General features: G+C 66.0%; 48 protein-coding genes (1 of these 48 running past the window's edge). 22 read left to right on the top strand and 26 right to left on the bottom strand.

The window, feature by feature from the left end; all coding sequences use genetic code 11:
* From QX132_RS30885 to QX132_RS30860, 6 genes are all read right to left on the bottom strand, one after another.
* Positions 1-453: the 5' end (the start) of an amidase gene (locus QX132_RS30885; protein WP_316163651.1), read on the bottom strand. Its footprint begins 960 nt before the window's first position; the window shows 453 of its 1413 coding nt (coding positions 1-453); it begins with the start codon at positions 451-453; its stop codon lies beyond the left edge, outside the window.
* Entirely contained in the window at positions 450-647 is a 198-nt protein-coding gene (locus tag QX132_RS30880; RefSeq protein WP_006611297.1) for a hypothetical protein, read from the bottom strand. Before QX132_RS30880 ends, QX132_RS30885 begins: the two co-directional genes overlap by 4 nt.
* A gap of 28 nt (positions 648-675) precedes the next feature.
* Complete coding sequence (locus QX132_RS30875) at positions 676-1725, bottom strand: oligopeptide/dipeptide ABC transporter ATP-binding protein (protein ID WP_316163650.1); 1050 nt, start codon at positions 1723-1725, stop codon at positions 676-678.
* A 5-nt stretch (positions 1726-1730) separates the two neighbouring features.
* Positions 1731-2609 (bottom strand): ABC transporter permease, encoded by an 879-nt coding sequence (locus QX132_RS30870; RefSeq protein WP_316163669.1) that lies wholly within the window; start codon positions 2607-2609, stop codon positions 1731-1733.
* Positions 2610-2637: 28 nt separating this feature from the next.
* On the bottom strand, positions 2638-3591 hold the full coding sequence (locus tag QX132_RS30865) for an ABC transporter permease (protein WP_315775550.1): 954 nt from the start codon (positions 3589-3591) through the stop codon (positions 2638-2640).
* 193 nt (positions 3592-3784) lie between these two features.
* Positions 3785-5434, bottom strand: a complete 1650-nt coding sequence (locus tag QX132_RS30860; RefSeq protein ID WP_410052921.1) for an ABC transporter substrate-binding protein — start codon at positions 5432-5434, stop codon at positions 3785-3787.
* A gap of 219 nt (positions 5435-5653) precedes the next feature.
* On the opposite strand from QX132_RS30860, the gene QX132_RS30855 reads away from it, so the two are divergent.
* Positions 5654-7249 carry an ABC transporter substrate-binding protein gene (locus QX132_RS30855; protein ID WP_316163649.1) on the top strand — a complete coding sequence of 532 codons (1596 nt, stop codon included), beginning with the start codon at positions 5654-5656 and terminating at the stop codon, positions 7247-7249.
* An 85-nt stretch (positions 7250-7334) separates the two neighbouring features.
* Here QX132_RS30855 and QX132_RS30850 read toward each other — a convergent pair whose 3' ends face one another.
* The 3 genes from QX132_RS30850 to QX132_RS30840 all read right to left on the bottom strand — a co-directional run bounded on the left by QX132_RS30850 (position 7335) and on the right by QX132_RS30840 (position 17523).
* On the bottom strand, positions 7335-8366 hold the full coding sequence (locus QX132_RS30850) for a hypothetical protein (RefSeq protein ID WP_315783821.1): 1032 nt from the start codon (positions 8364-8366) through the stop codon (positions 7335-7337).
* Positions 8367-8884: 518 nt separating this feature from the next.
* Positions 8885-11119 carry an adenylate/guanylate cyclase domain-containing protein gene (locus QX132_RS30845; RefSeq protein WP_316163648.1) on the bottom strand — a complete coding sequence of 745 codons (2235 nt, stop codon included), beginning with the start codon at positions 11117-11119 and terminating at the stop codon, positions 8885-8887.
* A 107-nt stretch (positions 11120-11226) separates the two neighbouring features.
* Positions 11227-17523 (bottom strand): VCBS domain-containing protein, encoded by a 6297-nt coding sequence (locus QX132_RS30840; RefSeq protein ID WP_316163647.1) that lies wholly within the window; start codon positions 17521-17523, stop codon positions 11227-11229.
* 606 nt (positions 17524-18129) lie between these two features.
* Between QX132_RS30840 and QX132_RS30835 the strand changes: the two genes are divergently transcribed.
* The 3 genes from QX132_RS30835 (at position 18130) to QX132_RS30825 (ending at position 21361) form a co-directional block, all read left to right on the top strand.
* Positions 18130-18891 (top strand): transglutaminase-like cysteine peptidase, encoded by a 762-nt coding sequence (locus QX132_RS30835; protein WP_316163646.1) that lies wholly within the window; start codon positions 18130-18132, stop codon positions 18889-18891.
* 197 nt (positions 18892-19088) lie between these two features.
* Positions 19089-19838 (top strand): ABC transporter ATP-binding protein, encoded by a 750-nt coding sequence (locus QX132_RS30830; RefSeq protein WP_316163645.1) that lies wholly within the window; start codon positions 19089-19091, stop codon positions 19836-19838.
* The gene (locus QX132_RS30825) at positions 19835-21361 is read left to right on the top strand and encodes a permease (protein WP_316163644.1); all 1527 of its coding nucleotides are present in this window, start codon (positions 19835-19837) and stop codon (positions 21359-21361) included. The genes QX132_RS30830 and QX132_RS30825 overlap by 4 nt, the downstream gene beginning before the upstream one ends.
* 5 nt (positions 21362-21366) lie before the next feature.
* Here QX132_RS30825 and QX132_RS30820 read toward each other — a convergent pair whose 3' ends face one another.
* Positions 21367-22272, bottom strand: coding sequence for an alpha/beta hydrolase (locus QX132_RS30820; protein ID WP_315783834.1), 906 nt, complete (start codon positions 22270-22272; stop codon positions 21367-21369).
* 110 nt (positions 22273-22382) lie between these two features.
* Here QX132_RS30820 and QX132_RS30815 point away from each other — a divergent pair, with 110 nt between their 5' ends.
* The gene (locus QX132_RS30815; protein ID WP_316163643.1) at positions 22383-23201 is read left to right on the top strand and encodes an MBL fold metallo-hydrolase; all 819 of its coding nucleotides are present in this window, start codon (positions 22383-22385) and stop codon (positions 23199-23201) included.
* Positions 23202-23263: 62 nt separating this feature from the next.
* Here QX132_RS30815 and QX132_RS30810 read toward each other — a convergent pair whose 3' ends face one another.
* On the bottom strand, positions 23264-23716 hold the full coding sequence (locus QX132_RS30810) for a cupin domain-containing protein (protein WP_316163642.1): 453 nt from the start codon (positions 23714-23716) through the stop codon (positions 23264-23266).
* Positions 23717-24043: 327 nt separating this feature from the next.
* Between QX132_RS30810 and QX132_RS30805 the strand changes: the two genes are divergently transcribed.
* Positions 24044-24508 carry a DUF4399 domain-containing protein gene (locus QX132_RS30805; protein WP_316163641.1) on the top strand — a complete coding sequence of 155 codons (465 nt, stop codon included), beginning with the start codon at positions 24044-24046 and terminating at the stop codon, positions 24506-24508.
* Positions 24509-24595: 87 nt separating this feature from the next.
* On the opposite strand, the gene QX132_RS30800 is transcribed toward QX132_RS30805, so the two are convergent.
* Together QX132_RS30800 and QX132_RS30795 are read right to left on the bottom strand one after the other, a co-directional pair.
* Complete coding sequence (locus tag QX132_RS30800) at positions 24596-25852, bottom strand: aminopeptidase (protein ID WP_315734857.1); 1257 nt, start codon at positions 25850-25852, stop codon at positions 24596-24598.
* A 938-nt stretch (positions 25853-26790) separates the two neighbouring features.
* Positions 26791-27186: a GFA family protein gene (locus QX132_RS30795; RefSeq protein ID WP_315783836.1), complete on the bottom strand. Its 396-nt coding sequence runs from the start codon at positions 27184-27186 to the stop codon at positions 26791-26793.
* A 359-nt stretch (positions 27187-27545) separates the two neighbouring features.
* Between QX132_RS30795 and QX132_RS30790 the strand changes: the two genes are divergently transcribed.
* The gene (locus tag QX132_RS30790) at positions 27546-28109 is read left to right on the top strand and encodes a hypothetical protein (RefSeq protein WP_316163640.1); all 564 of its coding nucleotides are present in this window, start codon (positions 27546-27548) and stop codon (positions 28107-28109) included.
* A 111-nt stretch (positions 28110-28220) separates the two neighbouring features.
* Here the strand turns inward: QX132_RS30790 and QX132_RS30785 are convergent, their stop codons facing one another.
* Positions 28221-28805 (bottom strand): LysE family transporter, encoded by a 585-nt coding sequence (locus QX132_RS30785; RefSeq protein ID WP_316158830.1) that lies wholly within the window; start codon positions 28803-28805, stop codon positions 28221-28223.
* A 282-nt stretch (positions 28806-29087) separates the two neighbouring features.
* On the opposite strand from QX132_RS30785, the gene QX132_RS30780 reads away from it, so the two are divergent.
* From QX132_RS30780 to QX132_RS30755, 6 genes are all read left to right on the top strand, one after another.
* Positions 29088-30563: an amidase gene (locus QX132_RS30780; RefSeq protein WP_316163639.1), complete on the top strand. Its 1476-nt coding sequence runs from the start codon at positions 29088-29090 to the stop codon at positions 30561-30563.
* A gap of 102 nt (positions 30564-30665) precedes the next feature.
* Positions 30666-31415: an aspartate/glutamate racemase family protein gene (locus tag QX132_RS30775; protein WP_315797131.1), complete on the top strand. Its 750-nt coding sequence runs from the start codon at positions 30666-30668 to the stop codon at positions 31413-31415.
* Between the two features lie 228 nt (positions 31416-31643).
* Entirely contained in the window at positions 31644-32729 is a 1086-nt protein-coding gene (locus tag QX132_RS30770; protein ID WP_315734869.1) for an ABC transporter ATP-binding protein, read from the top strand.
* A gap of 25 nt (positions 32730-32754) precedes the next feature.
* Positions 32755-33801, top strand: a complete 1047-nt coding sequence (locus QX132_RS30765) for an ABC transporter substrate-binding protein (RefSeq protein ID WP_315772671.1) — start codon at positions 32755-32757, stop codon at positions 33799-33801.
* A gap of 4 nt (positions 33802-33805) precedes the next feature.
* Entirely contained in the window at positions 33806-34675 is an 870-nt protein-coding gene (locus tag QX132_RS30760) for an ABC transporter permease (protein ID WP_316163638.1), read from the top strand.
* Positions 34672-35487, top strand: coding sequence for an ABC transporter permease (locus QX132_RS30755; protein ID WP_316163637.1), 816 nt, complete (start codon positions 34672-34674; stop codon positions 35485-35487). Before QX132_RS30760 ends, QX132_RS30755 begins: the two co-directional genes overlap by 4 nt.
* A gap of 213 nt (positions 35488-35700) precedes the next feature.
* On the opposite strand, the gene QX132_RS30750 is transcribed toward QX132_RS30755, so the two are convergent.
* A complete protein-coding gene (locus QX132_RS30750) occupies positions 35701-36042 on the bottom strand; it encodes a hydroxyisourate hydrolase (RefSeq protein WP_315772685.1) in 342 nt (113 codons plus the stop codon).
* Between the two features lie 29 nt (positions 36043-36071).
* Between QX132_RS30750 and QX132_RS30745 the strand changes: the two genes are divergently transcribed.
* Together QX132_RS30745 and QX132_RS30740 are read left to right on the top strand one after the other, a co-directional pair.
* On the top strand, positions 36072-37265 hold the full coding sequence (locus QX132_RS30745; RefSeq protein ID WP_316163636.1) for an MFS transporter: 1194 nt from the start codon (positions 36072-36074) through the stop codon (positions 37263-37265).
* The gene (locus QX132_RS30740) at positions 37252-38604 is read left to right on the top strand and encodes an amidase (protein ID WP_315812515.1); all 1353 of its coding nucleotides are present in this window, start codon (positions 37252-37254) and stop codon (positions 38602-38604) included. Before QX132_RS30745 ends, QX132_RS30740 begins: the two co-directional genes overlap by 14 nt.
* Here the strand turns inward: QX132_RS30740 and puuE are convergent.
* The 3 genes from puuE to QX132_RS30725 all read right to left on the bottom strand — a co-directional run bounded on the left by puuE (position 38595) and on the right by QX132_RS30725 (position 41373).
* A complete protein-coding gene (puuE, locus tag QX132_RS30735; protein ID WP_315783848.1) occupies positions 38595-40022 on the bottom strand; it encodes an allantoinase PuuE in 1428 nt (475 codons plus the stop codon). The two genes, QX132_RS30740 and puuE, sit on opposite strands and share 10 nt — an antisense overlap.
* 5 nt (positions 40023-40027) lie before the next feature.
* Positions 40028-40384 (bottom strand): hydroxyisourate hydrolase, encoded by a 357-nt coding sequence (gene uraH / locus QX132_RS30730; RefSeq protein ID WP_315783850.1) that lies wholly within the window; start codon positions 40382-40384, stop codon positions 40028-40030.
* A gap of 83 nt (positions 40385-40467) precedes the next feature.
* Positions 40468-41373 (bottom strand): LysR family transcriptional regulator, encoded by a 906-nt coding sequence (locus QX132_RS30725; protein ID WP_315783852.1) that lies wholly within the window; start codon positions 41371-41373, stop codon positions 40468-40470.
* Between the two features lie 131 nt (positions 41374-41504).
* On the opposite strand from QX132_RS30725, the gene QX132_RS30720 reads away from it, so the two are divergent.
* The 3 genes from QX132_RS30720 (at position 41505) to QX132_RS30710 (ending at position 44390) form a co-directional block, all read left to right on the top strand.
* Positions 41505-42443 (top strand): ring-cleaving dioxygenase, encoded by a 939-nt coding sequence (locus QX132_RS30720; RefSeq protein WP_315783854.1) that lies wholly within the window; start codon positions 41505-41507, stop codon positions 42441-42443.
* Positions 42440-43072 carry an alpha/beta hydrolase gene (locus QX132_RS30715; protein WP_315783856.1) on the top strand — a complete coding sequence of 211 codons (633 nt, stop codon included), beginning with the start codon at positions 42440-42442 and terminating at the stop codon, positions 43070-43072. The genes QX132_RS30720 and QX132_RS30715 overlap by 4 nt, the downstream gene beginning before the upstream one ends.
* 112 nt (positions 43073-43184) lie before the next feature.
* Positions 43185-44390, top strand: coding sequence for an amidohydrolase family protein (locus QX132_RS30710; protein ID WP_316163635.1), 1206 nt, complete (start codon positions 43185-43187; stop codon positions 44388-44390).
* A gap of 7 nt (positions 44391-44397) precedes the next feature.
* Here QX132_RS30710 and QX132_RS30705 read toward each other — a convergent pair whose 3' ends face one another.
* The 4 genes from QX132_RS30705 to QX132_RS30690 all read right to left on the bottom strand — a co-directional run bounded on the left by QX132_RS30705 (position 44398) and on the right by QX132_RS30690 (position 49744).
* The gene (locus QX132_RS30705) at positions 44398-45630 is read right to left on the bottom strand and encodes a carboxylate-amine ligase (protein WP_316163634.1); all 1233 of its coding nucleotides are present in this window, start codon (positions 45628-45630) and stop codon (positions 44398-44400) included.
* 20 nt (positions 45631-45650) lie between these two features.
* Positions 45651-47423 carry an N-acetylglutaminylglutamine amidotransferase gene (locus QX132_RS30700; protein ID WP_316163633.1) on the bottom strand — a complete coding sequence of 591 codons (1773 nt, stop codon included), beginning with the start codon at positions 47421-47423 and terminating at the stop codon, positions 45651-45653.
* 25 nt (positions 47424-47448) lie between these two features.
* A complete protein-coding gene (locus QX132_RS30695) occupies positions 47449-48276 on the bottom strand; it encodes a class II glutamine amidotransferase (RefSeq protein ID WP_315783864.1) in 828 nt (275 codons plus the stop codon).
* Positions 48277-48862: 586 nt separating this feature from the next.
* The gene (locus QX132_RS30690) at positions 48863-49744 is read right to left on the bottom strand and encodes a LysR family transcriptional regulator (RefSeq protein WP_315734888.1); all 882 of its coding nucleotides are present in this window, start codon (positions 49742-49744) and stop codon (positions 48863-48865) included.
* Positions 49745-49853: 109 nt separating this feature from the next.
* Here QX132_RS30690 and QX132_RS30685 point away from each other — a divergent pair, with 109 nt between their 5' ends.
* Together QX132_RS30685 and QX132_RS30680 are read left to right on the top strand one after the other, a co-directional pair.
* A complete protein-coding gene (locus tag QX132_RS30685; RefSeq protein WP_316163632.1) occupies positions 49854-50273 on the top strand; it encodes a CidA/LrgA family protein in 420 nt (139 codons plus the stop codon).
* The gene (locus tag QX132_RS30680; RefSeq protein WP_315775576.1) at positions 50248-50958 is read left to right on the top strand and encodes an LrgB family protein; all 711 of its coding nucleotides are present in this window, start codon (positions 50248-50250) and stop codon (positions 50956-50958) included. The genes QX132_RS30685 and QX132_RS30680 overlap by 26 nt, the downstream gene beginning before the upstream one ends.
* Positions 50959-50969: 11 nt before the next feature.
* Here the strand turns inward: QX132_RS30680 and QX132_RS30675 are convergent, their stop codons facing one another.
* From QX132_RS30675 to QX132_RS30660, 4 genes are all read right to left on the bottom strand, one after another.
* Entirely contained in the window at positions 50970-51794 is an 825-nt protein-coding gene (locus tag QX132_RS30675; RefSeq protein WP_316163631.1) for a type 1 glutamine amidotransferase, read from the bottom strand.
* Positions 51795-51817: 23 nt separating this feature from the next.
* A complete protein-coding gene (locus tag QX132_RS30670; RefSeq protein ID WP_315812580.1) occupies positions 51818-52648 on the bottom strand; it encodes a hypothetical protein in 831 nt (276 codons plus the stop codon).
* A 131-nt stretch (positions 52649-52779) separates the two neighbouring features.
* The gene (locus QX132_RS30665) at positions 52780-53244 is read right to left on the bottom strand and encodes a hypothetical protein (RefSeq protein ID WP_315783868.1); all 465 of its coding nucleotides are present in this window, start codon (positions 53242-53244) and stop codon (positions 52780-52782) included.
* 148 nt (positions 53245-53392) lie between these two features.
* Positions 53393-54085 carry an HAD-IA family hydrolase gene (locus QX132_RS30660; RefSeq protein WP_316163630.1) on the bottom strand — a complete coding sequence of 231 codons (693 nt, stop codon included), beginning with the start codon at positions 54083-54085 and terminating at the stop codon, positions 53393-53395.
* A gap of 106 nt (positions 54086-54191) precedes the next feature.
* Here QX132_RS30660 and QX132_RS30655 point away from each other — a divergent pair, with 106 nt between their 5' ends.
* Positions 54192-54866: a hypothetical protein gene (locus tag QX132_RS30655; protein WP_315797146.1), complete on the top strand. Its 675-nt coding sequence runs from the start codon at positions 54192-54194 to the stop codon at positions 54864-54866.
* A gap of 132 nt (positions 54867-54998) precedes the next feature.
* The gene (locus tag QX132_RS30650) at positions 54999-57023 is read left to right on the top strand and encodes a YgiQ family radical SAM protein (RefSeq protein ID WP_316163629.1); all 2025 of its coding nucleotides are present in this window, start codon (positions 54999-55001) and stop codon (positions 57021-57023) included.
* Positions 57024-57671: the final 648 nt, after the last annotated feature.

Raw genomic sequence — 57671 nt, 5'->3', positions numbered from 1 at the left:
GTAGCCGAGCTTCCAGGGATTGTGCACCGGACCGTAATGCGCGTTGTGGCCGGTCGGGCCATAGGCGAACTCGGCCATCTGCAAGGTGCCGAGCCGGATCGATCCGGCATCCTTCAGCCGCTGCAGCGCGGTCGACGTCGTCGTCGCCACGAAGTCGCGCCGGATCAGCGAGCCGCAGGTCGAGATGTGGCCGGCCTCGTAGTACATGTCCTTGTGGGCGAGCGGCACGCCATGCAGCGGGCCCTTCTGGCCGTCCTTGGCCAGGGCGGAATCGGCCTCGGCGGCCGCCTTCAACGCCGGCTCGGACTCGATCGCCATGAAGGCGTTCAGCTTCGGCTGCCATTGCGCGATGCGGTGCAGGCAGGAGCGCGTCACCTCGACCGAAGAGAGCTTCCTGTCCGCGATCGCCTTCGCGACGTCGGTCAGGGTCATCAAGGAAGGTTCGGTGCTCATCGGCCCACCTTCAGCGTCTGCGCCACGACGTAGCTCGCAGGCTCCAGGTCGAACGGCAGGGTGCCGGCGACCGCGGCGAAGTTGTCGAAGGCCGGTCCGATCGAGTCGGCGATGCGGGTCGCAACCTCCTTGTCGACGGGCAGCCCGGAGGCCTCCGCGATGGCACTGACTTGTTGGGGCGTGGGTCTGGTCATTCCGCTTCTCGCTGCTGGTGTCTGCCCTTCAGGCGGCCGGCGCACGGCTGTGTCCCGAACCTGATATCGCCATGTGGCAGGCGGCCTGATGGCCCATTGTATCCAGCTCCGTCAATCTTGGCGCGACATTCGAGCAGAGCACCTCCGCGAACGGACAGCGGGTATGAAACCGGCAGCCGGCCGGCGGATCGATCGGATTCGGCGGATCGCCGGAGAGCGGCGGCGTCTCGGTGCGCCGGTCCGGATCGGATGACGGCATCGCCGCCAGCAGCGCCCGTGTATAGGGATGCGCCGGCTTGGCCCAGACCTGCTCGACCGGGCCGAGCTCGACGACCTCGCCGAGATACATCACCAATACGCGATCGGAGATGTAGTTGATGACGTTGAGGTCGTGGCTGATGAACAGATAGGTCAGGCCGAACTCGCGCTTGAGGTCCATCAGCAGGTTGAGCACCTGCGCCTCGACCGATTTGTCGAGTGCCGACACCGCCTCGTCGAGAATGACGAGCCGCGGCGACAGCGCCAGCGCCCGCGCAATGTTGACACGCTGGCGCTGGCCGCCGGAGATTTCGTGCGGATAGCGGTTGGCGAAGGTTTCGGGCCGCAGGCCGACCTTGCCGAGCAGCTCGCGGGCGAGCGAGCGCGCCGCGATGTCGGTCATGCCGTGCACCTTCGGCCCGAACGCGATCGACTCCTCGATCGTCAGCCGCGGATTGAGCGAGGCATAGGAATCCTGGAACACCATCTGCATGCCGCGACGCAGCTCGCGCAGTGACATCTCATGCCCGACCTGGCGGCCGTCGAAGATGATCTCGCCGGCATCCCGCTCCATCAGGTGCATCAAAAGCCGCGCCGTCGTCGACTTGCCGCAGCCGGACTCGCCGACGATGCCGACGGTCTCGCCCTTGCCGATGACGAACGAGACATCATCGACTGCGCGCACCGTCTTGCGTGCGCCGAACAGGCCGCCACGCACCGGGAAATGTTTGGTGAGACCATCGACCCGCAGCAGCGGCTGCGCCTTGCCGCCGAGGTCCTCGATCGGCTCCAGGCCGGTGACTGCCGTTGCTTCACTCATGATCATCAGCTCCGGATGTCCATGGCGCTGCGCAGGCCGTCGCTGAGCAGGTTGAAGCAGATGGAGACAGCAAAAATCATCGCGCCCGGCAGCGCCGCCACCCACGGATTGACGTAGATCGCGGTGCGGAGCGTGTTCAGCATCAGGCCCCATTCCGGCTCCGGCGGCTTGGTGCCGAGACCGAGGAACGAGAGACCCGCAGCGAGGATCATCGATACCGAGATCAGGCCAGTGGCGTAGACGAAGATCGGCCCGAGCACGTTGCCGAGCATGTGCGCGCGCATGATCGTGAACGATGAGGCACCGGAGGCCCGCGCCGCCTCGACGAAATCGCGGTTGCGCACACCCGTGGTGACGCTCTCGGCGACGCGGGTGATCTGCGGCACGAACACGATGGTCAAGGAGACGATGGAGTTGGTGATGCCGGCGCCGAGCGCGCCGGAGATCGCGATCGCCAGCAGCACCGAGGGGAAGGCGTAGAACACGTCGATGGTGCGCATGATCGCGGTGTTGACCCAGCCGCCGACATAGCCGGCGACGAGGCCGAGCAGCGTGCCGATGCCGAAGGCGAGGATCACCGGCGAGATGCCGATCAGCAGCGACAGCCGGCCGCCATAGATCAGCCGCGCCAGCATGTCGCGTCCGAGCTCGTCGGTGCCGAGCGGATAGCTCGGCGTGCCGATGTGGCGCAGGCGGCGGATCATCGAGCCCTGATAGGGATCGGCGAGATGCAGATAGGGCGCGAGCAAAGCGGAGAGCAGGATCAGCATCAGGACCGCGACGCAGACCATGCTGACCTTGTCCCTGACGATGCGGCGGCCGACGGTCGCCCAATAGCCGCGTGCGTTCGCGACCGGTGCGGCCTGCAGCGAGGCGTCGTTCATCGTGCTCGTAGGACTGACGCTCACCGCACTAGCCTCGCTTGATGCGCGGATCGATCGCGGCCTGCGCGATGTCGACCACGAGGTTGAGGATGACGAAGAACATCGCGAGCACCAGGATCGTGCCCTGCAAGAGCGGCAGATCGCGCTGGAAGATCGCCGAGTTCAACAACAGCCCAGAGCCGGGCCATGAGAACACGGTCTCGATCAGGATCGAGCCGCCGAGCATGTAGCCGAGCTGCAGCCCCATGATCGCCAGCGCCGTCGGTGCGGCATTCTTCAGCACATGGCGGAACACATGGGTCTCGCGCAGCCCCTTGGCACGCAGCGCCTCGACGAAATCCTGGCTCAGGATGTCGCCCGTCAGCGCGCGCACGGTGCGGGTGATGATGCCCATCGGGATCACCGACGTGGTGATCGCGGGCAGCACCAGGAAGCGGATATGCGCCCAGTCCCATGACCACGCGCCCGAGCCGGACGGACCCGCGCCGACCGCGGGCAGCCAGTTCAGCTCGACCGAGAAGATGATGACGAGCACCATGCCGAGCCAGTAATGCGGCACCGAGACGCCGGCGATCGCGATCGAGGTCGCGACCTTGTCGATCCAGCTATCGCGGAAATAACCGGCGACGAGGCCGAAGAACAGGCCGAGCGAGAAGCCGATGATGGCGGCCGCGATCGCGAGCGTGACAGTGTTGGACACCGCGCGCAGCACTTCCGCCAGCACGGGGCGACCGGTCGCGATCGAGCTGCCGAGATCACCATTGACCGCGCGCCACAGCCATAGCCCGAACTGCACCGGCAGCGGCTTGTCGAAGCCATAGGCGACGCGGAGCTGCTGCGCGAGCTCCTGCGACGCGTCGGCCGGCAGCACCGCGACCAAGGGATCACCGGGCGTGATGTGAACGAGCATGAAGCAGACGAGCGCGACGCCGATGATGATCGGAATCGCATAGACCATCCGCCTGGCAGCGTAAGAGAGCACGAGTCACCTGGTTTCTTCCTTCAACCATACGGGAGAAGGTGGTGATGGAAGACTCCCCTCCCCCTTGCGGGGAGGGGTCGGGGGTGGGGGTCCACGCGAAGACTGCCGCCGGAGGCCCCCCCTCCCCGCCCCTCCCCCACAAGGGGGGAGCGAGCGCAACGGCGCACGTGCAGAGACTACCCCTCTATCAAGATCACGGCTCCACCGAGATCGGCGAGAAGTCGATGAACCAGCTCTTCGGCTGCACCACCCCCTTGACCTTCGGGCTCATGGCGCGTGGGCCGACGTCGTGGGCGACGTAGAGGAACGCCGCATCGTCGACCGAGGCCGCATGCAGCTCGGCGAGCGCCTTGTCGCGCTCGGTGGGATCGAAGGTCTGGCGCGCCTTCTTCACCAGCTCGTCGAACTTCGGATTGTTGATGAAGCCCCAATTGTTCGAGACCGGCGGCGCCATCGAGGACTGCAGGAAGCGCACCAGCGCGAAGAACGGATCCATCGCCGCGTAGGTGACGTTGGTGGCGTTGGCGCCGTTGGCCGAGGGATCCTTGGCGCCGCGGCGCCAGTTGGTGAACAGCGTGTTCCACTCGATGACGTCGAGCTTGACGTCGAAATAGCACTCGGCCAGCGCCTGCTGCAGATACTCGTTCATCGGCAGCGGCTGCATCTGGCCCGAGCCCGACGCCGAGGTCTGCGTCTTGACCTCGAGCTTCTTGTTCGGGCCGTAGCCGGCCTCCTGCATCAGCTTCTGTGCGGCCGCCTTATCGTACTTGATCTCGAAGGTGACATTGCCGCGCCAGGGATGGCCCTTCTCGAAGGTGCCGGTCGCCGGCACCATCAGTCCGGCGAGCAGGCCATCCTTCAGGCCTTCGCGATCGATGCAGAGATTGGCGGCCTTGCGGACGCGGATGTCGTTCCACGGCGAGCCGTCGACGCGCGAGAACTGCCAGGGCCAGACATGCGGCTGCTCATTGGCGTAGAGCTTGAAGCCGCGCTGCTTGATCTCGGGCAGCGCATCCGGCGCCGGCGCCTCGACCCAGTCGACCTGACCGGACAGCAGCGCCGCGGTGCGCGCATTGGCTTCCGGCATCGGCAGCAGGATCATCTTGTCGGACTTCGGCACGCGCGCCTTGTCCCAATAGGCCTCGTTCTTCGACAGCTCCAGCCGCTCGCGCGGTGTGAACTTGCTCATCTTCCACGGGCCGGTGCCAGAGGCGTCCTTGGCAAACGCGGCCCAGGCGGCTTGCGACTTCGCCTTGTCGTCGGCGCCGGTCGCGGCCTCATAGAGCTTCTGCCACTTGGTCGGGCTCGCCATGAACAGGTTGGTGAGGTTGATCGGCAGGAAGCTGTCCGGCTCCTTCGTCGTCAGCTCCACCGTGAGATCGTCGATCTTGCGCGCCGACGCCAGCGTCGGCATGCGCGAGGCGGTGACGCCGACCTGGCTCGGATCGAATTGCGGCGCGTCCTGCTTCAGCACCTTCTCGACGTTCCACACCACGGCATCGGCATTGAATGGCGCGCCGTCATGGAAGGTGACACCGGGACGCAGCTTGAACGTCCATTTGGTCTTGTCGGCGTCGTCGACCTTCCATTCGGTAGCAAGGCCGGGAATGACGACGCTCGGCTTGTCCGCCGACGACAGGTCCCACGCCGTCAACGCGTCATACATGGTGAGGCCGGTGAAGCGGTTACCCTCGAAACCCTGGTCGGGCTGGCCGAGCGTGCGCGGAATGTCCGCCGCAGTCATGCCGATGCGCAGCACGGATTCCGCGCTGGCTTGCGCCGGCAGCGCGAGGGCCGAGACCGTCGTCATCATGGCAGCCGCAACAGCCGCACGTTCCTTCATTGAGGTCGCAATACGCGAAAGCACGATCAACATCTCCGATCAAGCTGGCTAAATTCTGTGCATCGTTATGCAACGGCTATGCCAGCGATGCCTTCGCGCACGGCCCTGCGACGCGAGGTCACAACCGTTTGTACTCAAATGATCACCGCCCGGGGCTTGGCATCCGGATTGCAGGTTTCGTGGATCGAATTGATCCGATTGCCACGGAGCTTCACCCGCATGCGTATCCTCAACTCAATGCTCGCCGCTGCGCTCACGCTCGGCCTTTCTGCCGGCGCGGCGCGGGCCGAAACCGTTCTGCGCTACGGCATCTCGATGGCCGACATCCCGCTGACGACCGGCCAGCCCGATCGCGGCGCCGGCGCCTATCAGTTTACCGGCTATACGATCTATGATCCGCTGGTCGCGTGGGACATGAGCACAGCCGACAGACCGGGCAAGCTGATTCCGGGTCTCGCCAGCGAGTGGAAGGTCGACGAGGCCGACAAGACCAAGTGGCGCTTCACCCTGCGCAAGGGCGTCAAGTTCCACGACGGCAGCGACTTCAATGCCGACGCGGTGATCTGGAATCTGGACAAGGTGCTCAACGATAAGGCACCGCAGTTCGACAAGCGGCAGAGCGCGCAGGTGAAGACGCGGCTGCCGTCGGTGGCGAGCTACGCCAAGATCGACGACTCCACGGTGGAGATCACCACCAAGACGGTCGACTCCTTCTTCCCCTATCAGATGCTGTGGTTCCTGATTTCGAGCCCGGCGCAGTATGAGAAGCTCGGCAAGGACTGGGACAAGTTCGCCAGCCAGCCCTCCGGCACCGGCCCGTTCAAGCTGACCAAGCTGGTGCCGCGCGAGCTCGCCGAGCTCACGAAGAATTCCGAATATTGGAACAAGGACCGGCTGCCGAAGACGGACAAGCTGGTGCTGGTGCCGATGCCGGAAGCGCTGACCCGCACCAATGCGCTGCTCGCCGGCCAGGTCGACCTGATCGAGACGCCGGCGCCGGACGCCGTGCCGCAGCTCAAGGCGGCCGGCATGAAGCTCGTCGACAACGTCACGCCGCATGTCTGGAACTACCATCTCAGCGTGCTGCCGGGATCGCCCTGGACCGACATCCGGCTGCGCAGGGCGCTCAACCTCGCGATCAACCGCGACGAGGTCGTCGGGCTGATGAACGGCCTCGCCAAGCCCGCCAAGGGCCAGGTCGATCCGTCGAGCCCGTGGTTCGGCAAGCCGAGCTTCGAGCTGAAATATGATGTCGCCGCCGCCAAGAAGCTGGTCGAGGAGGCCGGCTATTCGCCAGCCAAGCCGCTGAAGACGACCTTCATCATCGCGCAGGGTGGCACCGGCCAGATGCTGTCGCTGCCGATGAACGAATATCTGCAGCAGAGCTTCAAGGAGATCGGCATCGACATCGACTTCAAGGTCGTCGAGTTGGAGACGCTGTACACGCATTGGCGCAAGGGCGCGGCGGACGAGATGAACGCCGGCATCACCGCCAACAACATCGCCTATGTCACATCGGACCCGCTCTACGCGATCGTCCGCTTCTTCGCCTCCGACCAGATCGCGCCCGTTGGCGTCAACTGGGGCGGCTACAAGAACCCCAAGGTCGATGCGCTGATTGCTGAAGCCAAGCAGACGTTCGATCCGGCCAAGCAGGACGAGTTGATCGCGCAGGCGCATGCGGCTGTGGTCGACGATGCGGTGCTGGTCTGGGTCGTGCACGACACCAACCCGCACGCGCTATCGCCGAAGGTCAAGAAGTTCGTGCAGGCGCAACACTGGTTCCAGGACCTGACGACGATCGGGGCGGAATAACTGACCGGGCCGGCTGCTGTCGTGCTCGCAAAGAAGGAAGCCCGGCGTTTTGCCGGGCTTCCTCTTCAGCACGATAGCCAATATTTCATTTCCCGAAGGCGCCCGAGTCAAATTTGTAGGAGGCCTGGAGAAAGCCGCCGTACCGCTCGTAGCTGAAGGTCGTGGGCGACCCCGGGACTCCAGGAAATTGGGTGGTCCCACTGGTCGTCCGGGCGTACCAATAGCGGCCACCGACGCCGACGCTGAAATTTCTCGTCACGTCGTATGACACAATGCCCTCGAGCTGGTAGCCCCAGCCATTTCCAGATTGCGGAAGCGGATTGATGTCGGGCCGCAGCCAGTGATTGTCGAATCCGCTCAGCCGGACATAGGGCAGAACGGCGCCATCGAGGGTGACGTTCCAGTTCTGGCCGAGCTTGAAGACGCCGTTCAAACCGACACGGAGCGAATCCCAGTTCTCGGTCTTGCTGAGCACCAGCACGCCCCCCGCAACAGGATCGAGACCACAGATAAACGGATTGGTCGCGACCTGGATACATCCGTATGCGTTGACGGTTTCGTAGAAATGGTTGTAGCCGATGAAGCCGCCGACCTTGAACGCCGGCCCTCTCCAGAAATTGTAGCCGGCGTCGATCGTGCCGTACCAGAGCCTGCCGCTGTTCACGCTGCTGTCCGTATTCGAGTACGGAATGACGGCTGGCGGGAAGTCTTCGTCGTTGAGCCTGCCGCTGAAGATGTTGCCACCGCCCGCAAAGCCCTTTGCGAAGAAACCCAGACTGTGATCGGCCCTAGCGAACCCCTCGCCGGCATGGCTGTTGAGATTCTTGTAGGTCAGCAGAGAATTGGTTTGGCCAGCGACGAAAGGATCGCCCAACGTGTAGCGGGTGCGGCCCGAACTGTAGAAATAGCGGGCGCCGACCTCGAACTCCCACAGCGACACCGGCGGAGGCGGCGCCTTGACCGGGAGATCCGCGGCCGACACCGCGCCGGCCCCGAGCACACAAGCCACAGCAGCGATGAGGCTGCCCGCAACTGGTAGAGTGAAACGCTTGATCGCACCCCGTGCCGGCCTGGCCTGCGTCAAACCAGCCGCACTCCTGTCCTCAGAAGACTGCATCGATGCCCCCCTCTGCAGCTCTTTCTATCTTGAGTAGAGGCATGCTACAAGTTCGCGCAGATTCATGCAATCGACGCCACATGACACAAGTTGCTTCTTATCCCCCTGTTGCAACCTCGCAACAAACGCAATGCGCTCGACGCCTGCTCGATTGCGCTATCCTTGTACCAGTCCCGCGGACTGGAGCGCGCTATCGTTCGGTCAAGCTCGTCATCCTGTCGCTCGCATTCATCGGCAAGCTCGCGGCGGTGGACGCCCAGACATCATCCAATGGGCCTGGAAACCCCTTCGTCCCATCGTCATCGAAGCACGATGCGGGCAAGCTGCCGCGTGCCAAGCGAAGCCTCCCGCCACGGCATTCCCCCCGCCCCGTCCCCCGCACGGAAGAGCGCAGCAAGCGTTGCCCGCCCTATTCGGCTTATGTGGTCTGCAAGTGATGAGCATACTCATCGCGCCGGCACCGAACCTGGCAAACGAGGCCGCCGCGACATGATGCGAACTCGGGAACGGAGCACCTGCTACTTCGTCAGCAGTGCGTACGCCCCGTTCCAATCCTCGGGCGGCGGATTGACCTTGTAGTTGCGGATGCGTGCGTCATAGAGATCATAAAGCTTGGCCAAGTCCTGTCCCTGGTCGCTCTTGCGGCCGCGCTCGATCGCGGCCAGCGCCCCTTCCCAATCGCGGCTGCGATAGCTCGCCAGCATCTCGATGGTGAGGTTGCGGAGCAACTGGAAGCGCTCGGAATACATCACGTCCTCGCGGCCCGTGATGGCGTAGATGACTTCCGGCTCGCTCTTGCCCTTGACCATGATGAAGTCGAGCTCGAGGATCGCGAGCTTGTCCTTCACCGCCATCGCAGTCGCCGAGCCGACGATGATCGGAAAGCCGTACTCCTTGGTCTGGCCCTCCAGGCGCGAGGCGAGGTTTACGCTGTCGCCAAGCGCCGAATAGTTGAACTTCAGGTCGGAGCCCATGTTGCCGACCACGCCGATGCCGGTGTTGAGGCCGATTCCGACCTTGAGCGGAATATAGACGTGGCCGCCATGCTCGGCCTCCTGCTCGCGTTCGCCGTTCACCTGATCGATCCGCTCGAGCATGTCGAGCGCCGCTTCGCAGGCATTTATCTGATGATCCTTGTCGGCGAGCGGCGCGTTCCAGAACGCCATGATGGCGTCGCCCATATATTTGTCGACATAGCCCTTGCGAGCGATGATCGCGTTGGTCAGCGGCGTAAGGAAGCGGTTCATCAGTTGTGTCAGGCCCTGCGGATCGTGCTTGTAGCTCTCCGAGATCGTGGTGAAGCCGCGCACGTCCGAGAACATCACCGTGATCTCGCGCTCCTCGCCGCCCAGCGTCGGCGGCGATTGGGCAAGCTGCTCGACCAGCACCGGCGACAGATATTGCCCGAACACCGAGCGCATCTGCCGACGCTGGTTCTGCTCGCGGACGAAGTTCGCGAAGATCAGCGTCAGATAGATCGCCGTCGTCGACAGCATCGGATAGGTGAAGTCGATCAGCAGCCGATGCTGGGTGTAGAAGTACCAGGAGATCCCGAGCAGAGCGGCCGCGAACAGCGCCCCGACCACCACGAGTGTGACGGCGCCGAGTTGCGGCGCGAAGACGATCACGAGCAGGCCGAGAAGGAGCGCACCGAAGAACTCGGCCGGGAGTCCCCAATAGGGCGGCGTCAGAATCGCACCGGTCAGAGCACTCTCGAGCACCTGAGCATGCACCTCGACGCCCGGCATGGCCGGAGAAATCGGCGTGGTCTTGATGTCGTTCAGGCCGGTGGCCGATGGCCCGATCAGCACCAGTTTGCCGGCGATCTTCTCCGGCGGCACCCGACCCTCCAGAACGTCAATGGCCGACACGTAGATCGATGGGTCACTCTCGGCATAATGCAGCCAGAGCTGCCCATTCGCGTCGGTCGGAATCTGTACAGCACCCAGACCAAGACCGATGATGCCACTCTTGTCAGTCCTGATCCGAATCGTATCCGTGCGGGTCGCGACCCGCAGCATCTCGAAGCTCAGGGAAGGCATGATATCCCCCTGAGCCAGCATGATCATCGGCACCCGGCGAATGATGCCATCGCGCTCCGGTTTGATGGTGAACAGGCCGCGACCAGCGGCCGCATGCTCGATCACGGGGACGTTGCGCAGCAGCCCGGGAAAATTCCACATGAATGGCGTTGCATCCTGGCTGTGGCCCAGCGTCGCGATGCCTGTCACAGGCAAAGTCTTGTCGAGGCCTGCACGAGCCTCAGGACCACCGGATTCGCCGAGCACCACGCGCGAGCGCTTCAGCGCGTCGGCGAGCACCTGGTCATTGGATGGCAATATCCTCAGCTTCTCGCGCGTCGGCTCGTCGAGATTTGAAAAAGTCTCGGCCGCGAGCCCGGGATTGAGCCGGTCCGGCTCGGCAAACACGACGTCGAAGGCAATTACCACGGCGCCGAGTCGGGTCAGAGTGTCGATGATCTCGGCGATCCGCGTGCGCGGCCAGGGCCACTGACCGAGCTTGGGATTCGCGAGACTCTTCTCGTCGATATCGACGATGGTCACCGGCCGCAGCGTCTTGATCCGCGGACTCAGCACCTGGAAAGTATCGAAGGTCCGGACGCGCAGCTCCTGCACCAGGGCAGGGTCTGCCACACGCAACGCCGCGAAGCCGATCAGCAGCAGCAGGCAGATCATGCGCGCATAACCGAACTTGCGCGCGAACCACCGAGGAACTGCTCTCAATCGTTTCATGCAGCATCCGATATCACGCCGAAGCCGGCGATCCGAGTCGTCCGGTTATCCCGACCGCGTTCCGCTCGGCGACGCCGCCGTCCGCATCGCGCGGCGGGCGCGCGGGCTCAGACGAGGTGAAAACCGTCGTGATGCGCCTTGAACTGCTCAAGCGTCACCCCCTTGAGGGTGAGCGTATCATGCGCCGCATCGGTGATGATCGTATCGTGGCCGCCATTGGCGGACTGCGCCGACGCCACGAGCGCAGCGACGCTGGCGAACAGCGAGTGATCGATCTCGACGATGTCCTTGTTGACGTCGAAATCGCCGATCGTGGCGCTGCCGAAATGCGGGTTGAAGACGAAGGTGTCGTTGCCGTCCTTGCCGAAGATCGTCACGCCACCGCCGACATTGACGAAATTGTCGCTCTGGTCCGTGCCGTTGACCGTCGATGCACCATTGCCCGCCAACGTGACGGTCAGTGCCTTGGTCGCCGTGCCGCCGTGGCCGTCGCTGACCTTCGCCTGATAGGTGATGGTCAGCGTGTCGCCGGAATTGAGGAAATCCAGGTTCACGTCGGCCGGATGATATGTCCAGTGCAGGACATCGGAGCCGCCACCGGAGCTCGTGCTGTCGAAGGTGATCGCGTGGGCATCGGCCAGCGCCTGGACGTGGGCATTCGAAGGCAGGCTCAAAGAGCCATTGTATTTGATCACGCCATTTTCGACCACCGAAGCGGTCAGCGTGTCGCCGACATCCCCGTCGAGCACCGTCAAGGTGCCGGACATGCCGCTCGCCAATTTCACCGGCTGATCCGGGATGTAGCCCGCCGAGACGTTGTCGAGCTCGAACGCATTCTGGCTGCTGGCAAGCACCACCTTGTTGAACGGCGACAGGCCGAGGAACTCGACATAGCCGTTCGAGGCCAGCGACGTCTGCCCGCCATTGGCGAGCAGCGGCGCGACCTCGCTGCCCGAGTAGGAGGCGACCAGCTTGTTGCCGTTGTAGAAGGAGATGCTGTTGTAGCTGTCGACCGAGCCCCAATACAGCCCGAAGCTGTTCTTGACGCTGTCGAAGGTGATGGTCTCCTGGGCGTGGCTGCCGATGCTGAGATAGTTGGTCTTGTCCACACCGTCGACCATGTAGGGCGCCGCCGACACCGGCGAGGAGCCGTGCACGATCCCCGCATTGCCGCTGGCCGTGAACCTCGCGTGCAGCGCCTCGCTGTAGAAGCTGCCGTGGCCGCGCCCGTTATCGGAGATGTTGCCGGCCGACACGCGATCGAACGTTTCGGTCGGCAGGCCCTCGGCATTGGTGCTGGCGGTGCTCGCGAGCACCCTCGCCTGCTCGGCCAGGATGACGGTCTGGACCGTCGGGTTCGTTTCACCTGTGATGACGGGCGCATCCTCTGCGCCGTTGACCGTGATGGTGACGGGCACATCGACCACGACGCCGTGACCGTCGTCGATCGCGACCGTGTAGGTCAGCGTGACATGCTCGCCGACACCGAGATAGTCGAACACCTTGTCATTGGCAGCGAAGGTCCAGGCCTGCGATCCCGCACCACTGCCGGATTCTGTGAGCGAGCCGAGCGACAGCCAGCTCTTGAGCACGGACAGATCCGACGGCAGCCCGTGGTCGTTGCCGGAGGTCGCGACGCCGGTCACCTTCAAGACATGCGCATCGGTGATGTCCGCATCCTCGAAAGCGATCGCGCCGCTTACAGTGTCGAGCAGATCCGAGCCGGACATCGCCGCGCGCTCGGCGATTTCGGCCGCCTGCACCTCGCTCGTCACGACCGGCAGGTCGTTGGTCCCGGTGATGTTGACGACGATCGTCGAGGTCGCGCTCTTGCCCTGATGGTCGTCGAGCGTCACCGTGGTGGTGACCGTGACGGTCTGGCCGGCGCCGAGGAAATCGAGCGAGCCGTCGGTGATGGCATAAGTCCAGTCGACCTTGCCATCGTTGGCGTTGCCGCCCTGGCTCAAGTGCAGCGCCTGTTCCAGCGCTGCGATCTGGTCCGGCGTCAGCTGACTCGACAAATCTTTCTGCTGATCGGCCGCAGTCCAAGTCACGCTCTGCGCCCCGATCGATGCGGTTGGCCGATCGGTCAGGTCGACATCGGTGAACTTGACGCTGCCGGCGACGCTGTGCTGATCGGACGACCCTGTTTGCGCGGTCGCTTCGGTGATTGTACCGGGCCGGCCGGAATCCGCGATCACAGGCGCCGTGTCTTCGGCCGTCAGCGTGATCAGCGTTCCGTCATGCCCGTCATTGCTGCCCGCGAAATGCAAGTCGCTGAAGTCGCCTTCGAGCGTCAGGGCAATGCTGTGCCCTTGGCCGTCGATGACGGTAAGCACGCCCGTCTCGGCATCGTAAGACGCCGTTGTCGCCTCGCTCCACTTGATCGTCTGCAGATCGATCCTGTCGTCGACGCCGAGGCCGGCGATCTTGGCGGAGAAGCCGGCATCATCGATGACGAGTTCGCTGCTCCCCTCGCTGCTGAAGTCGATCGTCTGGTCCACGTGACCATCGACCGTCAGCGTTGCGCCGGCATCGACCTTGATGATCCCGGAGCCTTCGACGTCGCCGGCGATCTCGAACTTGCCCGCCGTGATCTCGATCTTGCCATAGTTGAAGATCGTTCCGCCGATGCCGCTCAGCCCGCTCGCGGAGATCGTGCCGTAGATGTAGAGCGTGCCGTCATGACTCACCTTGGTATCGGCAAGGTCGAGGATCGCACCGAGGTCGACGGTGCAGACGCCGAAATTCCAGACGTCCATTCCGGACAGGGTCACATCGTTGCCGGCGATCTCCAGCGTGCCGACGCTCCGAATTTCCAACGTGCCGCCGGTGAGCGTCGTGCTCCCGTCGAGCACCAGGATCGATTCCACCGGCATCTCACCATCCTCATCGATGATGATCTGACCGTCCGTGTTATCGATAGTAACGTTGTCGAAGGTGGTCGCAGCCGCGGTCTCGACATGCACGATGCCGTGGTTGACGAGATCGCCGCCGGTGATCGTGCTGTCCTCGATCAGCAGCAGCGCGCCGTCGTCCACCTGGACAGTGCCGCCGTTGTCGACGCTGACGCCGATCAGTGTTGCGCTCTCCTCTGCAGCGACCTGAAGCATCGAGCCGTCGCCGATGGCGATATCGACGTCGGTCAATGACGCGCTGCCCTTGACCGTCAGGATGGCCGTGATCTCCGCGAACGCGCCGGTCTCGCCGATCAGCAGCGTACCACCCGCGACGGCGCTGCCCTCGATCGTGCTGTCGCCGTCGACGGAGATCGTCCCTTCGTTGCTGACAGCGCCGCCGGCGATACTCGTGCCGCTCAGCGAGAGTGCACCGCTCAGCGCAATGGTGATCGCGGCAGCGTTCGCATTCGTGATCGTCTCGTCCTCGAACGCATTGCCGCTGCCGGACACGGCGATCGTCTCGAAATTGTCGAGCGTGCCGCCGCTCAACGTGGCGTGGCCGGTCAGGGCTATCGTTCCGCCGGACTCGTTGGTCAGCGTGCCGCCAGTGATATCCGCATGCGACAGCGTCAGGGTCGCGGAGCCCTCGACCGTGATATTGCCACCCGCATTATCGATACTGGTGCCGCCGTTTAGCGTAAGCTCACCATCGGCCTCGACATCGATCAGGCCGGCATTCGTGACGGCTTCGTCCGAGAGGGTGTTGCCGCTGCCGGAGACCTCGATCGAGCCGAAATTTTTCAGCTCGCCATCACTGATCGCGGCTCCGCCCTTCAGAACGAGCAGGCCGTTGGCAGGTTGTGGTGCCTCCCCGCCGCTCTCCAACGTTCCGAAGTTCTGAACGATCGGCGCGCCCTGGATGACGATGGTGCCGCCATCGATACTGCCACCATCCAGAGTCAGCGTCGCGCCGAGGTCGACCTCGATGAGACCGGAGCTGTCCTCATCGGCGTTCGCAACGTCGCCGTGCACGGTCAGCGTACCGCCGGACAGCTCGATCGTTCCGGTGTTGACGATGCCGGCGTTCGCCCCGAAGACGCCGCCGCCAGCCAGCAGCACGGTGCCGGCATTGTGCAGCTCGCTTTGCTCGAGAATCTGCGCCGAGCCGCCGACGGTGATCGTCGCACCCGAGAAGTTGTAGATGCGCGAGTCGGCCTTTGCCGTCAGTGCGCCGCTGATCGTCAGCGTGCCGTTATTGTCGAGCTCCGGAACGGCGCCGCCGCCGAAATCATTCAGCGTGACCGATTTGGCGTAGGCGTAGGCGTCGTCATCGATCGTCACCGGAAAGGCCGGCGTCAGGCCGTGCAGCTGATCGGTGATGATGATGATGACGTCATCATCGGTGGTCGGAGCCAGGCCGGTTGCCCAGTTCGCGCCGTCGCTCCACAAATGAACCTGGCCGCCGCTGCTTTCGCCGGGCTGGGTCGTGGCGATCCAGACCACGGCCGGATCGTCGGTGCCGGTGATCGTCACCGTGATCGTCTGGGTCGACGTCGCGCCATGCGAGTCCGTCACGGTCACCGTGTAGGTGAGCGTCACCTTCTGACCCGCGGGAATGAAATCGGCGACATAGACCGGTAGGTTGGCGAAGCTCCAGTTGATCTTGCCGGTGCCGCTGCCGGTGCTGTCGGAGGCCAGGGATGCCGTCAGCGCCTGCTCGAACAGCGCCAGTGGCGCCGGCGGAATGCTGCCGCCTTCAAGAACCGCGCCGGTCAGCTTGGCCGACACGCTATGGGTGTCGGTGAGGTCGACATCCTTGAACGTCAGCGTGCCGGAGGTCGGGTCCTCGGAGGTGAGCGGCCCGCCGGGCACGCTGGTGCCGCCCTCGAACGCGATGGTCGGGACGTTCGCCGTGATCTCGGGCTTGTCGTTGGTGCCGGTCACCGTGATCGTGATCGGCACCTCGGTAAACTCGTTCGACGGCGCGAAATTGTTGTCGACGCGCACGACGTAGGTCAACGTCAGCATCTCGCCCGCGGCCAGAAAGTCGAAGTAGTTGTCGGGAACACTGTAGCTCAGCATTGCCGAGCCGAAATTCTTGTTGGTCGGATCCGGCACCACCGTGATCTTCACGGCCGTCGCCATGACGTCCTGCAACTGCAGGGCGTTCAGCGATGCCGTGACGTCGGCCTGCTGCGCGCTCTTGAACGCATAGGACTTGAAACTCACCGAGACCGTCGGCCGGTCGATGTTATTGACATCGAGGAAATTGACGCGGGTGAGGACGGTGTCGAGGTCGGCGCCGTTGCCCGTCTGACCGGCCCGCTCGGCCAGACCGAAGGTCGTGGTCAGCCGGCCGCCGGCGTCGAGAATCCTGACCTCCGGCGCACCCGGAATGTGCGACAGCTGCTCGGACGTCGAGCTCGTCGTGGGGGTCGAGCCCGTATTGTCGGTCACCTGATAGGTCGGCGTCGCGCTGGTGCCATTGGGCAAGGTCAGCGGCGTCAGCGTCTGCGGCACCCCGATGTCGGTGAAATGGGTTGTCGACTTCGGATTGGTATTGTCGGTGAACTTCAGCGTGAAGACGTCGTTGATGAGCTTCTGGATGTCCGGCGTGAGCGGGACAGCGCTCTGATTCACGATTCCGTTGCTGATCTGGATCTGCTGCCCGGCCTGATTCACCACAGCGATCGGCTGCAGCGTCGTCTTGTCGAACAGCACGTAGGAGCCGGTGCGGCCATCGGGCTCGACCAGCACCTGGAACTTGGCATCGGGCAGACCGCCCTGCCCCGGCACCGTGAAGTCGATCTCGACCAGCACGGCGGTGCCGCGAATGCCCATGGTCGCCACGGGCGTGTCGACCTTCATGTCGCCGTGCTTGGCGGTCTCGCCGGCCACGAACGAGATCGTGCCGGCAACGAGGCTGATCAGCGAGGAATTGTTCGACCCGTTGGGGTCGTACACCATTTCATTCAGCACCATCCGCGCATTGGACGACAGGCCGAACACGGTGCCGTCGATGAAGGTGATGCCGAGCGTCGAATCCGAGCCGGACTGGACCACGTCGCCCTTCTCGACGTTGTCGCCGTTGTGAAGGAGGATCGAAACGCCGTTGCGGATGACGGTCGCGGTGCCCTGCAGCTTGGTCACATGGCCGATGACCTTGCTCACGCTCGCAGCCGCCCCGGCTTGGCTGACCTGCACCGCGCCGGAGAGCGCATTGACGAGGTCGCCTGTCAGATGCGCGCCGTCCGGCGAGGCCAGCGGCGCGCGTTTCTCGCCCTTGAAATAGTCCGGCAGCACCATCTCGCGTCCGTCGGACGACAGGATCAGGTCGAGACCAGACCGCTTGAAATCGGCATTGAACAGAAAATGCGCGTCCGGAACGACGATGGCGTCCGTCGGCGCATGGGCATGCGGTGCCTCCAGCCGCACGTGACCGTGCGAAGAGGCGCCCCGGCCTTCGGAGAAAAGCGCGGCGTCAGAATTGCCAGCGTAATTCACGGGGCCACCGACTATGGTTAATGAATACATAAGAATGAGTGTTCAAGGCGTGCATATCACTGGCAAGTGTCTGGCGGAACCACCTTCAGCTTGTGCTTCAGGTGGCCAAAAACGGCGACTTCCGCGGGATCGCTACGATGTTGTCGAGTTTTCGCCCTCTTTAAAGCTGGCGCCGGCCGAAATCTGCCAAGTCAAAATTCGCATCGCTTCAGAAAACAAAAGTAATTCCAAGTATTCATAAACCATCCAATACCTTTGCCGACATCAACATCCGCACCGGCTTACCCCTGACAACGGATTTCAAGTGGAGGACTGCGGGTGGGAGAACAAGAATCGGCGAATTGCATCAATTTGGCAGGAGCTGCAGCTGAGTTCGAAGCACAACTTCACCGCGAACCCTCCTGACCTTCGCGACCCTCGCTCAGCTTTCGCTAGGATTTGTCGCATCGGAGCAACACAACGTTCAGCGTAAATCCTGCGATTTGGTCGCCGGATTGCCGGTTTTAAGCAGAGGCCAAGCCTCCGCACCCATGCTGACCCCCAACAAGCATCCGGTTCCGTCAGGCGCTGCGTCGCGCCGGCCGAGATCCGGGCACGGGGCGTCACATGAATTTTCTCGCGCTGATGCGCGCATCGCTGGCGGCCGCGGCCGCCAGCGCCGCCATGTGGATCGGCAGCCCAGCGAGCGCCGGTCCTGTCGCGCAGCCATTGGGGCTTGCAGCCGCCATCGAGGATACGGCGGAACCATTCGGCCTGCCGCGGGTCGGCCTGGAGGCCGGCGCGTTGCGCGACAAGTGGTTGACGCTCGCGCGCAAACTCGAAGACGAGCGCGTGCAGCTTGCGCTGTGCGATGGCGACCGCGAGCGCTGCGTCTCCCCCGCCGCCCTCAGCCTGCTGGCGATCATCGATCAGGGCCGTATCCGCGCGGGACGGGCCAGGCTCGGCGAGATCAATCGCGCGGTCAATCTGGCCATCCGGCCGGCCAGTGATCTCGCGCAATATGGCCGGGTGGACGTGTGGGCCTCCCCTCTCACTACGTTCGAACGCCGTGCCGGCGACTGCGAGGACTACGCGATCGCCAAGTTCGTCGCACTTCGGATGGCTGGCATTGCCTCCGACGATCTGCGGATCGTGATCCTGCACGATGTCGTCCGGGGCGAGGATCATGCCGTCGCGGCGGCGCGCCTCGACGGGCATTGGCTCATGCTCGACAATCAGCGCATGGCGATGATCCAGGACAGCGATGCGCGGCAGGTGCGGCCGTTGTTCGTGATCGACGAGACAGGAATCTCCCGGTATCAGGCCTTGCCCCTGATGGCGGAGGTCCGGGCGCTGTCGCCTGAGGGGACGGCTTCCGTGAACCATTGACGATCGCCGCATCGTTGCCGCGCGCCCACAAATCGAGACGTGGCCGGGAGTTCGCGGGACGAGCATGGCAGGAATGCGGACAGTGTGCCGACGGAACCGGCCGGCACCGAAGGACACGATGCGGCGGCTCGTTCACCGCGCCGCAACGAGTTGCATCCACATTGCAGACGCGAACCGATCGAGGCGATAGTGCCGTCATGACCCCAGGCAGCCCCGCCCTCGCCGTGCGAGGATTGACGAAGTGTTTCGAGCGGCCGGCGGTCGATGCACTCGACCTCGTGGTGCGCTCGGGCGAATTCTATGCACTGGTCGGCCCGAACGGCGCCGGCAAGACGACGACGCTGCGCATGGTCGCGGGCCTGCTGCGCCCGGATGCCGGGCGGATCGAGATATTCGGCATCGATGCGCTGCGCGACCCGATCGCGGCCAAGCAGGTGATGGCCTGGGTCTCCGACGAGCCCATGATCTACGACAAGCTCACGCCGCTCGAATATCTCGAGTTCGTCGCCGGACTGTGGGGCATCGATCCCGCGACCTCGAGTAACGCGGCAACCGAACTTCTGGCCTCGCTCGGGCTGGAGCCGCATCTGCACGAGCGCTGCGAAGGCTTTTCCAAGGGCATGCGCCAGAAGGTGGCGCTCGCCGGCGCGCTGATCCACGACCCGCGGCTGATCATCCTGGACGAGCCGCTGACGGGCCTGGACGCGGTGTCGGCGCGGCACGTCAAGGGCCTGCTCGCCGATCGCGTCCGCCGCGGCGGCACGGTGATCATGACCACGCACATTCTCGAAGTCGCCGAGCGCATGGCCGACCGGATCGGCGTGATCGCCGCCGGGCGCGTCGTCGCCGAAGGCACTCTGGCCGAGCTGCGCCAGCAGAACGGACGCACCGACACCAGCCTGGAGGAGCTGTTCATCGCGCTGGTCGACGTCGAGTCCGCGGCATGACGCGGGCGGCGACGCTCGCCTGGTTCGCCCGTCACGAGCTCAGGCTCGCCTGGCGGGAATGGCTCGGCATGATCACGGCCGGCAGGCGCCGCCGCACGCGGGCCGCCGTCATCGGTCTCGTGCTGTTCGGCGCCCTCATGCATCTGCCGGCCTGGGTCGTGGTCGGTCGCTACGCCGATCTCGAGCTGCCGCTCGACAAGACCGCGCTGATCGTCATCACCGCGACCATCATGCTGTCCTGGGCGCTGATGCTGTCGCAGGCGATCGAATCCGTCACCCGCGTGTTCTACGCGCGCGCCGACCTCGATCTCATCATGTCGTCGCCGGTGCGGTTGGCCGAGATCTTCTCCGTTCGGATCGCGGCGATCGCGCTCTCCGTGACCAGCATGGCGCTGCTGCTCGCGACGCCCTTCGTCGACGTGCTGCTGATCGAGGGCGGCGCACGCTGGCTCGCGGCGTTCGTCGTGGTCGCGGCCGTCGGCCTGTCGGCGGCGGCGATCGCCATTGCGATCACGATCGTCCTGTTCCGCCTGATTGGCCCGGCGCGAACGCGGCTGGTCGCCCAGATCCTGGCCGCCGTGATCGGCGCCGGCTTCGTCATCGTGCTGCAGATCGCCGCGATCGTGTCCTACGGCACGCTGTCGCGCTTCGCCGTGCTCACCTCGGATGCCGCAGCCGCCATCGCGCCCGATCCCGACAGCATCCTTTGGCTGCCGGCCCGCGCGGCGCTCGGCGACGGCCAGGCGCTGCTGATCCTGCTGGCCGCGGGCCTGCTGTTGCTCGGCGTCGTCATGATGGTGTTCTCGCCGCGCTTCGCCGACACCGCGATCAGCGCCGCGGCCCAGGGCATCTCCAGCCGCGCCGGCGCACGCGTCAGGTCGTTTCGGGGCGGCTCGCGGCAGCAGGCGCTGCGGCGCAAGGAGTTCATGCTGCTGCGGCGCGATCCCTGGCTGATCTCGCAGACGCTGATGCAACTGCTCTATCTGGTGCCTCCGGCGCTGCTGCTGTGGCGCAGCTACTCCGACAGCTCGCAGGCGGTGTTCCTGATCACGCCGGTCGTCGTGATGGCGGCGGGCCAGCTCGCGGGCGGCCTCGCCTGGCTCACCATCTCCGGCGAGGACGCGCCCGAACTGGTGGCGACGGCGCCGCTGCCGGCGACGCGCATCGTGCGCGCCAAGGTCGAGGTCGTGCTGATCACGATCGCGGTGATCTTCGCGCCTCTCGTGCTCGCGCTCGGCTGGGTCGCGCCGGCGCAGGCGGTGATCACGGCCGTTGCCGTTCTGGTCGCGACCGTCTCCTCCACGGCCATCCAGCTCTGGTTCCGGATCCAGGCGCGGCGCAGCCAGTTCCGCCGCCGCCAGACCTCGTCGCGGCTGGCGACCTTTGCCGAGGCGTTCTCCTCGATCGGCTGGGCGGCGACCGCGGCACTGGCGCTCGCGCTGCCCGAGGCAGCCATCGTCTGCGGCCTGATGACCGCGGGCCTCTTGCTCGCAGCCTGGAAGCTGAGGCCGGCACGAACCTGAAGCGTTCAGCGCAGCACCTCCATCACGGCGGCGGCGAACGCCGCCGGCTCTTCCTGCGGCAAATTGTGGCCGGCCCGCGCGATCACGCGATGGCCGATCCGGTTGCTGAACTTCGCAGCATGCGCCTGACCGTCCGTTGCCGGGATCACGCCGTCGGCGTCGCCATCGAGCGTGATCGTGGGCACGGTGATGACGGGCTGGCTCGCCAATCGCCGCTCCAGCTCCTGATAGCGCGGATCCCCATCGGCCAGCCCGTAGCGATGGCGATAGCTGTGGATCACGACGTCGACGTGATCGGGATTGTCGAACGCCTCCGCTGCGCGCGCGAAGGTCGCGTCGTCGAAGCGCCAGTGCGGCGACCATTGCTGCCACAGCAGCCGGGCGATCTCGGCGCGGTTGGCGGCAAGCCCGGCGCGGCCGCGCTCGGTCTGGAAGTACCATTGATACCAGAACGCGAACTCGCGCGGCACCGGCGCCGGCTCCAATGCCCGCGCAATGTCCTGGATCAGATAGCCGTTCACGGAGACCAGGCCCGCGCAGCGCTCGGGCCACAGCGCCGCACCGACGCAAGCCGCGCGGCCCCCCCAATCATAGCCGGCGAACACCGCGCGCTGGATCACCAGCGCATCCATCAGCGCGATCAGGTCGGCGCCAATCGCAGCCTGCTGCCCCGAGCGCGGCGTCGATGCGTCGCGGAACCGCGTCGGGCCATAGCCGCGCACATAGGGGACGATGACGCGGCAGCCATGAGCTGCAAGGCGCGGCGCGACCTCGACGTAGGAGTGGATGTCGTAGGGATAGCCGTGCAGCAGGATGACGACGGGGCCGTCGGCCGGCCCGCTCTCGACATAGGCGATGCGGAGCACGCCTGCATCGATCTCCCGCAGCGGCTGCAACACCCGATCCGTCATGCCATCCTCCCGCATCGTTGCGCCGCCCTGTCCAGCCGGACGTCGCGCCGAGGATAGTTCTGATCCGGATTCCTCGCTACACTCACACGCGCTGTTGAAGAGGAACCGCCATGCTGCGCCCGCTGGTCTCGCTGCTTGCCGTCCTGGTCGCGTTCGCATCGCCCGCTGTGGCGCAATCGGGGCCGCGCACCAGCGAGTGCCTGGCGATGGCCAGCGCCCCGCCGCGCGCCACGCCTGTCAGCTTGCGCCGGGCGGCGGCGGCCGGCAACGAGGTGACGATCACCTATGCCGGCCACTCGACCTACTTCATCGACACGCCGATGGGCATCCGCATCGCCACCGACTACAGCGGCGCTTATCAAGTCGGACGGCTGCCCGACGTGATCACCATGAACCGGGCGCACTCGACGCATTACACGCTGGCGCCCGACCCGCGCATCCCACACGTGCTGCGCGGCTGGGGCGACGACGGCAAGCCGGCCCAGATCTTCGAGCGGATCGGCGACGTGCTGATCCGCAACATCACCACCGACATCCGCCGCTACTTCAGCGATTCCATCGGCGCCGACATGATCAAGGACGGCAACTCGATCTTCATCTTCGAGGTTGCCGGCCTGTGCATCGGCCATCTCGGCCATTTGCACGTCAAGCTGGACGAGACGCATTTCGCCGCCATTGGCCGGCTCGACGTGGTGATGGTGCCGATCGACGGCACCTACACGATGTCGCTCGACGGCATCTCGGAGATCACCAAGCGGCTGCGCGCCTCCGTGGTGCTGCCGATGCACCGCTTCGCGACGCCGCTCGACGAGTTCATGCGCAAGATCGGCCAGCAGTTCGAGATCGACCGCCGCGCCGAGCGCAGCTTGAAGATGTCGCGCGAGCTGCTGCCACAGGTCCCGACCGTGATCATCCTCGACGGGGTCTAGAGCATGATCCGGAAAAGTGGAGGCCGGTTTTCCGAGAAGATCATGCTCAGGACAATATGAGCTCAGGCGCCCGCGAGGCTGGTGCCGCGGCGGCCTTCCGGCGTCAGGAACATGCGCTTGAGCTTGTTGATCACGCGCACCGCGAGGCCGAGCAGGTAGGGCTGCGTCTTCAGGCAGAAGGCCAGCTTCTTGACGTGGCCCTCGACATGCCATTTGGCATGCGCGCCGTCGCGGAAGAAGATCACGTCGCCCGGTCCGTAGCGTTTCGCCGGGAGCCCATCGCTCTCCAGCACGATCGCGCCTTCGAGGATCAGGATGGTCTCGTCGAAATCGTAGTACCAGTTGAACTTGCCCTCGGTGCAATGCCAGACGATGGTCGAGCCCAGCCCGTCGCTGCTGCGCGCGATGGTGCAGGAGGTCGTGGTCGGACTGCCCTCGATGATCCAGGACGGCTCGATCGGAGCGGGCGCCAGGTCGACGGCGAGATTGGCGGTTTCGATCAAGGACGGGGACATCTTGGACCTCAAATGCATCGGATTGAAATGACCGGCTGAACGGCGGCGTGAGCCCGCGACCGTAGCCGATTGCACCTAATGGCTGCTTTCCGACGTCGTTAAGATTTGAACCGATCGCCGCGACCAGCCGTCGCATCACAAACACGCAAGCGCTATAAACTCCACGCGAACGCCGCAATTTGTTCGCGGCCTCGCCAAACCTGCTGATCTACTGTTTGACCGCACTGCAAGATGCGGACAGGCTTCCCTCTGGTCGCCCTGCCCATCCTGAGTTGTGCCATCGCCTTTAAAGATTTGCCGCCTTCGCAGAGATAAGGATTTCCCAGGATGCGCCGACTGAGCCTCGCACTCGCCCTCACGCTGTCCGCCGCCACCCTTGCAACCGCCAGCCTCGTCTTGGCGGGCGAAACGCCCGCCCCCGACAACGCCAAGGCCTACTTCATCAACCTGAAGGACGGCGACACCGTCTCCTCGCCGGTCCTGATCCGCTTCGGCCTGTCCGGCATGGGCGTTGCCCCGTCCGGCACCGAGGCCCCCAACACCGGCCACCACCACCTGCTGATCGACGCGCCCGCGCTCGAGGGCGACTCGCTCAACGAGGCGATCCCGGTCGATGCCGGCCACGTGCATTTCGGCAAGGGCCAGACCGAAGCCTCGGTCAATCTCACGCCGGGCAAGCACACCTTGCAGCTCGTGCTCGGCGACTGGAGCCACATCCCGCACAACAAGCCGGTCATGTCGGAGCGGATCACGATCGACGTGCAGGCCACCACCGGCAGCGCCAAGCAGTAGGCACGTTCGACCGACGACGACACCGCCGCGAGCATCGCTCGCGGCTCGTTTCGGGCCGGTGCACGCGTGACGCCGGCCCGTCATGCGTCAGGCCCACTCGCCCTTGCGGAACACCGGCACGCGACGGCCATCTTCATGGAGGCCGTCGATGTCGGTGTCGGCCGCGCCGATCATCCAGTCGATGTGGATCAGGCTTCGGTTGCCGCCCTGGGCGGCGATCTGCTCCGGCGACAGCGAGGTGCCGTTGATGAAGCATTTCGAGTAGCACTGGCCGAGCGCGATGTGCGAGGCGGCGTTCTCGTCGAACAGCGTGTTGTAGAACAACAGGCCGCTCTTGGAGATCGGCGAGGAGTGCGGCACCAGCGCGACCTCGCCGAGCCGGCGCGCGCCCTCGTCGGTGTCGAGCACCTTGTTCAGGACCTCCTCGCCCTTCGAGGCCCTGGCCTCGACGATGCGGCCCTCCTCGAACCTGACCTGGATGTTGTCGATCAGCGTGCCCTGATAGGACAGCGGCTTGGAGCTGACGACGTGACCCGACACACGGCGGCAATGCGGCGTCGTGAACACTTCCTCGGTCGGAATGTTGGCATTGCAGGTGATGCCGTTCTTGGCGGTCGAGGCGCCGCCCTCCCATTCGTGGTCGTCGGCGAGACCGATCGTCAGGTCCATGCCGGGTCCGGTGTAATGCAGCGCGCTGAAGCGCTGGCCGTTGAGCCACCCGGTGCGCTCGCGCAGCACCGCGTTGTGGCGCTCCCAGGCGGACACGGCATCCTCGCGGTCGACGCGCGACGCGGCGAAGATCGCATCGGCGAGCTTCGCCACCGCGACCTCCTCTGGCACGTCCGGGAAAACCAGCTTGGCCCAGGACGGGCTCGGATAGGCGATGATGTTCCAGTTGGTCTCGAAATTGGTGATCTTCTCCAGCGCCGGCTGGTAGGCCTTGGAGTTCGCCTTGCTGGCACGTGCCACCTTGGCCGGATCCTGTCCCGACAGCAGCATCGGATTGTCGCCGACGATGGCGAGCCGCGCCGTATTCTCAGAGAATGCCTTGGCCATGCCCTGGTAGAGCCAGTCGGCGGCGCGATCGAAGCTGTTGTCATGACCGAAACGGTAGCGCGCCAAGGTCAGCTCCTCGTCGGAGAAGAACGAGGTCACGATTCCCGCACCGGCCTTGTAGGCGTGCTCGGCGACCTTGCGCACCAGCGGCAGCGCCACCGACGGCGCGGTCAGCAGCAGATCCTGACCCGGCTGCAATTGCAGGCCAACCTTCACCGCCACCTCGGCCAGGCGGTCGAGCTTGACGGGATCGATGGCGGCATCGAAGTTGCGCGGATGTGCGGTCATCAGGGTATCCAGTTCCGTTTCTTTGCGGTGTTGAAGAGATAGGCCAATCGAGAAGGGGGTCAATGGGAAAGGGGCTTCCGTGCCGCGTTGTCATCGCTCGCCGTATCCTCCGCTGTCTTCCCGGCGAACGCCGGGATCCATACTCCGCGGCGTCAGTGATGATGCGCGGCTGTGGCTCCAGCTCGGTCCAGCGCAGGCTTCGGTGTTTATGGGTTCCCGCTTTCGCGGGGACGACACGGGAGTATTCGGTGGGCCTGTCACCTTATCACTGCGTCATCGCTGCGCGGGATGGCCACGAAGTTTGCCGGCGTGGCAGCTCATCCTCGCACCCGCTTTCGCGTCCGAGTATTGCTCTTGCAGTCACCCTCTCCAAAGCGAGGGTGCAGGGAAGGCCGGACCTCGACTGAGGCCCGTGGCCCGCCTGCTCAAAAAATGCAGGCGGCAGGTACCACAGGTCCAGCCGGACGATCCGGCCCTCCCTGCGCGATGGCTTTAACGGCTGCTTCGCATTCTCCCCGGTGCGCCGGGCTTTCTGGTCACCGTCACCCACGCGGCGCCGTTGGCGCCGGCGCAGGCTTGATACTGGCATCGGAGTATCAGGACCACGCGACTTGACCGTGCGAGCCGATGTTGTTCGTCCGCGCGAATGACCACGCTGCAAACCGGCCCGCCCATCACATCCCACCTCCACGCTTCGTGACGACCGCGCAGCGCCCCTCGTCGATGAGGCGGGACAGCGACAAACAATCATGATTTTCCGAAATTGCCAAGCGGGATATTTTTTCTGCCGGGACTGGACAGCCCAAATCAGCCTGAACTTGCTCGTGAAATCGGATTCCGGACGCAGCGGCGATCGGGCGTATCTGACGCCTCGACAGGCTTGTCCGATCTCGGCACGAGGGACATGAGTCGCCCGACGAGCGGCATTCTTGATCGCGTCAGTCCTCGACGCGCAGCCCATCACCATCGACGTACCAGTCGGCGCGTGACGCCCAATGCACGTGGCGATCGGGAACGGCGCCGAGCGGCTCATCGAAGCCTCCGGCGGGAATGATCGCCTCGCGGCCGCTGCGCGTCAGATGTGGCATCGGGCTGCCGCAAGTGCTGCAGAAGGCGGTGGCGAAACTGCGCGCCCGGGGCAAGTCGAACCGCGTGACGTTCGCCTCGCCACGCAGCCAGCGCAGCGCCGCCGCCTTGACGATGACCTCACAGGAGTGCGCCGTGCCGCTGGCCTTGCGACAGCGCGAGCAATGGCAATTGAGGAATTTGTCGAACGGCCCGTCGACCTCGAAGCCGACCTGGCCGCAGAGGCAGCTGCCGCGGAACGTGATCATGACGATCTCCTGTCGTGGTCTGGAACGGAATGTCCAAGAGCGCCGCACGCGTGGAGGATGTTACTTGTCCTGATTGCTTATCCTGATTGCATCCTTGCAGCTATCAGGACGACTGAAGGCCAGCCGCGGTCGCCGCGCTGTTAGTAGGTAGTCTGACCTTCCCAAAGCGGAACATTCAATTGTTGTGAGTCATCCTCGACGTCGAGAGTCAATCATTCCGAATGATTTGGAACCAGTCTGAGCGGGCAGCGCCGTCCCGCATTTGCATGGCTCAGGGGTGATTCGGTCACCTTGAGGACAAGTTTGGACGTTGATTGGCGCGCGGCAGGGGGATTTCACAGCGTACAGGAGTCCTCCGAATGTACCGCGTTGTTATTGTCGTCGCCGCATTGCTGGCTCTCTCCGTTCAAGCCGAGGCGCGTCCTCGTCATCATCATCATCACTACTCGCACCGTCACCACTCCTACATGAATGCGATGGCCTCGATTCCCGGCGAAGGTCGCGTCGTCGGCGGCCGCCCATCGGGATGTCCGCATGCATTTTGCGGCTGCGAAGCGTCGCTCTACACGTTCGGCCGGGTCGTTCCCGAGCTGAATCTCGCGTCGAACTGGCGTCGCTTTCCGCGCGCAGCTCCCGCACCGGGAATGGCTGCCGTCCGGTCCGGCCACGTCATGATCCTGCAGCAGCAGGTCGCCGGCAACATCTGGTATGTGCATGACGGCAATTCCGGCGGCCACGTCACCCGCGAACATCCCCGCTCGATCGCCGGCTACACGATCGTGAACCCGAATGGCGGTTCCGCGATGTTCGGCGCGGCGGCTCGTGTCACGCGCGAGGTTCGTGCGCCGAGCTATCAGCGGCTCGCCCGCAACACGAGGCCGGACGGCTGGATGGCCAGCGCGGCGCCGATGGCCTTCAACTAGGTCCTTGATAGCTTCGCGACGCGGCCTGCGGCATCCGAATCGAATGCTGCAGGCCGCGTCGTCTAGCCTGCGCGCGCGCCCGCTGGCAGCACCAGTAACACGCGGAACCGTTCACAGCGCGCCAAGGGCGGGCGCCAGGATCACACAGGCCAGCAGCGCCAGGGCCGCAGCGCTGCAGCGATAGCCGAGCGACGCCGGCACGACATGCCCGAGGCCGCAGCGCAGCGTCGCGCCGAGCACGATCCAGGCTCCTCCGATCGTCGCAGTCGAGAGTCCGAGCACGACCAAGAACGGCCATAGGCTCGCCGCATCGCCTTCCAGCGGCAGCAAGGTGAAAGCGAAGATGATGGCCTTTGGATTGAACAGCGTCGTGATGAAAACGCCGCGCAGGGTGACCGGCGCCGCATCGCTTGCGCTGCTGCTGCCGTGGCGCCAGAGCGCGGCAGCGAGGTGCAGCAGATAGAGCACGACCACGACACGAAGAGCATATCCGACCAGCGGCGCGGTCGCGACGAGCGGACCGAGCGTGATGCGCAGCGTCGCGATCGCGAGCAGATAGCCGGCAAGCTCGGCGAGCAGCAGATGAACGGAGGCGCGCACGCCACGACTCGCACCGGCAGTGGCGAGCAGCGTGTTCGTTGGGCCGGGCGTAACGAGCAGCGCTGCGCCCGCCGCACCGAAGGTCAGGATATCCATGACCCCATCAAGCACGCGCGCCATGCGCTGGCCTTGACGAGCGTCAACGTCCGGCGCCGCGGGCTGCGGTCCCGTTTTCCGGAACGGCTCGTATGTCGGCTTCATTGTGGACGGTCGTCGGCCGCGCCGCATGATAGGATCGTATGGCAGCATGCAGGGCGACTGATTGACTTGGCTCTCGTGCAAACTAAGGTTCGCGGCGCCGGAAGTGGAACAGCGCCTGATCATCGCACCGTTCGAACGCGTAGCATCGATGGTCGGCGCGCAAGGATCGGAAGACAGATGACGTTGGCGATGAGCTGGGACGAGTGGGCCCGGCATGATGGCATGGCGCTGGCGGCGCGCGTTCGCAGCGGCGAGCTGACGGCGGCGGAGCTGGCAAGGCAGGCCGCCGAGGCAATCGCAAAAGTCGATCCCGCGCTGTCCGGCGTGGTCGAAGTCTTCGCCGATGCCGTGGAAGATCCGGGCAAGGCAGGCGCCAATCTCGCAGGCCCCTTCGCCGGCCTGCCGTTCCTGATGAAGGATCTCGGGCCGACCATGGCCGGACGGCTGCAGGAGCAGGGCTCGCTGTTCATGCGCGGCAACCGACCCGCCGCCGACACGCACCTGACGGCGAAGATGCGCAAGGCCGGCCTCAATCTGATGGGCCGCACCACGACGCCGGAGTTCGGCGTCTGCAGCTCGGCCGAGAACCCGGCCGTCTACGTCACGCGCAACCCCTGGAATACCGACTATACCACCTGCGGCTCGTCGGCCGGGAGTGCGGCAATGGTCGCCGCCGGCGTGGTGCCGATCGCGCATGCGACCGACGGCGGCGGCTCGATCCGCATTCCCGCCGGCGTCAACGGCAATATCGGGCTGAAGGTCTCGCGCGGCGTGTTTTCGATCGCGCCGCATCTGTCGGATCTAAGCGGCCTAGTCTCGATCCAGGGCTGCCAGTCGCGCAGCGTGCGCGACACCGCGGCATTCGTCGATCATTGCCGCGGCGGCGCGCCCGGCGAGTTCATGCCGTATTGGACCACGCCGGAGCCCTATGTCGAGCTGATCAAGCGCGATCCCGGCAAGCTGAGGATTGCGCTGTCGCATCAATGGGGCGACTACCGCGCCACGCCGCATATTGCTTCAGAGCTGGAGCGTGTGGGCAAAGTCCTCGAAGGCCTCGGCCACCACGTCGGCTACGCGCTGCCCGACGTCGATTACCGCCAGGCGTTCGCGGCCCAGACCACCTGCTACATCTCGAACTTCGCGATCGTCATCAACAACCTGCTCGCATCACGCAAGCTCGAGCGGCCGCCAGCCGACCTGATCGAGCCGATCAACATCCGGATCTGGGAAGCGGGCAAGGGCACCAGCTTCGCCGAGCGTGCGGCGATGCAGGCGGTGTTCAATACGACGTCGCGCGCCTTCGGCGCGTTCTTCGAGGACTGGGACATCATCCTGACGCCGGTCACGGCACTGCCGACGCCGAAGATCGGCACCACCGAATACCTGACCATCAGCGACAATCCCGACGTGCTCGACTGGTTCGAGAATCTGTGGCGCAACTTCGCGTTCACGCCGCTCGCCAATCTCTGCGGCGTCCCGGCGATCTCGCTGCCGCTCGCCACCAATGAGCACGGCCTGCCGCTCGGCATCCAGGCGATCGGCAAGCAGGCCGATGACGGCCTGCTGCTGCAGCTCGCGGCCCAGATCGAGCGCGCGATCGGCGGTCAATGGAACGGCGGCGCGACGCCGGCCGTGCATGTGACCAGCAAGTGAGCGACCCACGCGCCTGATCCTGATGACATGATAGGCTGCGCCGGGCGTGGACAAGGCGCTCGCATTTCCGGCAATCTTGCATTTCCGACCATCAGGCGCCCGATGAACATCCTGCTGCTCAATCCCAACATCCGCACCGACATCACCGACCTGATGCTGCAGGTCGGCCGCGACGCCGCCGCGCCCGGCACGACCCTGATCCCCTGCACCGCGCCGCGCGGTGTGCCCTATATCGCAACCCGCGCGGAGGCGCAGATCGGCGGCGCCGTCGCGCTGGAGATGCTGGCGGAGCGCAACGGCAGCTTCGACGCCGCGATCATCGCCGCATTCGGCGATCCCGGCCTGTTCGCGGCCCGCGAGCTGTTCGACGTGCCGGTGATCGGGCTTGCCGAGGCGGCGATGCTGACCGCCTGCATGGCCGGACGCCGCTTCGCCATCGTCACCTTCGCGCAGGCGCTGGGTCCCTGGTACGAGGAGTGCGTGCGCATGCACGGCCTGATGGAGCGCTGCGCCGGCATCCGCATGCTCGACGGCAGCTTCAAGCAGATCTCCGACGTGCAGCACGAGAAGGAAGAGCTGCTGGTCGAGCTGGCGCTGCGCGCGGTGGAGGAGAACGAGGCCGACGTGCTGATCTTCGCCGGCGCACCGCTCTCCGGGCTCGCGGCCCGCGTCGCGCACCGCATTCCCGTGCCCGTGGTCGATCAGGTGATCGCCGCGGTGAAGCAGGCCGAGGCACTGCTGGCGTTGAAGATGCGCAAGGCCACCGCCGGCACCTTCCGCCGCCCGGCCGCGAAGCCGACGACGGGCCTGACGGAAGCGCTCGCGGCGCGGCTGGAGCATCGCGACGGGTAGTTGGGCCGTGTGAGTCGCAACGCTCTCTCCCCACGTCATTCCGGGACGCTGTCGGCGCGAGCCCGGAATGACGTGGGGAGAGAGCGAGCCAGATCTTGTTAGCTGCGAGCTCGGGCGAATCCCGTCATACTCCCATACCCCCACTTTCTCTTCTGTACACAAGCCGCCTTCGTTGCCTGAAAAGGCGGCACGCTTCTTGCTTTTTCAGATCAGTTGAGCAGGAAGCCCATGGCCAGCGTATCGGAAGCCAAGTCGCTCGTTCTGGATCGGATCACCCACCGCTTCGCCAGCGGCACGATGGCCGTATCCGATATCAATCTCGACGTGAAAGGCGGCGAGATCATCGCCCTGCTTGGGCCCTCGGGCTGCGGCAAGACCACCTTGCTGCGCATCATCGCCGGCTTCATCGGCCAGAGCGAGGGGCGCGTCATCATCGGCAACGACGTCGTCGATGCGCTGCCGCCCAACCGGCGCGCGGTCGGCATCGTGTTCCAGAACTACGCGCTGTTTCCGCATCTCTCGATCACCGAGAATGTCGGCTACGGCCTCGCCGCGCGCGGCGTCGACAAGGCCACGCGCAACAGGGAGGCGCAGCGGCTGCTCGACATGGTGCAGCTCGGCCCGTTCGGTGAGCGGCTGCCGCGGCAATTGTCGGGCGGCCAGCAACAGCGCGTGGCCCTGGCGCGCGCGCTCGCGATCAAACCGTCGATCCTGCTGCTCGACGAGCCGTTCGCCGCGCTCGACAAGAATTTGCGGTTGGACATGCAGATCGAGGTCAAGCGGCTGCAGCGCATGGCCGGGATCACAACTTTGATCGTGACCCACGACCAGGAGGAGGCGCTGTCGATGGCCGACCGCGTCGCCGTGCTGAGTCACGGCCATCTCGAGCAGTTCGGCACGCCCTCCGAGATCTACGATCAGCCACAGACGCTGTTCGTGAACAGCTTCGTCGGCACCGCGAACAAGATGAAGGGGACGGTGATCGCGACCGACGCTGATAGCGTCAAGGTCGGCCTCGAGGCCGGCGGCGAGATCATCGCGCGCGCCCCCACCCCGGTACGTGCCTCAGACAAGGTCACCGTGTGCCTGCGTCCCGAGCATCTCACCTTCGTCAGCGACGACACCGGCTTTGCCGGCGAGATCGGCATGGCGCTGCCGCTCGGCGCGACCGTGGTCCATGAGATCAAGGCCAGCGACGGCTCGAGCATCAAGATTTCGCAGGCCCGCACCGGCGACACGCCACTGCGCGATGCCGGCGCGCCGGTGCGGGTCGCACCGATCGCACCCGGCCTCGCCACCGTCTTCCCGCAATAGACCAACAGACACATCGGAGTGAAACATGATGCTTGATCGCCGCCGGCTCCTGACCAGCGCCTTGACGCTGGGAGCCATGCACGCCTTCCCGGGCCTGAGCCTCGCGCAGGCGCGGCCGCTGGTGTTCGCGACCTTCACCGGCAGTTGGGAGGAGGCGCACAAGGCGGTCCTCGTGCCGGCGTTCCGCAAGGCCAATGCCGATGCCGCCATCGTGCTCGACCCGATGCTGTCGGTCGATCAGATCGCCAAGGTCAATGCGGCCAAGGCCAATCCGCCGATCGACGTCATGCTGCACGATCCGGGTCCGGCGCTGGTCGCGATCGGCCAGGATCTCGTCGATCCGTTCCCGGCCGACAAGAGCGCGTACTTCAAGGACCTGATTCCGGAAGCGCAGGACGCGATGGGCCCGGCGCCGTTCTTCCAGGTCGTCGGCCTCACCTACAATCCAGAGACGGTGAAGACGCCGCCAACTTCCTGGGCCGACCTGTGGAAGCCCGAGTTCAAGGGCAAGGTCGGCATCACCAATCTGAACTCGACGCTCGGCACCGGCTGGCTGGTCGAGATCGCGCGCATGCGCGGCGGCTCCGAGGCCAATGTCGACGAGGGCTTCAAGGCGCTGGAGGAGCTGAAGCCGAACCTCGCCGCGGTCGCCGCCAATCCCGGCGCCCTGGCGACCCTGTTCCAGCAAGGCCAGATCGACATCTCGCCCGGCAATTTCAACGCCATCCAGATCCTGAAAGCGCGTGGCGTGCCGGTCGAGTTCGTGGCGCCCAAGGAAGGCGCCATCGCCTTCAAGACCACGATCCACATCGTCAAGAACTCGCCGAACAAGGAGCTCGCCTTCAAGCTGATCGAGGCGGCGCTGTCGCCGGAAGTGCAGACCACGCTGATGAACTCGCCCTATCTGATCGTGCCGACCAACACCAAGGTGGCCATGACCGGCGAGATCGCCAAGGTGCTGGCCAAGGACACCGCGGAGCTGAAGAAGAAGTTCGTGTTCCAGGACTGGAAGAAGATCAACGAGCAGCGCGCGTCCTGGATCGAGAAGTTCAACCGCGACATCAAGATCTGACGCGATGAAGAGCGCCACGACAGCACCTGGAGACGTGACCAGCTTCGGCCTGGGGCTTGCGCTGCCCCTGGGCCTGGTGTTCGCGATCTTCTTCGTGCTGCCGCTGGCGCAACTGCTCTATCTCTCGCTGCACAACGACACCGCGGCGACGGTGTGGGGGCTCGGCCAGTACATCAAGTTCCTGACCGACCCCTTCAGCCTCGCCGTGCTCGGCTCGACCTTGCTGCTCGGCGCCGAGGTGACGCTCGCCTGTCTCGTGCTCGGCTATCCCATCGCCTGGCTGTATCAGCGCTCGGGCAGCCGGGTGCAGACCCTGATCATCATGATCGTCCTGCTGCCGCTGCTCACCAGCGTCGTCGTCCGCACCTTCGCCTGGATCGTGATCCTCGGGCGGCAGGGCATCATCAACTCCGTGCTGCAATCGCTCGGCCTGATCGGCACGCCGCTGCGCATGATCTACACCCAGGGCGGACTGATCGCGGCGCTGGCGCAGGTGCAGATGCCGCTGATGGTGCTGCCACTGATCACCGCGATCGGCCGCATCGATCCCAATCTCTCCGACGCCTCGGCCTCACTCGGCGCCGGTAGCTGGCGCACCTTCGTCAAGGTGATGCTGCCGCTGTCGATGCCCGGCATCATCGCCGGCTGCACCCTGACTTATGCCGCCGCGATCACCGCCTTCATCACGCAGTCCCTGGTCGGCGGCGGGCAGATGCTGTTCATGCCGATGTATCTCTACCAGCAGGCCTCGACCCTGCAGAACTGGCCGTTCGCGGCGGCGATCTCGATCATCTTCCTGTTCGCGGTGCTCGCCATCGTTGCGCTGTTCTCGACACTCGGCCGCCGTGCTCGCGGCTATGGAGACGCCAGATGAGCGGCCGGCAGCGGAACTGGGAAGCGCTGAGCTTCCAGATCGTGATGACGGTCATCGCCGTGCTGGCGCTCATCCTGATCGTGTCGCCGTCGCTGGTCGTGGTGATCGTCTCGTTCACCTCGGGCTTCTCGCTGAAATTCCCGCCACCGGGCTATTCGACGCGATGGTATGTCGAATTGTGGAACGCTTGGCAGCTGCAGTTCGCAGCACGCAACAGCGTCGTCGTCGCACTGTGGTCGACGGGCCTGTCGATCGTGCTCGGCGTCGCCGCGGCACTGGCGATCTCGCGCTCGAAGACGCTCACGGCGAAGCTCCTGGACTCGTTGTTCATGTCGCCGCTGGTACTGCCGGCACTCGCCTTCGGCCTGGCGGCGCTGATGTTCTTCTCGCTGATCGGCCTGCCGGTGTCGCTGCTGACGCTGGTGATCGGCCACACCATCGTCTGCGTGCCCTATGTCGTGCGTAACACCGTTGCCGCGCTGGCGCAGCTCGAGCCGACCCTGCTCGAAAGCTCGGCGATCCTCGGCGCCAGCAGGCTCTATACTTTCCGCCGCATCGTGCTGCCGCTGATCCGCCCCGGCATCATCTCCGGTGCGTTCATCGCCTTCATGTCGTCGTTCGACAACGTGCCGGTGTCGCTGTTCCTGCGCGATGCCGCCACCGACATGCTGCCGATCCGGATGTGGCAGGACCTCGAAGGCAAGCTCGACGTCACCATCGCCGCGCTGTCGAGCGTGCTGATCATTGGCACTATCGCGCTGATGGCGGTCATGGAGCGCACCACCGGCCTGTCGAAGCGGCTGACGGGCTGAGGCTGAGTGCCCCTTCCTGAAATTGGGAGTTCGTGCCCGTCCAACTCCAAGCCGTCATGGCCGGGCTTGTCCCGGCCATCCACGTCGGCCGGCGATCGCTGAGGGACGTGGATGCCCGGGACAAGCCCGGGCATGACCAGCGACTGATTGACGGGCTCGACCGTCGGGGCAACTTATTCGTTGAGTTTACGATATAGCGTCAGACGCGCTTCCCTAAGCGCCACGGAAGATCGAATAGCCCCAGGGGGTGAATTTCAGCGGCAGGTGAAAGTGCTCCTCGACCTTGTCGATCGCGAAGCGAAACGGCACTGTGGTGAGGAATTTCGTCTGAGCGCCAACCCCGAAGAACTCGCCGACATGAAACAGCACCTCATACTCGCCGGCGATGACGCCGTCACCCTTGACGACCGGCGCCTGCAAGGTGCCGTCGGCGCCGAGCTGTCCCTCCGCGAGCAGCGTGCGATCCGGCGTCACGCGCCAGATCGCGACGCGCAGGCCACGCGCGGGGCGCCCGTTCGCCACGTCAACCGCATGAACCGAGATTCCACCGGCCATTTCGTGCTCCGCCATCAGGTTGTCGCGGCATGATAGCCGCGAAGCAAGCGTCAGCACCAGCGGCGCCGCTGTGGCCTGCGGTCGCTGCGATGACCGCGCTGCAGGCCCTGGTGTCGCTGGCGCTATTCGCGCCGGGCGTCGTCGCGCCGCGCGCCGGCCTCGGCATCGAGCAGCTGTCGCTGTTTTCCACCGCGGCCTTCACCATCAGCCTCGTCTCCTCGTTCTGGGGCGGCACGCTGGTCCAACGCGTCGGCTCGCTGCGCGTCGCAGCGCTGTGCGCGGTCGCCGTCTGCGCCGGCATGTCGCTGGCCCTGTTCGAGGGTGGATGGGCCCTGCTCGGCGCCGGGCTGATGCTGGGGCTCGCGGTCGGACCGGAGACACCGGCAAGCTCAGCGCTGCTCGGACGTCTCGTGCCGGCCGAGAAGCGCGCGATGGTGTTTTCGATCCGGCAGACCGGCAGCCAGATCGGCGCGGTGGTCGGCTCGCTGCTGCTGCCGCCGATCGCCGTGCTGCTGGCACCGAGCTCCGCCTATGCCGCCGTGATCGTCTGCGCCGCCATCGCCTTCGCCGGCTTCGAGCGTCTGCGGCCGGCCTATGCGATCACGCCGCCGGCCATGCCGCGGCTCGGCCTGTTCGATCGATTGCGACTGATCAGCGCCGACCGCCGCATGGCCGCGCTCGCGGTCGCCTCGATTCCGTTCAGTGGCATGCAGGTCATCCTCAACACCTGCTTCGTCAGCTTCGGCACGGCGGAGCTCGGGCTCAGCCATGTCGAGGCCGGCTGGGTGCTGGCCTCGGCGCAAGGCGCCGGTCTGATGGGACGGCTGGGCTGGGGCGTGGTCGCGACACGCCTGCGCTCGGCGCGGACCGTGCTGGTGATGGCAGGCGTCGGCATGGCGGTCTGCGCGCTGCTGCTCGGTCTCTGCGGGCCGCTGCTGAGCCGGTCGATCCTGGTCCTGCTCACGATCGTGTTCGGGCTGACGGCGAGCGGCTGGAACGGCGTGTTCATCGCCGAGATCGCCAATCTCGCCAAGCCCGGACGCGTCGCCGAGGCGACAGGTGCGGTGCTCACCGCCTCGTTTCTCGGCCTCGTCGCCGCGCCGCTGCTCGTCGCCTTGCTGACGCCCCGCGTGGGACTCGGCGGCAGCTTCGTCGCACTCGGATTGACGGCGGCCGCGGGCGCGGCCGTGCTGCTGATGGAGCGATCCCATGCGCGCAAGTGACATCGCACGCGCCGTCATGGCGCGGCAAAGCACCGCCAGAGAGATCGCCGAGCAGGCGCTGGCGCGCATCGCCGCGGCCCGTGACCTCAACGCCGTCGTCACGACAGATCCGGCGCGAACGCGCGCCGAGGCCGATGCCGTCGATGCGCGCGTGGCCGCCGGCGAAGCAATGCCGCTCGCCGGCGTGCCGATCGTGGTCAAGGACAATATCTGGGTCGGCGGCTGGCGCATCACGCAGGGCTCGCGGCTGTTCGCTGATTTCATCGCGCCCGAGGATGCGATCGCGATCGCGCGGCTGCGCCGCGCTGGCGCCGTGATCGTTGGCGTCGGCGCAACCTCCGAGTTCGCCTGCAAGGGCGTGACGACCTCGCAGCTGTTCGGACCGACTGTTCATCCGCAGGACCGGCAGCTCACGCCCGGCGGCTCGTCGGGCGGTCCCGCCGTTGCGGTGGCGGCTGGGCTCGTGCCGCTCGCGATCGGCACCGATGCCGGCGGCTCGAGCCGCCGGCCGCCGGCCCATGTCGGCGTGGTCGGCTTCAAGCCGTCGTTCGGTGCCATTCCCTACGGGCCGGGATTCCCCGAGCCATTCTGGCGCATCTCGGTGATTGCGCCAATTGCGGCCGATGTCGGCGATGCTAGGCTTGCGTTCGAGATCATGGCCGGCGCCGAGCCGCGCGATCCTGATACGTTCGATGTGGCCGCGGCGGATCATGCAACGCCGCTGCGCGTGGCGTTCTCGCCGCGGCTCGGGCTGGACGTCGCGGTCGATGGCGACATCAGCGCTGGCCTGCAGCGGGCGGTCGACCGCCTCCGCGCCGGCGGCATGCCGATTGTCGACAAGGATCCCGTCTGGCCGGCGGGCCTTGCCGAGGACGCGGTGATGCCGCTCCAGCATGCCGGGCTGGCCGCGCTCTACGGCGACGCCTTCCACAATGATCCGGCGCAATTCGATCCAGATATCGCCAAGCAGATCGAGCGCGGGCTCGGCCTGAGCGGCGCCGATGTCGCGCGTGCGCTCGAGGCAAGCGCGCAGATCGCGCGGGCCTTCGCAAGCTTCTTCACGCAGGCCGACGTGCTGCTGGCGCCGACCGTGCCCTGCGTCGCCTGGCCATTCACGCAGCTCGGCCCATCCAAGATCGGCGGCAAGCCGGTGAGCCCGCGCGCGCATGCGGTGTTCACGCCTTACGCCAATCACGCCGGCGTGCCGGCGATCTCGATCCCCTGCGGCACCAACGTTCACGGACTGCCATTCGGTCTGCAACTCATCGCGGCCCGCGGCCGCGACCGCCTGCTGCTCGATGTCGCTGCCGACGCAGAGCGGATCCTCGCTCAGTCCTGATCGAACTTCTTCGCCAGCCGGGCCCGGGTGATGTGACCGATCTGGTCGATGGCGTTGGCGATCTCGGTGTCCGGGTCGTTGCCGATGCGACGCTCCATCTCGGCGATGACCGAGGGGCGGTCGGCGTGCAGCGCCAGAGCGACGATCAGCGGCATGCCGAACTTGTCGCGATAGCGGCGGTTGATGTCGGCGACGCGCTCGAACTCGGAGCGCGACAGCGAGGTGAAGCCGAGCCGACCCTGCTCGCCGATCGAGTCGTTCGTCATCTCACCCGCCAGCGCCTCGCGGCCGGCGAGCTCCGGATGGGCGCGGATCAGCTTCAGCTTCTCGTCGCGGCTCATGGTGCGGACGACGTTCATGAGCGTCGTATGCAGCGCGTCGGCCGCGTCGTCAAAGGCGGTGAGGCCGGCGCGATAGGCGCGGTCGGCGATTTCAGGCGAATGCTCGAAGATGTCGCCATAGCGCTCGACGAACAGCACGCGTGACATCTGCGACGGCCGCCACGCGCCGGCCGGCGGATGCGTCCGGATCCAGTGCCGGGCGATGTCGAGCCGGGTCGCGACCCAGACCTTGTCATGACCCGTGATGTAGTCGAGGAAGCGCGCCAGCGCGGCCGCGCGCCCGGGACGGCCGACCAGGCGGCAATGCAGCCCGACCGACATCATGCGCGGGCTCTCCGCACCCTCTGCGTAGAGCGTATCGAAACTGTCCTTCAGATAGGCGAAGAACTGGTCGCCGGAATTGAAGCCCTGCGGGGTGGCGAAGCGCATGTCGTTGGCATCGAGCGTATAGGGCACGATCAGTTGCGGGCCGTGCGGCCCCGCGATCCAGTACGGCAATTCGTCGGCATAGGAATCGGCGCTGTAGACGAAGCCCTGCTCATTCAACACGATGTCGAGCGTGCGCTCCGACGTGCGGCCCTGGTAGAAGCCGAGCGGCCGCTCGCCCGTCAGCTCGGTATGGAGCCGGATCGCTTCCCCGATATCGGCGCGCTCGTCGGCCTCGGGGACATCGCGATAGTCGATCCATTTCAGGCCGTGGGAGGCGATCTCCCAGCCGGCTTCCTTCATCGCAGCCACGGCGTCCGGATTGCGTGCCATCGCGGTGGCGATTGCAAATACCGTGACCGGCAGCTTGCGCGCGGTGAACATCCGCCACAGCCGCCAGAAGCCGGCGCGCGAGCCGAACTCGTAGATCGACTCCATATTCATGTGGCGCTGGCCCGGCCAGGGCTGGGCGCCGACGATCTCGGACAGGAAGGCTTCGGAGGCGGCGTCACCGTGGAGGATGTTGTTCTCGCCGCCCTCCTCGTAGTTGATCACGAACTGCACGGCGACGCGGGCATCGCCCGGCCAGCGCGGATGCGGCGGCGTGCGGCCGTAGCCGACCATATCGCGGGGATAGACGTCAGCACTCATCCGGCTCAGCTCCCGCGATAGGTCTGGTAGCTCCAGGGCGTCGCGAGCAGCGGCACATGGTAGTGCGCGCCAGCATCGGCGACGGAAAAGCGGAGCGGGATCAGATCGAGAAACAGCGGATCGCCCGAGGCGAGGCCGTGGGTCCTGAAATAGGCGCCCATATGGAAGGTCAGCATGTAGGTGCCGGTGGCGAAGTCATCGTCCGCCAGCATCGGCTGGTCGGTGCGCCCGTCGGCATTGCTCCGGACCTGCTTGACGCGGCGCCAAGAGCCGTCCGGTTCGAGGACATCGAGATCGATCGCGACGCCGGCCGCGGGCTTGCCCCTGACCGTATCCAGAATATGCGTGCTCAGCCGCCCCATGCATCGTTACCTCTCTGCTGCCGGCTCGGAACACTATCAGCGCCCGGTTAAAGGTTCGAGGCGATTTGCGGTTCAGTTGCAGCCTACGGTCTGGTCACGTCGCGCTCCTTGCCGAAGCGCTCGACCAGGAAGTCGATGAACAGCCGCACCTTCACCGAGAGGTGCCGCGTCGGCGGATAGATCGCATAGAGCGCGAGCGGCGGCGCGGCGTAATCGGCGAGGATCGCGGTCAGCGCGCCGCTCTCGAGCGCGTCCGCCGCGATGAAGCGCGGGATCAGCGCAATGCCCTGTCCCTTGATGGCGACGTCGCGCAGCACCTCGGCATTGTTGACGCACAACGACCACGCCGGCTGGACCCAGTGGTCGCCGTCGCGGCCGGTGAGCTTCCACTGATTGCCGGTCAGCAGGAAACCGTAGGTGAGAGAGGTGTGGCGACGCAGCTCCTCCGGGCTGCCAGGCGTGCCGTGCCGCGCGAGATAGGCCGGCGCGGCGCAGATCACGCGCTCCACCGGCATGATCCGCCGCGCCACCAGGCTCGACGATTCCAGCTCGGCGATCCGCAACGTCACGTCGAAGCCGTCCTGCACGGGATCCAGCAGATCGTCGCTCAGCACGATCTGCAACTGCAGCTCGGGATAGCGGGCCATGAAATCGGCGACGACGGGACCGAGCCGCATGGTGCCGAACGACATCGGCGCGTTGACGCGCAAGAGCCCGCGCGGCGCGGCCTGCGACTGACTGACGGCCTGATCGGCGGCGTCGAGCTCCGCGAGGATCGAGACCGCGCGCTCGAAATAGAGCTGGCCGGTCTCGGTCGGGCTGGCATGGCGCGTGGTGCGGACGATCAACTGGACGCCGAGGCTCGCCTCCAGCTCGCCGATATATTTCGAGATCGCCGAGCGCGACAGCCGCAGCTGCCGGCCGGCCTCGGCGAAGCTGCCGCTCTCGACCACCTTCACGAAGGCCCGCAGGCTGCTCAGCTTGTCCATAGGGCCGCCATTGTCGCCAAATCGTAGACAGAGACGTCACAAGAGCACGGATTGTCTCCAAATCAAAGCGAGCCAATATTGCGCCCAGGAATTCAACGGCCCTTTCGGGGGTCCATCGACAGGAGACCCATATGCCCGGACTGCACCACGTGACTGCGATTGCCGGCGATCCGATCCGCAATTTCGGCTTCTACACCCGCGACCTCGGCCTGCGCTTCGTCAAGAAGACAGTCAATTTCGACGATCCCGGCACCTATCATTTCTACTACGGCGATGAGACCGGCCGCCCCGGCACCATCCTGACCTTCTTCCCCTGGGCCGGCGTGCGGCCGGGCCGCCGCGGCGTCGGCGAGACCCACCAGACCGCGTTCCGGGTGCCGCAGCGCTCCCTTAGCTACTGGACGCAGCGCCTCACCGAGAGGGGCATCGCCTATGAGGCGCTGGAGAAGCGCTTTGGTGAATCCGTGCTGCCGTTCACCGATCCGGACGGCATGGCGCTGGCGCTGGTCGGCGTCCCCGGCGCGGAGAACGAGCCCGGCTACAGCAACGGCGACATCCCGGCGGAGCACGCGATCCGCGGCTTCCACGGCGTGACCCTGCTGCTCGACTCCGCGGAGAGGACTGCCGCCGTGCTGACCGACGTGTTCGGCTTCGAAGAGACGGGCCGCGAAGGCTCGGTGATCCGCTTCAAGGCGCCCGGCGACGCCGAGGGCAGCGTGGTCGACATCTACGAGGCCAGGGGCTTTCTGCGTGGCGCGCAGGGCGCCGGGTCGGTGCATCACATCGCCTTCCGCGCCGCCGATGACGCCGCACAGGGCGTGATGGCACAGCGGCTGGTCGATCGTCACGGCCTGCATCCGACCGAGCAGAAGGACCGCAACTACTTCCGCTCGATCTACTTCCGCGAGCCGGGCGGCGTGCTGTTCGAGATCGCAACCGATATCCCGGGCTTCGCGGTCGACGAGCCGGTCGCCGAGCTCGGACGAAACCTCAAGCTGCCCGCTTTCCTCGAATCGCACCGCAAGCAGATCGAAGGCGTGCTGCCCAATCTCGAGGAGGCCGCATCGTGACCGAGGCATTGTCCTTCACCCACCGCTTCCAGCCCGGACACACGCTGGGAGCAGCCCCGCTGCTGCTCCTGCACGGCACCGGCGGCGACGAGAACGATCTGCTGCCGCTCGGCGCTACGCTGTCGCCCGGCGCCGCCCTGCTGTCGCCACGCGGCCAAGTGCTCGAGCATGGCATGCCGCGCTTCTTCCGCCGGCTTGCCGAGGGCGTGTTCGACGAGGACGACGTCCGCCGGCGCGCTCTGGAGCTCGGCGCCTTCATCGACGCGGCGCGGCAGCACTACGGGATCGGAGCGCCGCTCGCGGTCGGCTACTCCAACGGCGCCAACATCGCCGCCGCGCTGCTGCTACTGCAGCCGGAAGCGCTGACCGGTGCAGTGCTGTTCCGCGCCATGGTGCCGCTGGCGCATCCTCCGGCCGCCAGGCTCGCGCGCCGGCCGGTGCTGATGCTGTCCGGGCTCGCTGATCCGATCGTGCCCGCCAGCAATTCGGCGAAGCTGTGCACGCAGCTCACCGAGGCCGGCGCCGACGTGACCCACACGACGCTTCCGGCGGGGCACCAGTTGTCGCAGGCGGATGTGACGCTAGCGCGCGACTGGCTCGCCGGACTGCCGCAGGCGATCGCCGCCTGAAGACGCTTGCGGCTGTCGCGGCTCCTGGCCAAGAATGTGGTCTCATCGGCACCAGCATCGGGCCGCCCCTCCGGCGGCTCCGATGCTGGCGGATAGATGGGAAGGATTGTGCATGGCCGTCGACAAGCTGTTCATCAATGCGCGGCTCGACCGCGGTGCGCGCCATACGATCGCGGTCGACGGCGGCCGCATCAGCGGGCTTCTCGCTGAGACCGAGCGCCCTGGGGCGCGCGAGGTGATCGATCTCGGCGGCGCGCTGGTCGTGCCCGGCTTCGTCGAGGGCCACATCCATCTCGACACCAGCTTCTACGGCGATGCCTGGAAGCCGCACAAGCCCTGCACCAACGGCTTCGACGTGCATGAGCGCGTCACGTTCCAGGCGCAGAACATGGCCGCGGCTGCACCAATGGACGTGCGCGCCCGCAACCAGCTCGATCTCTGTATCGGCCACGGCACGACACGGATGCGCAGCCACGTGATGGTGGACGGCTCCGTCGGCCTCACATCGCTGGAAACGATCCTGCGCGTCCGCGACGAGTATCGCGAGCTGATCGAGATCCAGCTCGTCGCCTTTCCGCAGAGCGGCATCCTCAAGAGCCCGGGCACACCCGAGCTGCTCGACGAGGCCATCAGGCTCGGCGCCAACCTCGTCGGCGGGCTCGATCCCGCCAGCTTCGACCGCGACGTCGAAAGGCATCTCGACGTCGTGTTCGGCACAGCCCACAAGCACGGCGTCGATGTCGATATCCATCTGCACGATCCGGGCATGCTCGGCCTGTTCGAGCTGGAGCAGATCGCGGCGCGCACGCGCGCTCTCGGCATGCAGGGCCACGTCGCGGTCAGCCACGCCTATGCGCTCGGCGACCTGCCTGCTGACGCGCTGAAGAAGATTGCCGACGTCCTGGCGGCGTCTGGCGTTGCCATCATGACCAACGCGCCGGGCGCGCGGCCCTTCCCGCCGGTGGCGCTGCTGCGTGCGGCGGGGGTCACCGTGTTCAGCGGCAACGACAACATCCGCGACTCCTGGTGGCCCTATGGCGACGGCGATCTGTTGAACCGCGCCATGATGGTCGGCTATCGTTCCGGCTTCTATGTCGATGACGAGTTGCGGATGGCCTTTGACCTCGTCACCGAGGCCGGCGCCAAGGCCTTGAGGCTTGCGGACTACGGCCTGCGCGTCGGCGCGCGGGCCGACTTTGTCACCCTCGATGCCGAGCACGTGCCGGAGGCCGTCGTCGCCGTGCCAAAGGGCCGCTCAGTCTACAAGGACGGCCGCCTCATCGCGCGCGACGGCCATGTGATCAGGCAGCCGACCTAGGCCCGCGTCATTGTGCCGGCTCGACCGGCGCCTGTGAGCGCGGCGGCTCGGCGCGCGACACCGTCGCGGCCTCGATCCAACGGGTCACGGCCGGCAACTGTCCGCCGGACTCGCGATAGGCCTGCAGCTGATAGTCGGCCGAGCTGCCGAACTGCATGATGATGCGGCAGTGCTCGACCTCGGCGAGACATCCCATAGCCTCCGCATGCGGTGCGACATCCGCGATCATGCGGTTGAGGATCTCCTGGCCCGTCACGGGACCGTCCTCGGTCACGAACAGACAGTCGGTGCCATAGCGCTGCGCCCGCCACTTGTTCTCGACCGCGATCGCGCGCTCGACATTGCCGACGGTCTCCGCAAGATCGGGATTGAGATAGAGGTAGCGTGCCAAAGCGCGATAGAGCGAGGCAATCGCCACGGCGTCATCCACCGACGTGCAGACGTCGGGCGCACGCAACTCCAAGGTCGGATGCCGCAGCGACGGCCGCATCGCCCACCAGACATGACTCTCGTCCGGCATCACGCCGGACTTCGTCAGCGCCGCGACATAGCGATCATATTGCTGCTTCGAGGTGAAAAGCTCGGGCAGGCCGCTGCGCGGCAGCTCGTCATAGGCGGCGAGCCGATAGCCCTTCAGGCCGGTCTCGCGGGAATTCCAGAACGGCGAGGACGCAGATAGCGCGACGAACACCGGGATATGCGGGATCATCGCCCGCATGACCGCGAACCGCCGCTCGGGGTCCGGCAGTTGGACGTGCACGTGCATGCCGCACAGCATGTTGCGCTGGCCGACGATGCGGAGGTCCTCCATCATCTCCGCGTAGCGCGGCTTGGGGCTCGGTTGCGAGCTGCGCCACCTCGCGGTCGGATGCGTGGAGCAGGCCAGGATCGTCAGGCCATACTGACTCGCCACGCTGGCAACCTCGCGCCGCAGGAATTTCATCTCCTCGCGCGCGTCGCCGACATCGACATGCACGTTGGTGGCGACCTCGAGCTGCGCCTGCAGCATCTCGCGCATGGCCTGTCCGCCGGTCGACCAGTTGGCGGCCTCGAACAGATCGTCCGGCGTCTGGATCGCGACATCGTGCGTCTGCGCGTCGACGAGAAAGTACTCCTCCTCGATGCCGAACGAATATTCCGTGACTTCCTCGCTGCCGGTGGCCGAGCGGATCACCAGACGACGCTCGTCATCGCTCAGGCCGAGCCGCAGCTTCTCCAAGATGCGTGGATCCAATCCCATGTGATCAATCCTGTCAGACGTCAAATGCCGTGCGTCTGCAGCCATGCCTCGAGCAGGGCCGCCTGCCACAGCCGCGAATGTCCCTTGGGGCTCATCTCGGCTTCGGGGTTTTGCAACATGTGGTCGATAAAGTCGCGCTGGTAGAGGCCGCGTGCGCGCGCCTTCTCGTCGTTGAGAACGTCGCGGACATAGTCGAGGAACGGGCCGCGCAGATAGCGCAGCGACGGCACCGGAAAGTATCCCTTGGGACGGTCGATCACCTCCGCCGGCACGCAGCGGCGTGCCGCCTCCTTGAGAATGTGCTTGCCGCCGTTCTTCACCTTCAGCTCGGCGGGCATGCGCGCGGCGAGCTCCACCACGTCGTGATCGAGGAACGGCACGCGGGCCTCCAGCCCGAACGCCATCGTCATGTTGTCGACCCGCTTCACGGGATCGTCGACCAGCATGATCTCGGCATCGATCTGCAGCACCTTGTCCGCCGCCGAGGCGCCGGCATGATCTCCGAAGAAGCGCTCCACGAATGCCAGGCTCACGTCGTCGCCGAGCAACTCCGGCGCCAGCAGCCGCTGCAGATCCGAATGCGTCCAGTCGAAATATGCATTCTGATATTGCTGAACGGGATCGTTGGCCGAGAGGAAGCCTGGATACCAGCTGTAGCCACCGAACACCTCGTCGGCGCCCTGCCCGCTCTGCACCACCTTGACGCGCTTGGCGACCTCCGACGACAAGAGATGGAACGCGACCGCGTCGTGGCTGACCATCGGCTCAGACATGGCGGCGATGGCATGGGGCAAGGCGTCGAGCGCGCGGTTGCCGCCGATCCTGATCTGCTCGTGGTTGGTGCCGAACGTCCGTGCGATGATGTCGGAGTAGCGGAATTCATCGCCGGTGTGCTTGCCCACCGCGTCGAAGCCGATCGAGAAGGTGCGGATGTCCTCGTGTCCCAGCTTGGACAGCAGCGCGACCAGCAGCGACGAATCCAGCCCGCCCGACAACAGCACACCGACGGGCACGTCAGCGACACGGCGACGGTCCACCGCCGATGTCATCGCGTCCAGCAATGCATCCGACCATTCTTCCTGACTCATGGCGCGATCGGATGGACGCGGCGCGCCGACGCTGAACTGCCAGTAGCGTTCGCGGCGCTGCGCTCCATCGGGCTCGATCGTCAGCAACGTCGCCGGCTCGAGCTTCTTCACGCCATTGAGGATCGTACGCGGCGCCGGAACGGCGGCGTGAAAGCTGAAGAAATGATGCAGCGCCGTTCGGTCGATCGAGGTGTCGACATCACCACCGGCGAGCAGCGCCGGCAGGGACGAGGCAAAGCGGAGGAAGCCCGGCCCCTCGGTGTAGTACAGCGGCTTGATGCCGAGACGGTCGCGCGCGATCACGACGCGCCCGCTGTCGCGCTCCCACAGCGCGAAGGCGAACATGCCCTTGAAGCGCTGAACACAGGTCTTGCCCCAGGCATGATAGGCCTTGAGGATCACCTCGGTATCGCCGTCGGAGAAGAAGCGATAGCCCTTCGCCTGCAGCTCGGCGCGCAGCTCGCGGAAATTATAGATGCACCCATTGAACACGATGCCGAGGCCGAGCGCGGCATCGATCATCGGCTGCTGCGCGGCGGCTGATAGATCGAGAATGCTGAGACGACGGTGGCCGAGCGCGATTCCGCCCTGCACGTAGAGGCCGGCGGCGTCGGGACCGCGCGCCTGCATCGCATCGTTGACTCGGCCGAGCGCCGCGAGCGCGGGCTGTCCGGAAGTCCTGACTTCACCACAAATGCCGCACATCGCGGATCATCCAGTTTCTGTTGTGTTATGTGCCGCCGACAACCCTCTGTGATCGTTTGCGTTCCGCGACGAAACCGGCAGAGTCCGAGGCAAATAGCGGAACGATTTCGGCGGGTCTGGACGCGCGCGCGACCAGCACGTGATCGGGCGGAACCTCGATCCAGTCCGGCTCCTTGTCAAAAGGCTCGGAGACGGCGATCACTTGATCGCCATCTTCCCGGTAGTAGAGCGAGTTGGCGCGATCATTCTCAGCGAAGCGAAACGCGTAGAGATCGTGGCCGTTCGACAGGGCGGACGTGAAGCGCAGATGCTCACGCAGGCCGTCCTCGTTGACCAGCTGGCGGAGCGCGCGTAGCACGTTCGATGTCGCACCGATCGGGTCCTGATCGATGCCGGCGCCGACGATGGCGAGGAACACGGCTTCGGAATCGGTGGTGCCGAGCCGCGAAGGATACAGCGCGTCCGGAATCATAGCCTCGATCTTGCGGCGCAGCCTGTTCCAGCACCCGACGAAGCCGTTGTGCATGAACAGCCAGCGGCCGCAGGCAAACGGATGGCAGTTCTGACGGGTCACGGCCGTGCCGGTCGCGGCGCGCACATGCGCGAAGAACAGATGTGAATGCAGGTGCCGGCACAGATAGCGGAGATTCTCATCGGACCACGCCGGACGTGTCTCGCGATACAGGCCGGGCTCGGGATGATCGCCGTACCAACCGAGACCGAAACCATCGCCATTTGTGCCTGCGGTGGATTCCAGCGCGCGGATGCTCTGCGTCACCAGCGAGTGTTCCGGCTCGGTCACATAGTGCTCGAAGGCGGTCGTCTCACCGCGGTACGCGATCCAGCGGCACATCCTTGCCCTCCGGTTCAATCAATGAGCGCGCGGCACGCCTGCGCGTGTCACGTTCTTTCGGAGCAGGCGGAAACGCGTCAAAGCACCCCTGGTTCCCGCGCACTCAGTCACGCACGGGACGTCAGCCTGTGGGACTGGGATTGGCGTCGCCCGGCTCCGGCAACATGCCAGTGCCGGGAGTCTTGTCCTTGTCGGTCAGGTCGGGCCGCGCATGTGGGCCAGCCGAAGGCATGCTTTCCGGGCCTGGCCGCTTCGCCGCCGGAGCATCCGCGTCGCGCAGCTCCCTGCGATCTCGCGATTTGCGATCTGGGTGCTCGTGATCTTCCTCACTCATCGATTGTCCTCTCGCGCAGATCAACGAGTCAGCGCGCGAAGGCAACCTTCGTCAGCTCTTGCCGTTCCCGTCCGCACGTCCGAGATCGCCTCTCCGGGCTCCGCTTTCGCGTCGTTGCGACAGGTGCTCGATCATTGCGAGTTGTGCGTAGAGCTCAGGTCCTCGCCAATCGTCATGGCGACACCGTCATGGCGACACCGACCGTCTCGCCGCACGTTCCTCGCAGATGAAGCGACATCGCCGCACTCGTGCTCACGCCTCGCCGCGCTCGCGCACCAACCGGAGCCACGCCGCCGCGGCCGGCGACAGATAGGCGCCACGACGCCAGGCCATCGCCAACGTCCATTCGGTGCCGGGCTCGTCGAGCAGGACGAGACTGATCGGCACCTGCGTGCGCTGGGTCGCGATCATGCGCGGCAGGAAGGCGACCCCGAGACCGGCGCCGGCGAGCTCGGCAATGAAATCGATCTGCGTGCTGCGTGCAGCCACCACCGGCTCGAAGCCATTGCGGCGGCAGGCCTCGCGGAGAATACGATTGAGCGCGAAGCCGGCTTCGAACAGCACGAACGGCGTGTCGCGCAGCTCGGCGAGCGTGATCGTTTTGCGGCGGGCCAGCGAATGATTGACAGAGACGAGCGCCATCAGCGGCTCGCGGCGCACGATCTGCGCGGCAAACTCATCGGCGATGGGCGGCAGCAGGCCGGCAAAATCGATATCGCCTGCAGCCAGCAATTCGCTGAGCCGGTCGCTGCCGTGCTCCACCAGCCGGATCTCGATCTCCGGATAAAGCTGGCGGTAGAGCGCGAACAACGGCGCGAACAGCGTGCTCGACCCGATCGGCGGCAGGCCGAGGCGCAGCACGCCGCGCTTCAGGCCGCGCAGTTCGGCGAGCTCTGCCTGCAGGTCGTCACGCTCCGCCAGCAGCCGGATCGCGCGGCGATAGACGATCTCGCCGGCCGCGGTCATGCGGCTCTTGTGGCCGAGCCGGTCCAGAAGGGGTAGGCCGAGCTCGTCCTCGAGCTGCTTGACGGCCTTGCTGACGGTCGACTGGGTCGCAAACACCACCTTGGCAGCCTGCGAGAAGCCGCCTTGGCGGACGACCTCGACGAAGGTCCTGAGGGTTCGAAGTTCCATAATCAGGCTCAGTATTCGATTTTCGACTTGATATCATTCATTCAATTCGCTTTCTACATGTTGCGATGCGGCATACCTTGATCGCGCAATCACTTACGGACGCCGCCACATGGTGCATCGCAGCATTTCCATTGGGGTTCATCGCCTGCTCCGCCGCAACCGGCTGGTGCAGATCGGTCTGCTCGGCCTGTTCTGGGCTGCCGGCGAGGCGCTGGCCCGGGCGACCGGCCTGCCGCTGCCAGGCGGCATCATCGGAATGGCGCTGGCGCTCACTCTGGTCCTGGCAGGCGGATTGAAGGTCGCCAGCATCAAGCGCGGCGCAAATTGGATGCTGGCCGAGATGCTGTTGTTCTTCGTGCCGGCGGTGCTGGCGCTGCTCGACCATCGCGAGCTGTTCAGCCTGCTCGGCCTGAAGATCTTCGCCTTGATCGTCGTCAGCACCACCGCCGTGATGTGCGTGACTGCGCTCACCGTCGACCTCTGCTACCGTTGGACCGAGCGTCATGACCCTCGCCGCGCTGTGGCGTGAGCCGCTGATCCAGGCGGCGGTCTGGTCGCTCGCGACGATCCTGCTCTATCTGCTGGCGAAGCGCGTGCACCGACGCTGGCCGCGCTGGTGGCTGATGCCGCTCGCGGTGGCGCCCGCGCTGCTGATGATCGCGGCGCTCGCGCTCAACGTCTCCTATCGCGACTACATCCGCGGCACGCATTGGCTGGTGGCGCTGCTCGGCCCGGCCACCGTCGCCTTCGCCGTGCCGATCTATGAGCAACGCGCGCTGATCCGCCGCCGCTGGCCGCTGCTGTTGGCCGGCATGGTCGCGGGCAGCCTCACCGCCGTGGCGACCAGTTGGGCACTGGCCTATGTCCTCGGCATCGATGGCGAGCTGCGTCTGAGCCTGTTGCCGCGCTCGATGAGCACGCCGTTCGCGATGGAAGTCTCAGGCGAGATCGGCGGCATCCCCGATCTCACCGCCGTGTTCGTCGTGCTCACCGGCATCATCGGCGCCGCCGTCGGCGACGTCGTGCTGGCGCGGCTGCCGCTGCGCTCGACGCTCGCCAGAGGCGCGCTGTTCGGCGTCGGCGCGCATGGTGCGGGCACCGCGCGCGCCCACCAGATCGGGCGCGAGGAAGGCGCGATCGCCGGCCTCGTGATGGTGCTGGTCGGGCTGATGAACGTGGCGCTGGCGCCGCTCATCATTCAGTTCATGCGGTAGCGTTCTCAGCGTCACGCGAGCGAGGCGATCCAGTTGCTGATCTCGGCCTGCCGGACCCCGTCATTCGCGACGTCCTGGTCGAGCCCGAGCCGCCACAGAATGTCGCGCCGGGCGCGGTCGTGATGCAGGGTGGCGAGATCGGCTGCGTAGCGCTCGAGCTCCGCCGGATCGACGAAGAAGCCCTCCTCGACCAGCGGCTGGCCGATGCGGCGAATCACCCAGGCAACGTCCTGCAGGCTGAATTCCGGATGATATTGGACGCCCCAGAACCGGCCGTGGCCGCTGCGGATCTCCGCGGCCTGCACCTCGCTCATGGCATTGTGCGCGGTGACCGTCGCATCCGGCGGCAGCCGGGTGACGATGTCGCTGTGGATCGCCGGTGCATCGAACACGGCGCCCCGCGCCGCATGCATCGGGTGATCGCGGCCCGCATCCGTCAGCGCGATCTTGCGCGCAAAGCCGACCTCGCGGCCGGCCGGATTGCGCGACACCTCGCCGCCGGCCGCCACGGTTGCGAGCTGGAGTCCCCAGCATGAGCCGAACATCGGCACGCCCCGCGCGAAGATCGTCCGCACCAGCTCGATCTGGCGCAGCGCTTCCGGCTCGCCCTGATAGATGTTGAGCGCTGATCCCGTGATGACGATGCCCTGATAGGCCTCGATCGGCTGCGGCAGGCGCGCATCGGCATCAGCGGGCGTGGCGATGTCGATCGCCGCGTCCGGCGCCAGCGCGCGCAGCACGGCCGCGTAGCTCTCCGACGGCGTGGCGCCGGCGACCTCGGCCCAGCGGCGCCGGCCGTCCAGCGAGTTGCCTTCGAGCACGAGCAGTCTCAGCACTCGTCAATCCTCCGCCCGCCCGATCAGGGCTCCAGCACGCCGCGCAGGAATCGAGCGCTCCGCTCGCGCACCTCCGGCCGGTTCAGGATCGTGTGCACGTCGGCATCGATCACCATCACCTCCGCCTTCGCATCGTCCTTGAGCGCGGCGGCGCAGGATCCGGTGACGGGGCGGTCCTTGTTCCAGGGATTGGCAGCCGAGAAATACGGATCGCGCGCCGAGATCGCGTTCAGCACCGGCTCCTTTGGGCCGATGCCGAGCCTGGGCGCGGTGACGAAGTAGTTGTCCTCGCACGACCACGAATAGATCAGCCGCGCCGCCACATCCTTGCCGGCGTAGCGGCCGACCGCCACCGCGCCCTCGCTGGTGCCTGCCAGCACGATCCGCAGCCGGTCCACCCAGCTCCAATCGCGCGACGCCTTCAGCGCGTTCTCCAGTTCGGCCAGCCGCAAGGCGTGGACGCGCTCATAGATCGCGACGTCGACCGGCGAGGCGTAGGTCAGCCGGTCGGGAATCGCGAGGCTGTCGGGCGCCACCGACGCCACGCCGAGCTCATCGGCGAGCCAGGCCTGGAACTCCTTCACCGCCGGCGCGACGCCGCTCGACCCGTGCATCACGATCACGAGCGGCGCGATCCCGATTACGTCGGGCGCGTCCTCCGCATGCCCCTCCCAGCGCCGTCCGCCGACGAGCGCCGCCGGCAACACCACATGGGCCAGGCTCCAGGTCAGCGCGAGATTCGCCGACGACGGCTCCAGCACCGTGCCCCTGGTCTCGCCGGGCGTGTCGGCCGCGAGGCAAGCGGTCACGAGCAGCAGGGCGGCAGCCACCGACAGGACACGCGCCACGAACATGATCGATCCGTCCTCCTGCGAGGCGAGCACAGCGAGCCTGGCGCGCACCGTCCGTTTCAATCACGGCATCGGGCTGCGGACAAGCAAGGTGCGACGGACAGAGCATGCAGGGCACGCATGCGGTGACGCGATCAGCGCGCGCGCAGCCGCCGGCGCTGGGCGCGTGGCGTGTCCATCGACCGGACGTGATGGCGGGGCGTGGCCGCAGCGCAGAAGATCGCATTGGGCGCGGCGGCCGGCACGGCGGCGGCCTCGCGCGCTCCTCCGCAGCCGCCGACGACGCGAAGCCGCGGCACAACCGGCGACATGTCCCGCAAGCTCTCCTGCCGTACGCTCCCATCGCTCGGGATCTCCACGGGAGAGAGAGCCAGCAGCGTCGCCCGCAAGCCGCGAAGGATGGCGGCCATTGCGCGCAACGGCCGCGCCCAGCGAAACCGCCGGGCCGACCGCTTGGCGCGGCCCTCGGCGCGCTTGGCTCGCCCGGCTCCGCTGCCGCGCCGGCCGCGCTGACTGGACGCGGATCCCTCTTCATCGACCTGCAGCATCGGCCGGAACGACAGTTCCGAGGGACCAGCCGCGATCAACAACTTGCGCATGCGTCTCACCTTGATCTCGTGACGGCCAACCCGACGGCCGCGTTCGTCGAGACCATCGCGCAAGGACGGTGACCGCAAGCTGTTGCCCGATGTCAGCGACATGTCAGCTCCGCCGCCGGCGGTATCGTCGCCGGAAGCGGGTCATGGCTCACATTCTCTCTCCCAGCCGCGCCATCACCAGATCGAGCACGTCGGCCTCGTCGAACGCCGCCGCAGTGAGCGCCGCGCCCGCCGCGATCAGTTCGTCGTGACCGAGGTTGGTGCGCATGCCGACGGTGGCGATGCCGGCCGCCGTCGCCGCCGCGATGCCGGCGCGGGAATCCTCGAAGGCGACCGACCTTTCCGGCACGGCATCGATCGCACGCAGGCCTTCCAGATAGGGCAGCGGGTGCGGCTTGCCGTGCGGCAACTCGTCGCCGATGATCACGGCGCGAAACCGGTCCATCAGCCCGAGCCCGTGCAGGATCAGCTCGGCATTGGCCCGCGGCGCGTTGGTCACGGCCACCATCGGGATCGCCGCCGCCGCGGCCCGATCGAGCAGCGCCGTCAGGCCCGGCAGCGGCTGCACCGCGCCGGCGGCGAGGCTGCGAAACACCTCCTCCTTCTGCGCCATGACCGCCGCGCGCCGTTCGGGCGCCTCATCCGGCAGAAATTGGGCGGAGATCGACAAATTGGATCGGCCGAGCAGTTCGCGTGCCGCCCGCGCGCGGTCGAACACGTGGCCATACGGCCCAAACACCGCGTTGAAGGCCTGCAGATGCAGCGCATCGGTGTCGGCGAGCGTGCCGTCGATGTCGAACAGCAAAGCCCGCCCCTTATTGATAACGCCTCGCATCAGCAAATTGACCTCAACTCATCCGGATGTTGACGCGATCTGATCCAACTCTCGACCATTCCGCCTGTCGTTATTCCCCAAACGGCGTGAAACCGCGACGGGGGAAATTGCGATGATCGGCCAGTTGAGCGCATTGCCTGTTTTGACTTCGTCGAGGCTCGGAGCGGTCGCCGCGCTGGTCTCCGTCATCTGCATTGCCGCGCCCGGCGCCGCGCAGGCCGGATCCGCCAACGGCGACTTGGTCAACGGCCAGTACTGCAACGATCTCTGCAAGGCCTATATGGCCTGGTCCAACCGCATGCTGGCCGTCACCCAGCCGGCGTCCTATTCGCGGCCTCAAGTGCGGGTCGCGGTGCCGCAGAGCATGACGCCCAAGAAAATGGACAAGGCCGAGAAGCCGGACCGGATGGCGCAGCACGGACCGAAGCCGCATCGGCCGGCCAACCTGAACTCCTTCGCCCAGCTGCCCTCCGGCAGCCAGGCCGCGCAGTCTTCGATGGAGCCGCCGCCGAGCGACCTCGCCGCGTCCGACGCGCCGGCGACAGGTCGGCTGTTCGCCGCCGACCCGCTGCCCCACTCCGCCATCGCCGACATGCGCCGCGCGACCGACGCCGCCGGCCTGCGGCTGGTGTCGATGACCGAGCCCGTCACGGTCGGCGAGGCCGGCGGCAGCCCGCGCTCGAAGATGCCCTCGATCTGGATCATGCTCGCCGCAGCCGCGCTGCTGGCCTATTTCGGCCACGGCTGGCTCAAGCGCCGCAACGGCGCGTCGCATCACCTCAACTGAGACGGCAGGAACTGCGACGTCAGATCGCCCGCGCAACGCCGCGGGAACCATTCCGGACAAATTGACCACCTGCCCTCGTCTGCGACCGGGGCTTCGGTTGAACTCGCAGCGCCGCGGCTCTATGCGTGGGCGATGAACATCGCCCTCACCGCCCCACCGCTGAGTTCCTGGCCGCGCCATCGCGCGGACCTGAAGCCTGCGCCGTTCCTGCCGATGAGCCGCAAGGAGATGGACGCGCTCGGCTGGGACGCGTGCGACATCGTGCTGGTGACCGGCGACGCCTATGTCGACCATCCCTCGTTCGGCATGGCGATCATCGGCCGGCTGCTCGAGGCCCAGGGCTTTCGCGTCGGCATCATCTCGCAGCCCGACTGGCACTCCGCCGAGCCGTTCAAGGCGCTCGGTAGGCCGCGCGTGTTCTTCGGCGTCACCGGCGGCAACATGGACTCCATGGTCAACCGCTACACCGCCGACCGCCGCATCCGCAGCGACGACGCCTATACGCCCAATGGCGAAGGCGGCAGGCGGCCGGACCGCTGCACGCTGGTCTATGCGCAGCGCTGCCGCGAGGCGTTCAAGGACGTGCCGGTCGTGCTCGGCGGCATCGAGGCGTCGCTGCGCCGCATCGCGCATTACGACTACTGGTCCGACAAGGTTCGCCGCTCGGTGCTGGCCGACGCAAAGGCCGACATCCTGATCTACGGCAATGCCGAACGCGCCGTGATCGAGGTCGCGCACCGGATCGCCGGCGGCGAAGCGCCGAAGGACATCCAGTCGGTGCGCGGCACCGCGCTGTTCCGGAAAGTGCCCGAGGGCTTTGTCGAGCTGTATGCCGACGATCTCGACTCCGCCGACGAAGGCGCTGCGCGCGAGAAGGGCGACGTCGTGGTCCGGCTGCCGTCCTGCGAGCAGGTCGAGGCCGACAAGGAAGCCTATGCCCGCGCCTCGCGCGTGCTGCACCGAGAGAGCAATCCGGGCAATGCGCGTCCCCTGGTGCAGCGTCATGGCGACCGCGACCTCTGGCTCAACCCGCCGCCGATCCCGCTGACCATGGCGGAGATGGATAGCGTCTACGATCTGCCCTATGCCCGCGCGCCGCATCCGTCCTATGGCGACGCCAAGATCCCGGCCTGGGACATGATCAAGTTCTCGGTGACGATCATGCGCGGCTGCTTCGGCGGCTGCACCTTCTGCTCGATCACCGAGCATGAGGGCCGCATCATCCAGAGCCGTTCGGAAGGCTCGATCCTGCAGGAAATCGAGCGCATCAGGGACAAGACGCCGGGCTTCACCGGCGTGATCTCCGACATCGGCGGCCCGACCGCCAACATGTACCGGATGGCCTGCAAGGACCCCAAGGTCGAAGCCGCCTGCCGCCGGCCGAGCTGCGTGTTTCCGGAGATCTGTCCGAACCTCAACACCTCGCATGACGATCTCATCCGGCTCTATCGCAAGGTGCGCGAGGTCAAGGGCATCAAGCGCGTGATGGTCGCCTCCGGCGTGCGCTACGATCTCGCGGTCGAGAGCCCGGCCTACATCAAGGAGCTGGTCACGCATCACGTCGGCGGCTATCTGAAGATCGCGCCGGAGCATACCGAGCGCGGCCCGCTCGACAAGATGATGAAGCCGGGCATCGGCAGCTATGACCGCTTCAAGCAGATGTTCGACGCCGCCGCCAAGGAGGCCGGCAAGAAGTACTACCTGATCCCGTATTTCATCGCCGCCCATCCCGGCACGTCAGACGAGGACATGATGAACCTCGCGCTGTGGCTCAAGCGCAACCGCTACCGCGCCGATCAGGTCCAGACCTTCCTGCCGTCGCCGATGGCCACGGCGACCGCGATGTACCACACCGGCGTCAACCCGCTGCGCGGCGTGCGTCACGGCGGTAGTGACAAGGTCGAAGCCATCAAGGGCCTGCGGCAGCGAAGGCTGCACAAGGCATTCCTGCGCTATCACGACCCCGACAATTGGCCGGTGCTGCGCGATGCGCTCAGGGCGATGGGCCGCGCCGATCTGATCGGCTCGCGTCCCGAGCAATTGGTCCCCGCGCATCAGCCGCCGGGCACCGGCAAGGCCGCAACGACACGGCGGCCGGTGCGCCCGGAGCAGCGACCGCAGCGTTTCACGACGAAGGGTGTGCGGATCAGGAAGTAGTCCGCGCTGGACGACCTCCGATCTCGGCGTCAAGGGCAAGCCCGCGCCCCACACTCCCCCGTCGTCCCGGACGAGCGCGCATCGCGCGCGAAGATCCGGGATCCATAACCACAGGGAGACGTGTTGGGCACATCCTGAGCCGCCAGCGTGCCTCACACATCCGCCGGTGGTGATGGGTCCCGGCTCAAGGCCGGGACGACACTGAGTGTGTCGCATGGCCGTTCCACCTCACAGGCGTGATGAGCATCGCGAGCGCGACGTATCCACGCCCACGCACCACATCCACTACACGATTTTTCCAAACAGCACGCCGCAGCCCCGCGGCGCAGATCGCGCCCAGGTCATGCTGCCGACATCGCCCTCGAGAAACGAGAGGGCGCGGGGAAGACCGGACCTCGACTGAGGTCCGTGGCTCGCCTGCGGAAAAAAATGCAGGCGGCAGGTACCACGGTTCAGCCGGACGACCCGGCCTTCCCCGCGCGCTGGTTTTAACGGCTGCTTCGCGATCTCCCTGGGGACCGGGCTGTCTTGCCCCCATCACCGGCGAGATGCTCGTGGCATCATCAACCGGCTTGACCTCAGCATCGGGAGGCCAGGAGTAGAGTCGAGGAAGAGCGCGGTGGCTTGAGCGTTTGCAACTGCCCCGTT

It is taken from the genome of Bradyrhizobium sp. SZCCHNRI20481 (genome assembly GCF_032485055.1).
In the GTDB taxonomy this organism is placed as follows: Bacteria; Pseudomonadota; Alphaproteobacteria; order Rhizobiales; family Xanthobacteraceae; genus Bradyrhizobium.
The sequence above is the reverse complement of the archived record's forward strand: the minus strand, read 5'-3'. Positions and strand labels throughout refer to the sequence as shown.

Excerpts from the sequence above, each read along its gene's own strand:
- QX132_RS30745 (WP_316163636.1), top strand. The coding sequence starts at position 36,072 with ATGATAGCCGCGAAGCAAGCGTCAGCACCAGCGGCGCCGCTGTGGCCT.
- QX132_RS30655 (WP_315797146.1), top strand. The coding sequence starts at position 54,192 with ATGATCGGCCAGTTGAGCGCATTGCCTGTTTTGACTTCGTCGAGGCTC.
- QX132_RS30740 (WP_315812515.1), top strand. The coding sequence starts at position 37,252 with ATGCGCGCAAGTGACATCGCACGCGCCGTCATGGCGCGGCAAAGCACC.
- QX132_RS30860 (WP_410052921.1), bottom strand. The coding sequence starts at position 5,434 with ATGAAGGAACGTGCGGCTGTTGCGGCTGCCATGATGACGACGGTCTCG.
- QX132_RS30835 (WP_316163646.1), top strand. The coding sequence starts at position 18,130 with ATGAATTTTCTCGCGCTGATGCGCGCATCGCTGGCGGCCGCGGCCGCC.
- QX132_RS30700 (WP_316163633.1), bottom strand. The coding sequence starts at position 47,423 with ATGTGCGGCATTTGTGGTGAAGTCAGGACTTCCGGACAGCCCGCGCTC.
- QX132_RS30850 (WP_315783821.1), bottom strand. The coding sequence starts at position 8,366 with ATGCAGTCTTCTGAGGACAGGAGTGCGGCTGGTTTGACGCAGGCCAGG.
- QX132_RS30665 (WP_315783868.1), bottom strand. The coding sequence starts at position 53,244 with ATGCGCAAGTTGTTGATCGCGGCTGGTCCCTCGGAACTGTCGTTCCGG.
- QX132_RS30775 (WP_315797131.1), top strand. The coding sequence starts at position 30,666 with ATGAACATCCTGCTGCTCAATCCCAACATCCGCACCGACATCACCGAC.
- uraH (WP_315783850.1), bottom strand. The coding sequence starts at position 40,384 with ATGGGGCGGCTGAGCACGCATATTCTGGATACGGTCAGGGGCAAGCCC.
- QX132_RS30825 (WP_316163644.1), top strand. The coding sequence starts at position 19,835 with ATGACGCGGGCGGCGACGCTCGCCTGGTTCGCCCGTCACGAGCTCAGG.
- QX132_RS30845 (WP_316163648.1), bottom strand. The coding sequence starts at position 11,119 with ATGAAACGATTGAGAGCAGTTCCTCGGTGGTTCGCGCGCAAGTTCGGT.
- QX132_RS30800 (WP_315734857.1), bottom strand. The coding sequence starts at position 25,852 with ATGACCGCACATCCGCGCAACTTCGATGCCGCCATCGATCCCGTCAAG.
- QX132_RS30855 (WP_316163649.1), top strand. The coding sequence starts at position 5,654 with ATGCGTATCCTCAACTCAATGCTCGCCGCTGCGCTCACGCTCGGCCTT.
- puuE (WP_315783848.1), bottom strand. The coding sequence starts at position 40,022 with ATGAGTGCTGACGTCTATCCCCGCGATATGGTCGGCTACGGCCGCACG.
- QX132_RS30670 (WP_315812580.1), bottom strand. The coding sequence starts at position 52,648 with ATGTTCGTGGCGCGTGTCCTGTCGGTGGCTGCCGCCCTGCTGCTCGTG.
- QX132_RS30805 (WP_316163641.1), top strand. The coding sequence starts at position 24,044 with ATGCGCCGACTGAGCCTCGCACTCGCCCTCACGCTGTCCGCCGCCACC.
- QX132_RS30870 (WP_316163669.1), bottom strand. The coding sequence starts at position 2,609 with ATGAACGACGCCTCGCTGCAGGCCGCACCGGTCGCGAACGCACGCGGC.
- QX132_RS30755 (WP_316163637.1), top strand. The coding sequence starts at position 34,672 with ATGAGCGGCCGGCAGCGGAACTGGGAAGCGCTGAGCTTCCAGATCGTG.
- QX132_RS30780 (WP_316163639.1), top strand. The coding sequence starts at position 29,088 with ATGACGTTGGCGATGAGCTGGGACGAGTGGGCCCGGCATGATGGCATG.
- QX132_RS30880 (WP_006611297.1), bottom strand. The coding sequence starts at position 647 with ATGACCAGACCCACGCCCCAACAAGTCAGTGCCATCGCGGAGGCCTCC.
- QX132_RS30815 (WP_316163643.1), top strand. The coding sequence starts at position 22,383 with ATGCTGCGCCCGCTGGTCTCGCTGCTTGCCGTCCTGGTCGCGTTCGCA.
- QX132_RS30810 (WP_316163642.1), bottom strand. The coding sequence starts at position 23,716 with ATGTCCCCGTCCTTGATCGAAACCGCCAATCTCGCCGTCGACCTGGCG.
- QX132_RS30705 (WP_316163634.1), bottom strand. The coding sequence starts at position 45,630 with ATGGGATTGGATCCACGCATCTTGGAGAAGCTGCGGCTCGGCCTGAGC.
- QX132_RS30685 (WP_316163632.1), top strand. The coding sequence starts at position 49,854 with ATGGTGCATCGCAGCATTTCCATTGGGGTTCATCGCCTGCTCCGCCGC.
- QX132_RS30710 (WP_316163635.1), top strand. The coding sequence starts at position 43,185 with ATGGCCGTCGACAAGCTGTTCATCAATGCGCGGCTCGACCGCGGTGCG.
- QX132_RS30770 (WP_315734869.1), top strand. The coding sequence starts at position 31,644 with ATGGCCAGCGTATCGGAAGCCAAGTCGCTCGTTCTGGATCGGATCACC.
- QX132_RS30725 (WP_315783852.1), bottom strand. The coding sequence starts at position 41,373 with ATGGACAAGCTGAGCAGCCTGCGGGCCTTCGTGAAGGTGGTCGAGAGC.
- QX132_RS30830 (WP_316163645.1), top strand. The coding sequence starts at position 19,089 with ATGACCCCAGGCAGCCCCGCCCTCGCCGTGCGAGGATTGACGAAGTGT.
- QX132_RS30650 (WP_316163629.1), top strand. The coding sequence starts at position 54,999 with ATGAACATCGCCCTCACCGCCCCACCGCTGAGTTCCTGGCCGCGCCAT.
- QX132_RS30820 (WP_315783834.1), bottom strand. The coding sequence starts at position 22,272 with ATGACGGATCGGGTGTTGCAGCCGCTGCGGGAGATCGATGCAGGCGTG.
- QX132_RS30680 (WP_315775576.1), top strand. The coding sequence starts at position 50,248 with ATGACCCTCGCCGCGCTGTGGCGTGAGCCGCTGATCCAGGCGGCGGTC.
- QX132_RS30750 (WP_315772685.1), bottom strand. The coding sequence starts at position 36,042 with ATGGCCGGTGGAATCTCGGTTCATGCGGTTGACGTGGCGAACGGGCGC.
- QX132_RS30795 (WP_315783836.1), bottom strand. The coding sequence starts at position 27,186 with ATGATCACGTTCCGCGGCAGCTGCCTCTGCGGCCAGGTCGGCTTCGAG.
- QX132_RS30690 (WP_315734888.1), bottom strand. The coding sequence starts at position 49,744 with ATGGAACTTCGAACCCTCAGGACCTTCGTCGAGGTCGTCCGCCAAGGC.
- QX132_RS30720 (WP_315783854.1), top strand. The coding sequence starts at position 41,505 with ATGCCCGGACTGCACCACGTGACTGCGATTGCCGGCGATCCGATCCGC.
- QX132_RS30875 (WP_316163650.1), bottom strand. The coding sequence starts at position 1,725 with ATGAGTGAAGCAACGGCAGTCACCGGCCTGGAGCCGATCGAGGACCTC.
- QX132_RS30760 (WP_316163638.1), top strand. The coding sequence starts at position 33,806 with ATGAAGAGCGCCACGACAGCACCTGGAGACGTGACCAGCTTCGGCCTG.
- QX132_RS30785 (WP_316158830.1), bottom strand. The coding sequence starts at position 28,805 with ATGGATATCCTGACCTTCGGTGCGGCGGGCGCAGCGCTGCTCGTTACG.
- QX132_RS30790 (WP_316163640.1), top strand. The coding sequence starts at position 27,546 with ATGTACCGCGTTGTTATTGTCGTCGCCGCATTGCTGGCTCTCTCCGTT.
- QX132_RS30695 (WP_315783864.1), bottom strand. The coding sequence starts at position 48,276 with ATGTGCCGCTGGATCGCGTACCGCGGTGAGACGACCGCCTTCGAGCAC.
- QX132_RS30765 (WP_315772671.1), top strand. The coding sequence starts at position 32,755 with ATGATGCTTGATCGCCGCCGGCTCCTGACCAGCGCCTTGACGCTGGGA.